This is a genomic window from Roseovarius lutimaris (assembly GCF_900115165.1).
Lineage (GTDB): Bacteria > Pseudomonadota > Alphaproteobacteria > Rhodobacterales > Rhodobacteraceae > Roseovarius > Roseovarius lutimaris.
This window is the reverse complement of record NZ_FOVP01000019.1, coordinates 56,960-111,812: the sequence shown is the minus strand read 5'-3', so window position 1 is coordinate 111,812 and position 54,853 is coordinate 56,960. Positions and strand designations below refer to the sequence as shown.

58 protein-coding genes (1 of these 58 only partly in view) are annotated in these 54,853 nt (G+C 60.0%); 34 read left to right on the top strand and 24 right to left on the bottom strand.

Annotated elements, in window-relative coordinates; genetic code table 11:
* Positions 1-291: integrase core domain-containing protein (locus BMZ91_RS16440; protein ID WP_143076371.1), on the top strand; the 291-nt coding region annotated here is incomplete at its 5' end.
* 413 nt (positions 292-704) lie between these two features.
* Here BMZ91_RS16440 and BMZ91_RS21185 read toward each other — a convergent pair.
* The 10 genes from BMZ91_RS21185 to BMZ91_RS16395 form a co-directional block, all read right to left on the bottom strand.
* Complete coding sequence (locus BMZ91_RS21185) at positions 705-1,049, bottom strand: Arm DNA-binding domain-containing protein (RefSeq protein WP_143076370.1); 345 nt, start codon at positions 1,047-1,049, stop codon at positions 705-707.
* 78 nt (positions 1,050-1,127) lie between these two features.
* Positions 1,128-2,318 (bottom strand): integrase arm-type DNA-binding domain-containing protein, encoded by a 1,191-nt coding sequence (locus BMZ91_RS16435; protein WP_092841191.1) that lies wholly within the window; start codon positions 2,316-2,318, stop codon positions 1,128-1,130.
* Positions 2,319-2,717: 399 nt separating this feature from the next.
* Positions 2,718-4,742 (bottom strand): enoyl-CoA hydratase-related protein, encoded by a 2,025-nt coding sequence (locus BMZ91_RS16430; RefSeq protein WP_143076369.1) that lies wholly within the window; start codon positions 4,740-4,742, stop codon positions 2,718-2,720.
* An 89-nt stretch (positions 4,743-4,831) separates the two neighbouring features.
* Positions 4,832-5,041: a hypothetical protein gene (locus BMZ91_RS16425; protein WP_092841223.1), complete on the bottom strand. Its 210-nt coding sequence runs from the start codon at positions 5,039-5,041 to the stop codon at positions 4,832-4,834.
* 92 nt (positions 5,042-5,133) lie between these two features.
* Positions 5,134-5,460 (bottom strand): TraR/DksA family transcriptional regulator, encoded by a 327-nt coding sequence (locus BMZ91_RS16420; RefSeq protein ID WP_092841187.1) that lies wholly within the window; start codon positions 5,458-5,460, stop codon positions 5,134-5,136.
* Positions 5,461-5,582: 122 nt separating this feature from the next.
* Complete coding sequence (locus BMZ91_RS16415; protein WP_092841185.1) at positions 5,583-6,650, bottom strand: FliM/FliN family flagellar motor switch protein; 1,068 nt, start codon at positions 6,648-6,650, stop codon at positions 5,583-5,585.
* An 82-nt stretch (positions 6,651-6,732) separates the two neighbouring features.
* Complete coding sequence (locus BMZ91_RS16410; protein ID WP_092841183.1) at positions 6,733-9,417, bottom strand: sensor histidine kinase; 2,685 nt, start codon at positions 9,415-9,417, stop codon at positions 6,733-6,735.
* A gap of 3 nt (positions 9,418-9,420) precedes the next feature.
* Positions 9,421-9,696 (bottom strand): hypothetical protein, encoded by a 276-nt coding sequence (locus tag BMZ91_RS16405; protein ID WP_092841181.1) that lies wholly within the window; start codon positions 9,694-9,696, stop codon positions 9,421-9,423.
* Positions 9,693-10,061, bottom strand: a complete 369-nt coding sequence (locus BMZ91_RS16400) for a response regulator transcription factor (protein WP_092841179.1) — start codon at positions 10,059-10,061, stop codon at positions 9,693-9,695. Before BMZ91_RS16400 ends, BMZ91_RS16405 begins: the two co-directional genes overlap by 4 nt.
* 71 nt (positions 10,062-10,132) lie before the next feature.
* A complete protein-coding gene (locus BMZ91_RS16395; protein WP_092841178.1) occupies positions 10,133-11,449 on the bottom strand; it encodes a helix-turn-helix domain-containing protein in 1,317 nt (438 codons plus the stop codon).
* A 218-nt stretch (positions 11,450-11,667) separates the two neighbouring features.
* On the opposite strand from BMZ91_RS16395, the gene BMZ91_RS16390 reads away from it, so the two are divergent.
* The 7 genes from BMZ91_RS16390 (at position 11,668) to BMZ91_RS16360 (ending at position 19,470) form a co-directional block, all read left to right on the top strand.
* Entirely contained in the window at positions 11,668-13,014 is a 1,347-nt protein-coding gene (locus BMZ91_RS16390; protein WP_092841221.1) for a substrate-binding protein, read from the top strand.
* Between the two features lie 98 nt (positions 13,015-13,112).
* Positions 13,113-14,144, top strand: a complete 1,032-nt coding sequence (locus tag BMZ91_RS16385) for a branched-chain amino acid ABC transporter permease (protein ID WP_092841176.1) — start codon at positions 13,113-13,115, stop codon at positions 14,142-14,144.
* Between the two features lie 3 nt (positions 14,145-14,147).
* Entirely contained in the window at positions 14,148-15,353 is a 1,206-nt protein-coding gene (locus BMZ91_RS16380; protein ID WP_092841174.1) for a branched-chain amino acid ABC transporter permease, read from the top strand.
* Positions 15,354-15,365: 12 nt separating this feature from the next.
* Entirely contained in the window at positions 15,366-16,121 is a 756-nt protein-coding gene (locus BMZ91_RS16375) for an ABC transporter ATP-binding protein (RefSeq protein WP_092841172.1), read from the top strand.
* A gap of 14 nt (positions 16,122-16,135) precedes the next feature.
* Entirely contained in the window at positions 16,136-16,891 is a 756-nt protein-coding gene (locus BMZ91_RS16370) for an ABC transporter ATP-binding protein (RefSeq protein WP_092841170.1), read from the top strand.
* Between the two features lie 81 nt (positions 16,892-16,972).
* Positions 16,973-18,922, top strand: a complete 1,950-nt coding sequence (gene acs / locus BMZ91_RS16365; RefSeq protein WP_092841168.1) for an acetate--CoA ligase — start codon at positions 16,973-16,975, stop codon at positions 18,920-18,922.
* Positions 18,923-19,083: 161 nt separating this feature from the next.
* Positions 19,084-19,470 carry a hypothetical protein gene (locus tag BMZ91_RS16360; RefSeq protein ID WP_092841167.1) on the top strand — a complete coding sequence of 129 codons (387 nt, stop codon included), beginning with the start codon at positions 19,084-19,086 and terminating at the stop codon, positions 19,468-19,470.
* 124 nt (positions 19,471-19,594) lie between these two features.
* On the opposite strand, the gene queF is transcribed toward BMZ91_RS16360, so the two are convergent.
* The 5 genes from queF to BMZ91_RS16335 form a co-directional block, all read right to left on the bottom strand.
* Positions 19,595-20,062 (bottom strand): preQ(1) synthase, encoded by a 468-nt coding sequence (gene queF / locus BMZ91_RS16355; RefSeq protein WP_092841165.1) that lies wholly within the window; start codon positions 20,060-20,062, stop codon positions 19,595-19,597.
* 14 nt (positions 20,063-20,076) lie between these two features.
* Positions 20,077-20,823 carry a 7-carboxy-7-deazaguanine synthase QueE gene (queE, locus tag BMZ91_RS16350; RefSeq protein ID WP_092841163.1) on the bottom strand — a complete coding sequence of 249 codons (747 nt, stop codon included), beginning with the start codon at positions 20,821-20,823 and terminating at the stop codon, positions 20,077-20,079.
* Positions 20,802-21,158 (bottom strand): 6-pyruvoyl trahydropterin synthase family protein, encoded by a 357-nt coding sequence (locus BMZ91_RS16345; RefSeq protein ID WP_092841161.1) that lies wholly within the window; start codon positions 21,156-21,158, stop codon positions 20,802-20,804. Before BMZ91_RS16345 ends, queE begins: the two co-directional genes overlap by 22 nt.
* Entirely contained in the window at positions 21,158-21,856 is a 699-nt protein-coding gene (queC, locus tag BMZ91_RS16340; protein WP_092841159.1) for a 7-cyano-7-deazaguanine synthase QueC, read from the bottom strand. Before queC ends, BMZ91_RS16345 begins: the two co-directional genes overlap by 1 nt.
* Positions 21,857-21,983: 127 nt before the next feature.
* Positions 21,984-23,483 carry a class I adenylate-forming enzyme family protein gene (locus BMZ91_RS16335; RefSeq protein WP_092841157.1) on the bottom strand — a complete coding sequence of 500 codons (1,500 nt, stop codon included), beginning with the start codon at positions 23,481-23,483 and terminating at the stop codon, positions 21,984-21,986.
* A 114-nt stretch (positions 23,484-23,597) separates the two neighbouring features.
* Here BMZ91_RS16335 and BMZ91_RS16330 point away from each other — a divergent pair, with 114 nt between their 5' ends.
* The 3 genes from BMZ91_RS16330 to accC all read left to right on the top strand — a co-directional run bounded on the left by BMZ91_RS16330 (position 23,598) and on the right by accC (position 26,159).
* A complete protein-coding gene (locus BMZ91_RS16330) occupies positions 23,598-24,140 on the top strand; it encodes a PAS and helix-turn-helix domain-containing protein (protein WP_177193898.1) in 543 nt (180 codons plus the stop codon).
* Positions 24,141-24,310: 170 nt separating this feature from the next.
* A complete protein-coding gene (accB, locus tag BMZ91_RS16325) occupies positions 24,311-24,799 on the top strand; it encodes an acetyl-CoA carboxylase biotin carboxyl carrier protein (RefSeq protein ID WP_092841155.1) in 489 nt (162 codons plus the stop codon).
* Positions 24,800-24,809: 10 nt separating this feature from the next.
* Complete coding sequence (gene accC, locus BMZ91_RS16320; RefSeq protein ID WP_092841154.1) at positions 24,810-26,159, top strand: acetyl-CoA carboxylase biotin carboxylase subunit; 1,350 nt, start codon at positions 24,810-24,812, stop codon at positions 26,157-26,159.
* Between the two features lie 54 nt (positions 26,160-26,213).
* Here accC and BMZ91_RS16315 read toward each other — a convergent pair whose 3' ends face one another.
* Entirely contained in the window at positions 26,214-26,837 is a 624-nt protein-coding gene (locus BMZ91_RS16315; RefSeq protein ID WP_092841152.1) for a helix-turn-helix domain-containing protein, read from the bottom strand.
* Positions 26,838-26,903: 66 nt separating this feature from the next.
* Between BMZ91_RS16315 and BMZ91_RS16310 the strand changes: the two genes are divergently transcribed.
* The 3 genes from BMZ91_RS16310 to BMZ91_RS16300 are packed head-to-tail and all read left to right on the top strand — an operon-like array spanning position 26,904 to position 29,442.
* Positions 26,904-28,430 (top strand): class I adenylate-forming enzyme family protein, encoded by a 1,527-nt coding sequence (locus BMZ91_RS16310; protein WP_092841150.1) that lies wholly within the window; start codon positions 26,904-26,906, stop codon positions 28,428-28,430.
* Positions 28,417-29,055: a DsbA family oxidoreductase gene (locus BMZ91_RS16305; RefSeq protein ID WP_092841148.1), complete on the top strand. Its 639-nt coding sequence runs from the start codon at positions 28,417-28,419 to the stop codon at positions 29,053-29,055. Before BMZ91_RS16310 ends, BMZ91_RS16305 begins: the two co-directional genes overlap by 14 nt.
* Positions 29,056-29,061: 6 nt before the next feature.
* Positions 29,062-29,442: a potassium channel family protein gene (locus BMZ91_RS16300; protein WP_092841146.1), complete on the top strand. Its 381-nt coding sequence runs from the start codon at positions 29,062-29,064 to the stop codon at positions 29,440-29,442.
* A 3-nt stretch (positions 29,443-29,445) separates the two neighbouring features.
* Here the strand turns inward: BMZ91_RS16300 and BMZ91_RS16295 are convergent, their stop codons facing one another.
* Entirely contained in the window at positions 29,446-29,745 is a 300-nt protein-coding gene (locus BMZ91_RS16295) for a hypothetical protein (protein WP_143076368.1), read from the bottom strand.
* 128 nt (positions 29,746-29,873) lie between these two features.
* Here BMZ91_RS16295 and BMZ91_RS16290 point away from each other — a divergent pair, with 128 nt between their 5' ends.
* Positions 29,874-31,097 carry a multidrug effflux MFS transporter gene (locus BMZ91_RS16290; protein ID WP_092841142.1) on the top strand — a complete coding sequence of 408 codons (1,224 nt, stop codon included), beginning with the start codon at positions 29,874-29,876 and terminating at the stop codon, positions 31,095-31,097.
* A 158-nt stretch (positions 31,098-31,255) separates the two neighbouring features.
* Entirely contained in the window at positions 31,256-33,460 is a 2,205-nt protein-coding gene (locus tag BMZ91_RS16285; protein ID WP_092841140.1) for an NADP-dependent isocitrate dehydrogenase, read from the top strand.
* Between the two features lie 69 nt (positions 33,461-33,529).
* Here BMZ91_RS16285 and BMZ91_RS16280 read toward each other — a convergent pair whose 3' ends face one another.
* A complete protein-coding gene (locus tag BMZ91_RS16280; protein WP_092841139.1) occupies positions 33,530-33,736 on the bottom strand; it encodes a DUF6356 family protein in 207 nt (68 codons plus the stop codon).
* A gap of 120 nt (positions 33,737-33,856) precedes the next feature.
* Here BMZ91_RS16280 and BMZ91_RS16275 point away from each other — a divergent pair, with 120 nt between their 5' ends.
* The 5 genes from BMZ91_RS16275 (at position 33,857) to eno (ending at position 38,096) form a co-directional block, all read left to right on the top strand.
* Positions 33,857-34,324: an Lrp/AsnC family transcriptional regulator gene (locus tag BMZ91_RS16275; protein ID WP_092841137.1), complete on the top strand. Its 468-nt coding sequence runs from the start codon at positions 33,857-33,859 to the stop codon at positions 34,322-34,324.
* Positions 34,325-34,396: 72 nt separating this feature from the next.
* On the top strand, positions 34,397-34,735 hold the full coding sequence (locus tag BMZ91_RS16270; protein ID WP_092841135.1) for a DMT family transporter: 339 nt from the start codon (positions 34,397-34,399) through the stop codon (positions 34,733-34,735).
* A 117-nt stretch (positions 34,736-34,852) separates the two neighbouring features.
* Positions 34,853-35,749, top strand: a complete 897-nt coding sequence (locus tag BMZ91_RS16265) for a cation diffusion facilitator family transporter (protein ID WP_092841133.1) — start codon at positions 34,853-34,855, stop codon at positions 35,747-35,749.
* Positions 35,750-35,826: 77 nt separating this feature from the next.
* Positions 35,827-36,726: a DMT family transporter gene (locus BMZ91_RS16260; protein WP_092841131.1), complete on the top strand. Its 900-nt coding sequence runs from the start codon at positions 35,827-35,829 to the stop codon at positions 36,724-36,726.
* A gap of 92 nt (positions 36,727-36,818) precedes the next feature.
* Positions 36,819-38,096 (top strand): phosphopyruvate hydratase, encoded by a 1,278-nt coding sequence (eno, locus tag BMZ91_RS16255; protein ID WP_092841129.1) that lies wholly within the window; start codon positions 36,819-36,821, stop codon positions 38,094-38,096.
* 104 nt (positions 38,097-38,200) lie between these two features.
* On the opposite strand, the gene BMZ91_RS16250 is transcribed toward eno, so the two are convergent.
* Positions 38,201-38,476 (bottom strand): glycine zipper 2TM domain-containing protein, encoded by a 276-nt coding sequence (locus BMZ91_RS16250; protein WP_092841217.1) that lies wholly within the window; start codon positions 38,474-38,476, stop codon positions 38,201-38,203.
* A 225-nt stretch (positions 38,477-38,701) separates the two neighbouring features.
* Here BMZ91_RS16250 and BMZ91_RS21530 point away from each other — a divergent pair, with 225 nt between their 5' ends.
* Positions 38,702-38,863: a hypothetical protein gene (locus BMZ91_RS21530; RefSeq protein WP_177193897.1), complete on the top strand. Its 162-nt coding sequence runs from the start codon at positions 38,702-38,704 to the stop codon at positions 38,861-38,863.
* A gap of 210 nt (positions 38,864-39,073) precedes the next feature.
* On the opposite strand, the gene pgl is transcribed toward BMZ91_RS21530, so the two are convergent.
* Positions 39,074-39,745 (bottom strand): 6-phosphogluconolactonase, encoded by a 672-nt coding sequence (gene pgl, locus BMZ91_RS16245; RefSeq protein WP_092841127.1) that lies wholly within the window; start codon positions 39,743-39,745, stop codon positions 39,074-39,076.
* Positions 39,742-41,196, bottom strand: a complete 1,455-nt coding sequence (gene zwf / locus BMZ91_RS16240; RefSeq protein WP_092841126.1) for a glucose-6-phosphate dehydrogenase — start codon at positions 41,194-41,196, stop codon at positions 39,742-39,744. The genes pgl and zwf overlap by 4 nt, the downstream gene beginning before the upstream one ends.
* A gap of 169 nt (positions 41,197-41,365) precedes the next feature.
* Between zwf and BMZ91_RS16235 the strand changes: the two genes are divergently transcribed.
* The 7 genes from BMZ91_RS16235 (at position 41,366) to BMZ91_RS16205 (ending at position 49,321) form a co-directional block, all read left to right on the top strand.
* Positions 41,366-42,319 (top strand): radical SAM protein, encoded by a 954-nt coding sequence (locus BMZ91_RS16235; RefSeq protein ID WP_092841124.1) that lies wholly within the window; start codon positions 41,366-41,368, stop codon positions 42,317-42,319.
* A gap of 59 nt (positions 42,320-42,378) precedes the next feature.
* Positions 42,379-43,071 carry a M48 family metalloprotease gene (locus tag BMZ91_RS16230; protein ID WP_092841122.1) on the top strand — a complete coding sequence of 231 codons (693 nt, stop codon included), beginning with the start codon at positions 42,379-42,381 and terminating at the stop codon, positions 43,069-43,071.
* Between the two features lie 112 nt (positions 43,072-43,183).
* Positions 43,184-44,500, top strand: coding sequence for a glutamine synthetase family protein (locus BMZ91_RS16225; RefSeq protein WP_092841215.1), 1,317 nt, complete (start codon positions 43,184-43,186; stop codon positions 44,498-44,500).
* 86 nt (positions 44,501-44,586) lie between these two features.
* Positions 44,587-45,264, top strand: a complete 678-nt coding sequence (locus tag BMZ91_RS16220) for a type 1 glutamine amidotransferase (protein WP_092841121.1) — start codon at positions 44,587-44,589, stop codon at positions 45,262-45,264.
* Position 45,265: 1 nt separating this feature from the next.
* Positions 45,266-46,633 carry a glutamine synthetase family protein gene (locus BMZ91_RS16215; protein WP_092841119.1) on the top strand — a complete coding sequence of 456 codons (1,368 nt, stop codon included), beginning with the start codon at positions 45,266-45,268 and terminating at the stop codon, positions 46,631-46,633.
* A gap of 37 nt (positions 46,634-46,670) precedes the next feature.
* Entirely contained in the window at positions 46,671-47,975 is a 1,305-nt protein-coding gene (locus BMZ91_RS16210; RefSeq protein ID WP_092841117.1) for an NAD(P)/FAD-dependent oxidoreductase, read from the top strand.
* 134 nt (positions 47,976-48,109) lie between these two features.
* Positions 48,110-49,321 (top strand): DegT/DnrJ/EryC1/StrS family aminotransferase, encoded by a 1,212-nt coding sequence (locus tag BMZ91_RS16205; protein WP_092841213.1) that lies wholly within the window; start codon positions 48,110-48,112, stop codon positions 49,319-49,321.
* A gap of 75 nt (positions 49,322-49,396) precedes the next feature.
* Here the strand turns inward: BMZ91_RS16205 and BMZ91_RS16200 are convergent, their stop codons facing one another.
* Together BMZ91_RS16200 and BMZ91_RS16195 are read right to left on the bottom strand one after the other, a co-directional pair.
* On the bottom strand, positions 49,397-49,972 hold the full coding sequence (locus tag BMZ91_RS16200; RefSeq protein ID WP_092841115.1) for a YceI family protein: 576 nt from the start codon (positions 49,970-49,972) through the stop codon (positions 49,397-49,399).
* A gap of 119 nt (positions 49,973-50,091) precedes the next feature.
* Complete coding sequence (locus tag BMZ91_RS16195; protein ID WP_092841113.1) at positions 50,092-50,601, bottom strand: hypothetical protein; 510 nt, start codon at positions 50,599-50,601, stop codon at positions 50,092-50,094.
* 232 nt (positions 50,602-50,833) lie between these two features.
* On the opposite strand from BMZ91_RS16195, the gene rpsF reads away from it, so the two are divergent.
* The 5 genes from rpsF (at position 50,834) to BMZ91_RS16170 (ending at position 54,041) form a co-directional block, all read left to right on the top strand.
* A complete protein-coding gene (gene rpsF / locus BMZ91_RS16190) occupies positions 50,834-51,187 on the top strand; it encodes a 30S ribosomal protein S6 (RefSeq protein ID WP_092841211.1) in 354 nt (117 codons plus the stop codon).
* Positions 51,188-51,216: 29 nt separating this feature from the next.
* On the top strand, positions 51,217-51,444 hold the full coding sequence (gene rpsR, locus BMZ91_RS16185; protein WP_013961325.1) for a 30S ribosomal protein S18: 228 nt from the start codon (positions 51,217-51,219) through the stop codon (positions 51,442-51,444).
* Positions 51,445-51,456: 12 nt separating this feature from the next.
* On the top strand, positions 51,457-52,074 hold the full coding sequence (gene rplI, locus BMZ91_RS16180) for a 50S ribosomal protein L9 (RefSeq protein ID WP_092841111.1): 618 nt from the start codon (positions 51,457-51,459) through the stop codon (positions 52,072-52,074).
* Positions 52,075-52,369: 295 nt separating this feature from the next.
* Positions 52,370-53,083 (top strand): LuxR family transcriptional regulator, encoded by a 714-nt coding sequence (locus tag BMZ91_RS16175; protein WP_245736435.1) that lies wholly within the window; start codon positions 52,370-52,372, stop codon positions 53,081-53,083.
* 160 nt (positions 53,084-53,243) lie between these two features.
* Positions 53,244-54,041, top strand: coding sequence for an acyl-homoserine-lactone synthase (locus BMZ91_RS16170; protein WP_092841108.1), 798 nt, complete (start codon positions 53,244-53,246; stop codon positions 54,039-54,041).
* Positions 54,042-54,169: 128 nt separating this feature from the next.
* Here BMZ91_RS16170 and tig read toward each other — a convergent pair whose 3' ends face one another.
* A protein-coding gene (tig, locus tag BMZ91_RS16165; RefSeq protein ID WP_092841106.1) for a trigger factor crosses the window boundary here: on the bottom strand, positions 54,170-54,853 show its 3' portion. It continues 648 nt past the right edge of the window; only the last 684 of its 1,332 coding nucleotides appear in the window; the start codon falls outside the window, past its right edge; it ends in the stop codon at positions 54,170-54,172.

The following is a 54,853-nucleotide window of genomic DNA, read 5'->3' as shown; positions in this document are numbered from 1 at the left end:
CCGGAATTTATCGCTCAGAAGGTGCGGGACTGGATCGCTGCCGTCGGTGCCAAGACGGCTTACATCGAACCCGGATCACCTTGGCAGAACGGATATTGCGAAAGCTTCAACGCCCGTTTCCGCGACGAATTGCTCAATGGCGAAATGTTCTACACCTTGCGCGAGGCACAAATACTGATCGAGCAATGGCGAATCCACTACAACACCGTCAGGCCGCACAGCGCATTAGGTCATCGACCGCCCGCGCCAGAAAGCATCGTTCCGATAGACCAGAGGCCCACAATGCACTAACAATTAACCTGGACCACCCGACGGGGGCACGCCAATAGCGAGGGGCGCAACCCAGAGTATAAGTGAAACATGTGCATATTTTGGCGCTGCACGCTGCGAAGCTTCATCACGTCCGCATGCCATTCGGATAACTGCGAATGGGGTATGCTGTTGCTGCTTGAATAATCATTGGACTGCGCGTCATGGAATTTTTCAACCTGGTCCGCACTGATGGTCGGTAGGCAATTGCACTCATCATATTTTAACAGATTCAGTAACAGGCGAGCACAGATCTTAGCGGAAGATGCTGCTTCGCGGCTTCTGATGTCCTCAAGAAGCGTGATAGCATCGGTTGTTGTGATTTTTTCAAGTGGAGTTTCCCGCCAAGGTTCGAAATACTCGCCAACCCTTCGAAGAGTTAGGTTTCTATGAGATCAAGAATTTTCGTTGTATTTCTGCAGTATGAGAATTCTTGCGGCATCGGAGAAGGAATTTAAATCTGGCTTCTTCGACAGGTCTTCTGATGGGTTTCTAATCTGATATATTAGATTTTTTGCAACATTTCGAGCAACACTGACACTTGTGTTTTCAAAGGTTCCGATCGTACGACGAACAGTTTTCCTTCTGCCATCGACATTTACATCCACTTGAATTTTGAACGACTTTTTTGACTTACCGATTGATAGAAAGAAGCCCTTTAGTTCTAAATCTCTAACAATGGTTTCGTGGCCGTCCCACTTGTAGGAAGATACTATTTTGTCGGTTAATCTAACTTTCATAATTTCCCTCGTGTGGTCAGAATTTTCATCTCGAATGGCTCCCCCGGCGGATATTGCTGTGCCGGGGGAGGGAAAATGTCATTCTCCGAACATGTGGGTGTCAATGAAGGCTGCGATTACCCTTTGGTCCCGCAACAGATCACCAAAAAGTTGCGGCTCATCGATGTAACGTCCCCGGATTCCAGGAATTTTGTGGCCAATGAGCAAATCCCCATTGCGATCTGCAATTCCAGGCAACGCTGCCGCCGTACGGTAGGTCCGTCGCAGGACATGACCTGTACGGTTTCCTAAGATCTTCTCCCGGGCGACTTGAATTGGCTTAACGTTACCATCGCTTCCAATCGTTGGGAAAATCCAAGGAGAACGCGGATACATGCGACGGCTGTTTCGGGATGCGGTCTGAAGGATTTCTAAAAGTTGATCGGACGCAGGAAGGGTGAGTTCTTCATCGTTCTTCATGGCCTCGCAGGGGATGTTGATGCAGCATTTTTCCGTATCCACCCAATCATGTTCCAGCTGTGAGGCTGTCAGCTTTCTCATCCCAGAAAACAGAAGCGAAAGATGGAATCCCTTTCTGATTGGATTTTTTATCAGCTCTACCTGTCCATACCAATTTGGCAGTTCCATAAGGGTCATGGTGTAGCCTGGGGTTCTTTTAGGATTGTTGTATTCGAATCCTTCGAACGGGTTGTGGTCAATGGTCCCCGATGGCGTTCTTGGGCGAATGTGGCGATAAGCGGAAGACAGCAATTTTATTGCTTTATCAGCAGAGGTCGCGCCGTGTTTTTTGGTTATCTTTTTGTGGAACTCGTAGGCCTTGTGAAGCTCGTAGCCGGACGCCGACTCGTGGAGAATGGATTTCAAATAGTAGCGAGCCATCTTTTCGTACCCTTGAATAGTGGCCGGTCTCCGGCCTTTCTCGATCCTCGAGAGAATAAAAATTTCAAGGATTTTCCCCACGGTGTAGTCATAGGTCTCAACTTTTCTGAAAGGGTCCGAACCAGACTTGATTTGCGCCAAATAGACACTTGCTTTTGTTCTCGCCTCGCGGAGAGAAAGTTCCTGGGTCCCGCTAAAGGCTTGGTTAATACTTCTTACTTTTTTTCTTTGGCCTGGTGTGCCAACCCAAAGGTCTGCCTTCACTTTGTATGTCTTGCTTTGTTTGTTGATCGCTACGTAGAAACCTGGAAGCGTTTCATCTACCAGTCGGGTCTCTTTGCCTGTCCAGTGGGAGTTTTTGATGAGAGTTTCAGTGAGGTGAGTTTTCATTTTGTCGACTATCCTAATGTTGCGCAGCCGAACGGGAGAAAGACCGTGTTCTGACTGCGTGGTGCAATAGTGATGTTGGCCAAAATCGAATCCACAAAACGAATAAATGTTTTATATCAATGCATTATGTGGTGATATAGGGCGATATCGAAGTCGAGGGTAATAACTTCTAATCAGGATGTTGGGGGTTCGAGTCCTCCCGGGATCGCCAGTCACCTAAAACAAAACGAAAATTCTCGGGAGTCATGTAACATTCACCGCATGACTGAGTCCCGAGTTTGACCCGTTGACTGTTGAGTTGCCTGAGCAGCAGTTGCAGGCCATTCCGCTGTCTTTGCAGGGCCGGTATCTATGCGCTCTATCAAGCGGGCAATCATCCCGCCGGGCGTTGCTATCGCTTCAATCTTTTCGCGCAACGTCATAGGCGGCGCCCGCGCGACCAAAGAACCCCTGCCCGTTCTTGACGAAATCAAGGATCATCGGCTCTGGGGCCCAGATCGGGGCAGAGCGCGCGGCAAGCGCCTTCATGTCTTTCAGGATCGCCATGAGGCCACGTTGATCGGCCTGCATGAGGGGCCCGCCGCGCGCCCTTTCATAGCCGTATCCGCGCACCATGAGCACATCAATATCCGAGGCCCGCTGAACCGCCTGCGCCGTCAGCAACCGTGCGGCAGCATTGATCAGCGCCGCGTGAAGCGCATGGCGCGGCGCGATCTCGCCAAGCACCTCGGCAATCGTACGTCCGGTCTCGGCCAACCCCTTGGCGGGGCGTGGCCCTTCGGGGGGATAATCGTAAAACCCACGCCCGACGGAACGCCCCTTGGCACCCTTGGCAAGCCGCTCTTCCAATGGCCCGGCCCAGCCATCATTCAGCCCGATGTCGCCTGCCACGCGCCGCAATCGGTGCTCGACCTGCGCCAACCCTTCATTGTCCATCATAAGGAACGGCCCGGCGCGCAGGCCCATGCGCTGTGCCGCCTGATCCACCCGCAGCGGCGTCAGCCCGCCGCGCCTCAGATCAAGCGCCGCAAGATATAGCGCTGCCGTCATGCCATGCCCCAGCCCCGCACCGGCGGCGGGTTGGGCGGCGCGCACCGCGACGCGGCCCATATCGGCGCACATGCGCGCAAGGCTGGCGACGGCGGCGGGCGGGGTTCCCGCCGCCACGGCAATTTCCGCGACCCGCAGGCTATGGGCCGGGCGATAGACCCGCACCCCGAGGTCGGCATCGGCCAGCCCCGCGCCGGTCTCAAGCCGCGCCACCACGCCACTCGCGCGCGGTATCGGCAGGGGACGGTCCGCCGCCCGGTCGTTGCGCGCGTCAAGCACAAGGTCGGCCCAGCCATCTTTTGCGCCCTGTGTGAGGCGGGCAAGCCGGGCCTCGCGCCCCGCCGCGTCTAGCCGCCCCTTGTCGAGCGCCTCGTCAAAAGCCCGCTTAAGACGCTGCGCCAGATCATCATCCGTAACCTGAACCTCTTTGCCGACATCAAGAAACAGCACCCCGAGATCGGCCAAACCGTCGGCATCCCCGCCGACAAGCGCGATCCGGCCAAGCGGATGTGCCGTGGCCTGCGCCAGTTCCGGCATGATCGCCGCGCGCCGCTCGGCGGCAAAGATATGGCGCTGCGCGCGCGCCTCGGGGCTTTGCAGGCGATCCTCGAACAACACCTGTTCAAATTCCAGCCCCTGTTCGAACGGCAACAGCTGTGCCGCCTCGACCGCGCGCAGGATGTCGGCCCCCGCCCCGCCCTGCCCGGCCAGACGCTCGCCCACAAGGGTCAGCGAACGTTGATAGCCAACGGGATCGGATAGCCCGCGCTCGCGGTCACGGGTCCGCACCCAACTGCCCTTGTCGGCCAGTTTGCGCGCCAGCGTGATCGCCGCGACCTGCGGGTCATCCGCGGTGATCTGATCAAAAAACAGCCGGAGACGCGGATCAGAGGCCACAACCGGCTTGCCCGCCAGCATCAGCTCAAGCGCGATCTGTGCGCCCACAAGACGCGGCGCGCGCTGTGTCACGCCCGCGCCCGGTATCATGCCAAGGCTGATTTCCGGCAGCGCCATCCGTGTGTTGGCCTGCGCCACGCGGGCATGCGCCGCAAGCGCCAGCCCGACCGCCGCGCCAAGAACAGAGCCGTGCAAGGCCGCCACCACGGGCTTTGGAAACTCTTCGATATCACGGCAAAGCGCGCTGACCCAGGGGCTGACCAGCGGGCCGTCATATTCCGTAAGATCGACCCCCGAGGAAAACCCCGGCCCCGCCCCGCAGATCACAACCGCACGAACAGCGTCGTCCTCTGCGGCCTCGCGAAGGGCGGTTGACAGATCGGCGCGCAACTCGGGCGCAAGCGCATTGGCCACGGGCCGGTCCATCCGCAGGACAGCCACACCATCACGGCGCTCGCTTTGAATTTGCCCAGTCACATCACATCCGCCCGAAACGCCTGTTTACCATGTCAATTACTACGGGGAATTGACGCACACGCAAGCGCCGGGCGGCGCAAACCGAAAGATCAGACCGGCATGTTGTCGAATTGCGCCTCGATCGCCTCGCACAGCAATTCCTGATGCAGGCGCTTTGTCGCCTCGGGAATGGCCTCGCCAGAGGCGGCCTTGCGCTCGATCATGCGACGCACCTGTGGCTCATAGCGATAGCGGGTTGCGCTCTCGGCCTGTGCGATCTGTTGGTGCAAGCGGTCAAATTCGGTCGTGGTCGTGGACATGGTCATCCTCCCAAATGATAACACAACTTTAACGAGAAATCCGTCATAGTGATAGAAATAACGTCTGTCGATGACGTAGATATGACGGCGCGTTAGGTTTGTTGCGCGGCACATGCCCGGCAAAGTGGCGTTTCGGGCAAAATATCAAGCCGTTCCGGCGCAATCTGCTCGCCGCAGCCGGTACAGGTGCCATAACTGCCCTGCCTTATCCGCTCCAGGGCGGCACGAATCCGCGCAATTTCGTCCTGACCGCTCTGACCGAGATGCTCAAGCATCTCGTCATCTTCGCGCTCGGCCGCCATTTCATCCCAATCCTTGGACTTTTGCGAATCAAGCGCGCCCTCAATCGCGTGCAGGCGCGTGTCGAGTTCGCCAAGACGTGCCATCAGTGCATCGCGATATTTCTGTGTGTTCATCATGACGATCCTCCATGCTGGCCCATACCCTAGGGCAGCGGCGCGCAGAGGACTTTGACACAAATCAATCGACCAGTCAGGCGCGCCGGAGATGTTGGCCAGAGCCAGACATTGTCGGGCGCGGATCATTCATAAGGGATAAGATCGCCCGCGCCTGCCATTTCGGCGATAGGATCAGAATCGTCGACGATGGGCGGTTCGACCACCTCGGGGATATCCGCCACCTTGCGCACCTTCACCGGCGGTGTGGGGTTGGCCGGTGGGCTTACCTCTTGCGGTGCCGCGGTGTCTGTCGCCTCAAGATCAGGCAGCGGCGCCGCCGCGGATGACACAAGACGCACCGCCCGCCAGCCGTTCATCTGGCCAAGCCGCGCCTCGGCCACCAGATGCCCGGTGGTGCCCAGAACCAGCGCCGAGCCAAGGCAGTCGGGCGACACCGGCACAAGCATGCCGGGCTTGAATGCCCAGACGTCCTTGAGTTGCAGGCTGACCCGCGCGAGCGCCACATCAAGCACGATTGGCGCGTTGATCGCCACATCCCTGATGCCCCGTTGCGGCCCTGTCGCGGCAGCCTTTTTGCCGTCGGGCCTGGCCGCCACCGGGGCCGCAACCGGCAACAAAAGGCTAAGACAGCCGGTTTTCGCCCCCGGGCCCAGATCGGCCGTGATGCGAAAGAAATCGTAATCCGGCGCCGTCATCGCCAACGCGAGGGCACGGGTATCCTCGACCATATCGCCAAACTCGAAGGTGCGGGGCTGATAGCCCTCAACCCCGCCGGCCATCTGTTCGTCATACCCGCTCAGAAGCGCATTGATCAGCGGGGCCACCATCGCCGCATCGGTACGCGTTGGCGGTCGTGGCTCGACCGCGCCCTGACGCACGGCGCCGGTGGTCTGAACCTCGATTAGCCCTGCCAAAAACTGTGGATCAAGCGACAGCGCGCCGCGCTGGCCATTTTCGCCTTCAAGCAGCAACAGCAGCCCTTCGTCGCCCAGGGTTTTTGCAAGCTCACTCAGCGGAACCCGCAATTGCTCGACCGTGACCACCGTCAGCGCGAGGTCAAGCAATGTGTCGGCGGTGCGCGCCAATGAGAGCCGCAGCGCACGGGCGGGCGACATGAGCCGCGAATCAAACCCACCACGGGCGGCCTGCGCCTTGCGATGAATAACTGAATTTCGATCCTGCGATCCCATGACGCCCGCCGCTGCCCGTCTCTTGTACTGTCACCACCACCCTAGTGCGGGCTTGGTTACCAATTCCTTTAGGAGTGACAGATTATTGCGCGGCGATGCGACGCGGCAGCGGCAAGCTTACCCGAAAGGCCGCGCCTTTCTGCCCTGGCAGATAGCTGACCGAGCCGTCAAGCCGGGTCATGATCTCGCGACAAATCGCCAGCCCGAGCCCCGCCCCCCCGACCTTGGTTTGCCCGATGCGCGAGAATTTCTCAAAAATCAGCGCCTCTTTGTCCAACGGAATGCCCGACCCGTTATCCATGAAATCAATCACCAATTGCCCATCGAGCACACGCGTGCGGATGCTGAGAACCGGCGGGTCGCCATCGCAGTATTTGCGCGCATTTGCGATCAGATTGATGAACACCTGCCCCAGCCGGTCAAGATCGGTGCTAAGCTCGATTGCTTCGGCGTCGCGATTCCGTTTGACCTTGAGGGTGCCGCCCTGCACCCCGGCGGCGCGTTCGGCGCGATCGAGAAGATTGCTCAACATGCCGGTTTGCGTGTTCAGAACCACCTGCCCGTTTTCCAGCACGCTCAGATCAAGCAGATCGTCCAGAAGCCGGGTCAGACGCACCGCCTCGTCATGGATGATCGAGGAATACTTGCTTTTCTCCTCGGCCGTAAGATCAGAGGTGTCGCGCAGAATTTCAGAAAACGCCCGGATCGAGGTCATCGGCGTGCGCAATTCGTGGCTGATCTGGCTCAGGAACCCGTCCTTTTGCACCGAAATCTGCGTCAGTTTTTCGTTGGCCTGACGCAACTGGCGCGCGGTGCGGGCCAGTTCCTGTGACTGGGTTTCAAGCTGGCTGGAATATTCCATGATCTGCGCGGTTTCATCCGCCACCGCCATCAGATCCTCGACCGAGACCGCAGCCCCGCCGACGATCTGGCTGATCATCGCATGGGCGGTCGCCGCCCCGACCGAGCCAGAGAGCTCGCGTTCCAGTTCTTGCAGGAAATCCGGCGAGGGTTCGGGCAGATAGCCGGCAAGGCCCTGTCGGCGGGCCGCCTGTGCAAACAGCGCCTGCGCCTCGGTGGCCCCCATGATGCGTTGCGACATGATCAGCAGGTCTTCGCTTTGCGCCATCCCCCCGGACCAGCCGCCGGTGGTCGAGGAATGATCGAACACATTGACAAATTGCGCGCCCTGCAACCGCTCGATCGGTTTCGGAAAGCTCAGCAATGAACCAAGCACAAACGCCCCCGTGTTCAACAGCATCGACCACAGGATCGCATGCACCAGCGGGTCCATGTCCCGCGCCCCGAAAAGCGCCTGCGGGCGCAGCCAGCTCAGCCCGAAAAGCCCTTGCTCCAGAACGCTCTGCGGCATGATTATCGAGGGGCCGAAACTTGGCAGGAACAGACAGTATTGCCAAAGCACAAAGCCAACCCCAAGCCCGGCCAATGCGCCGGTGCGCGTGGCCCCGCGCCAGAACAGCCCGCCCATCAGGGCCGGCAGGAACTGCGCCACGCCGGCGAATGAGATCAACCCGATGGCCGCCAGGGCGGCGCCGCCGCCGGTCACGCGAAAATAGAGGTAGCCCAAGAACACCACCCCAGCGATGCTCAGGCGGCGCGCCAGAAGCGCGACATGGCGCACATCGCCAGAAATCACGGCGGACGCGCCTGTGAAATAAAGCCAGATCGGCATCACCATGTGGTTTGACACCATCGTCGACAGCGCAATCGCCGCCACGATGACCATCGAGGTCGCCGAGGAAAACCCGCCGAGGAACGACAGGATCGCAAGCCCGTCGCGCCCCGCCTGAAGTGGCAGCGTGAGCACGAAGAGATCGGGGTTGGACCCGGTCGGCATGATATCAAGACCCACGGCCGCAATCGGCACCACGAACAGGCTCATCAGCATGACATAGGTCGGAAACGCCCAGGCGGCGGTGCGCAGGTGTTCCTCGTTCTCGTTTTCAACCACCATCACCTGAAACATCCGCGGCAGGCACAAAAACGCCGCCGCCGACAGCATGGTCAGGCCGATCCAGCGGCTACCCGGCACCTCAAAGCGGGCAATCTCGGAGGCGTCGATACGGGCCAATGTGTCGCCCACGCCGTCCGAGAGGCCCCAGACCACGAAGGCCCCGACCGCCAGCAGCGCGCAAAGCTTGACCACCGCTTCGACCGCGATGGCGATGACCACGCCGTGATGGCGCTCGTTGGCATCAAGATTGCGGGTGCCGAACAGGATCGTGAACAGCGTCAGGCCCATGGCCACCCAAAGCGCCGTCGATTGCATATCCGGCAAGCCGTTGCCCGCCTGTTCCGTCTCGGAAAATGCCGCAAACGACAAAGTCACCGATTGCAGTTGCAGCGCGATATAGGGTGTGACGCCGATCACCGCCAGAATGGTCACGAACACCGCCAGAAGGTTCGACTTGCCATAGCGCGACGAAATCAGGTCGGCGATGGATGTGATCCGCTGACTGCGCCCGACCCGCACCATCTTGCGCAGGGTCCACCACCAGCCGACCATGACCAGCGTCGGGCCGAGATAGATCGTCACATATTCAAGGCCAGAGCGCGCGGCAAAGCCGACCGCGCCATAAAACGTCCAAGCGGTGCAATAGATCGACAGCGACAGGGTATAGACATAGGGCGAGCGCAGCCACTTGCCGCGACCATGGCGCGCCGCACGATCCGCACCAAAGGCGACCGCGAAGAGGAACACCACATAAAGCAGACAGACCAGAGCAAGCACATTCATGATCGACATGGCTTAATCCCCTACCCCGCGCGGCGGCTCCTCGTTTTCAGAGGCGCGCAGATAATGCGAAACAATTCCGGCGATCAGCGCCAAGAGCACCCACAGACCGAAAATATAGAACATCGCCATGGTGGTGCGGGTCGCCCCCGATGCGCCCTCGCCCTGCCACAACAGCGGGATACAGATCAAAACCGTGCCGATGATCGGCAACAGCCGCGCGGCATCGGCCAGACGACGGCGCCGATAGGTGCGCCGCGCCAGAAACACCGGGCCGCGCTCGGGGCTCATGGGGTGACAAGCGCGCGCACCGCCGCCAGTACATCGGCATTGGAAAACGGCTTGGTCATATATTGGCTCACGCCGGCGCGTTCGGCCTGTTCGCGGTCCTTGGTCTGGCCGCGCGCGGTCAGCATCAGGACCGGCGTTGCGCCAAGCGCCGCGTCGCCGCGAATTTCCGTCAGGATGTCAAAGCCGCTTTTCCCCGGCAGCATCGCATCCAGAATGATCAGATCGGGCGCGCGCATGCGCACCACCTGCATCGCATCATGCCCGTTGGAATGGGTTTTCACCTCCCAACCGTCCCGCGACAGGATAAAGCTGACCGCCTCGATTATATTCGGCTCATCCTCGATCAGCAGAACCTTTTTTCCCATGCAATCGGCCTCCCCTCCGATGTCATAACGGCAGAACCATCATGCAACTATCCACAAACTGATGCAGCCTGTCAAAAACCGTCTGAAATGATTGACGGTTCGCGCCGCGCGACGCAACTGGCCAGCGAACATATCCGGCAATTCACCCCGACCTCGCGCAGCGCCACCGCCTCGGTATCGGCGTCGGGCCGGTCAGGCAGCAAGAGCATATGCGCCTGCATCAGGGCGGAGCGATCAAAGCTCGGGGCGATCACCTGGGCCGAGACGGCAAGCGCCTCGACCGTCTCGGTGCCGCGCCCGACCTGCTTGAGACGCATCCGAAGAGGGGTCTGGGGCTGTGCCAGCACCTGAAACAGCGGCCAGAGCGTGCAGGCCCCGGCGATTCTGGGCATGGCAAAGCCATCAAAGGGTTTGCGAAACACAAGCGAGCCCGAGGCATCACAGATCACCAGCCCGACCGGGCCGACCGCCTCCTCGGGCATAGCCGCCAGACGCCGGAACAGCGTGGCCAGATCAACGCCGCTCGCCTCGGCGAGACGATCAGGGTGCAGGCCGAGGCTTGCAATCCAGTCAAGCAGCGACTCGAGCGGCAGGCTGCGGGCATCGGTCAGATATCGCAGCAACACGTCGCGCGCGAGGCTTTGCGCCGGGCTCGACAGGGTTGCCCCCTCGCCCTCGATCAGGCGCGTGACATCGCGTGGCCCGGCGATGTCGCGCTCAAGCTCGGGAAAGTGAAACCCCCGCGCCGCAAGAAAGGCGTGCATTTCATCCTGTGGCGACTTGATTTCGGCATCCATGTTCGGCGCCCCCTCAAGGTAGCGCACCAGCGATTGCGCGCCCTCGGTGAGGCGGCTGCTGTCTTCATTGATATTGCGGTGAAAGCGGTTCTGCCATTCCGGTTCAAGCGCCTCGGTCTCGACCAGAATCGACGAGGTCGAGCGGATCGCGGTCACCGCCGAAATCACCTCGTGCAGGGAATCGGCAAGAAATGGATCATGCGCAAGCCGGTCGGTCAGGGTCTCGATCGTCCGCTCAAGCGCCTCGTTGCGCCGATAGAGATCGGCCAGCAATTTCGCCCAGCCCGGAAACCGCCCGGCAAATTCCTCGATCCGGCTCAGCTCGGCGCCGATCCCGTCCTGCTCGCCCGCCGCTTCGCGCAGGCCCGCAATCAGCGTCGCCTCGGCGCCTTCGGACAGAAGCGCGGGCTCGACATTCAATACCTCGGCCAGTTTAAGCAGGGTTTTGCCACCGATTCTGCGTCTGTTGTGTTCAATCAGATTGAGGTAGGACGGCGATATCCCCGCCTGACGCGCGAGATCGGATTGACGTATCCCGCCGAGAATCCGCCGTTCCCGGATCCGCGTCCCGATCATCAGCCGCTCTGACATGAAAATTTCCCTGCGTTTAAAGCGACTTCATGCCGCATTTGAAATTTTCTTTACAATATTTCACTCGATAATGTCTATAAATTTACAAATTAATTATTCTGTCAAAAGCAGTTGTTGCCTAATTTTCTTAGCCCCCCTCATACTAAAGCAGCACGACAGTGCCTTTTGGGGAGGCGCAAGAGGAGGCCCTTCCCGAGAATTATCAATGGGAGGAATCTATGTCCAACTCGAACCTGACTCGTCGGGGCCTGATGAAGACCAGCGCGCTTGCTGGTGCCGGTCTTGCTCTGCCGACGATCTTTACGGCGTCCAGCGCCTCGGCTTTCACCAACGAACCGACCGGCGGCACCGTGACGCTCGGTTTCAACGTTCCCCAATCCGGCCCCTATGCTGACGAGGGTGCAGACGAACTGCGCGCCTATCAGCTTGCCGTCGAGCACCTGAACGGTGGCGGCGATGGCGGCATGATGAACACCTTCAGCTCCAAAGTCCTGCAAGGCGGCGGCATCCTGGGCAAGAAGGTTGAATTCGTCACCGGCGACACCCAGACCAAATCTGACGCGGCCCGTGCATCGGCCAAGTCGATGATCGAAAAAGACGGCGCAATCATGATCACCGGCGGCTCGTCCTCGGGCGTGGCCGTGGCTGTTCAGGGTCTCTGCCAGGAGGCCGGCGTGATCTTCATGGCGGGTCTGACCCATTCGAACGACACCACCGGCAAAGACAAGAAGGCCAACGGCTTCCGTCACTTCTTCAACGCCTACATGTCCGCCGCCGCTCTGGCGCCGGTGCTTCAGAAGCTTTACGGCTCGGAGCGCAAGGCCTATCACCTGACCGCAGACTACACCTGGGGCTGGACCCAGGAAGAATCGATCGCGGCCGCGACCGAGGCCATGGGCTGGGAAACCGTCAACAAGGTGCGCACACCGCTCGCCGCGACCGATTTCTCGTCCTATATCGCGCCGGTTCTGAACTCGGGCGCCGATGTTCTGGTTCTGAACCACTACGGCGGGAACATGGTGAACTCGCTGACCAACGCGGTTCAGTTCGGCCTGCGTGAAAAGCAGGTCAACGGCAAGAACTTCGAAATCGTCGTACCGCTCTATTCGCGTCTGATGGCCCGTGGCGCCGGCGAGAACGTGAAAGGCATTCACGGCTCGACCAACTGGCACTGGTCGCTACAGGATGACGCCTCCAAGGCCTTCGTCAAATCCTTCGGTGAAAAATACGGCTTCCCGCCGAGCCAGGCCGCGCATACCGTCTATTGCCAGACCCTGCTTTATGCAGATGCCGTGATGCGCGCCGGAAGCTTCAACCCCTGCGCCGTTGTCGAAGCCCTCGAAGGCTTTGAATTCGACGGTCTGGGCAATGGCAAGACCCTTTACCGCGCGGACGATCACCAGTGCTTCAAAGATGTTCTGGTTGTGCGCGGGAAAGAAAACCCGACCAGCGAATTCGACCTTCTCGAAGTCGTCGAAGTGACACCGGCAGCACAGGTTACCTACCCTGCCGATCACCCGATGTTCGCAGGCGGCGCACTGGGCAACTGTAACCCCGGCGCGTAACCTGTCGGATCAGACCGGCCGTGTGCATCCCGCGCGGCCGGTCATGACGGCAAGGACTCGGACAGACCACCATCGCCTTTAACCCATGGGTGGGAACAATGGACGCAATCATTCTCCAAATTCTAAACGGGCTCGACAAGGGCTCGGCTTATGCGCTTATCGCGCTTGGCCTGACGCTGATCTTCGGCACGCTCGGCGTTGTGAATTTCGCGCATGGCGCGCTTTTCATGATCGGCGCCTTTTGCGCGGTCACGCTTCAGCGCATCCTGAACATCAGCTTTGAGACAATCGACCCGACCAGAACCGATTTTCTCGGCAATCCGATGAAGGTCAAGACGACCTATGTCGAGACATGGTTCGGACCAGAGGTGGGCGCGTCGATCATCGACTGGGCCGTACCGCTTGCGATCCTGTTTTCCATTCCGATCATGATCGGCATCGGTTTCATCATGGAACGCGGGCTTATCAAGCATTTCTACAAGCGCCCGCATGCCGACCAGATCCTTGTGACCTTCGGTTTGGCGATCGTGCTTCAGGAAGTGATCAAGTTTTTCTACGGGGCCAACCCGATCCCGACCGGCGCGCCCGACGTGTTCAAGGGCAGCTTCGATTTCGGGATGTTGCTTGGCTTTGAGGCCAACGCGATCATCTATCCCTACTGGCGCCTTGTATATTTCGCCTTTGCCGCCGTCATCATCGGTGCGGTCTTTTCCTTCTTGCAGTTCACCACCTTCGGGATGGTTGTGCGCGCCGGCATGGCGGACCGCGAAACCGTGGGCCTTCTGGGCATCAATATCGACAAACGCTTTACCATCATGTTCGGCATCGCCGCCGCGGTCGCGGGGCTTGCGGGGGTCATGTATGCGCCAATCAATTCGCCCAACTATCACATGGGGATGGATTTCCTGGTGCTGAGCTTCGTGGTGGTGGTTGTCGGTGGCATGGGCTCGCTTCCGGGCGCCGTGCTTGCCGGTTTTCTGCTCGGAATTCTGGAAAGCTTCGCCTCGATGAACGAGATCAAGTCGATCATTCCCGGCATCGACCAGATCATCATCTATCTGGTGGCCATTATCATTCTGCTCACTCGTCCGCGTGGCCTGATGGGTCGCAAAGGCGTGATGGAGGATTAATTCATGCTCGGACTGAACAAAAAAGACCTGTCTCTCCTGCTGATCGTTGCGTTTCTTGCGCTCTGTGCGCCGTTCATCCTGAACCCGTTTCCAAGCGATAGTTCGCTGGCGCAGTTCAACGCAGGCTATCCCGACCTGATGCAGCGTTTCGTGATCTTCGGCATCTTTGCCATCGGCTTCAACATCCTGTTTGGCCTGACCGGCTATCTCTCGTTCGGTCACGCCGCTTTTCTGGGTGTCGGCAGCTATTCGGCGGTTTGGATGTTCAAGCTTCTGTCGATGAACGTGGTTCCGGCCATCGTGCTGAGCGTGATTGTGGCGGGCCTGTTTTCCGTCGTCATCGGCTTTGTCAGCCTGCGTCGCTCGGGGATCTATTTCTCGATCCTGACGCTGGCCTTTGCGCAGATGAGCTTTAACCTCGCCTATTCGGTTCTGACACCGATCACCAATGGCGAAACCGGCTTGCAGCTTACGCTTGACGATCCGCGCATCCTTGGGGCAAGCCGCACCGAAAGCGGTGGCATCCCGGTGACCAACTTCTTTGGTCTGGACATGCGCGACACCTATGAGATGGTTGTGGGCCCCTGGGCGTTCCAGTTCAACAACGGCTATTATCTCTGTGCAATCCTGATGTTGATCAGCTTTTATCTGGCGATCCGCATCTTCCGCTCGCCGTTCGGGATGATGCTTCGGGCGATCAAGTCCAACAACACCCGGATGACCTATACCGGCCTCAACGCGCGCCCCTATACTTTGGCGGCCTTCGTGATCTCGGGCATGTATGCCGGTCTTGCGGGCGGTCTTCTGGCCTCGATGGACCCGCTTGCAGGCGCCGAGCGCATGCAGTGGACGGCCTCTGGCGAAGTGGTTCTGATGACCATCCTTGGCGGTGCCGGCACATTGATCGGCCCGGTTCTGGGCGCGGGTTTCATCAAGTACTTCGAGAACATCTTTTCGAAGATCAACGATGGCGTGCTGCACACCTGGTTTGGCTTCATGCCGGATGGTCTTGAGGATCTGGTGGTCACGCTTGTGCATCCCTTCGTCGGCAAAGGCTGGCACCTGACGCTTGGTCTTGTCTTCATGCTGGTGGTGATCTTCCTGCCCGGTGGCCTTGTCGAGGGCGGTCAACGCATCGGCCGTCTGTTCCGCCGCAAAAAATCCGGGGACGAGGCCAAAAAATCGACCCAATCCACCCCCGCCGAATAAGGAGACGGAGCTATGGGTATTCTTGAAGTCAAAAACGTCAACAAGCGCTTCGGCGGGCTCCAGGCGCTTGGGGATGTGAACCTGAGCGTCGCGGAAAACTCTGTGCATGCGATCATCGGACCGAACGGCGCGGGCAAATCCACCCTGCTCAATGTTCTCATCGGCAAGCTTATTCCCGACACCGGCAGCGTCATGTTCAATGGCCAGTCGGTCCTGGGGCGCAAGCCCTTCGAGATCAATCAGATGGGTATTTCCCGCGTGTTCCAGACCCCGGAAATCTTTGGCGATCTAACGGTGCTTGAAAACATGATGATCCCGATTTTTGCCAAACGTGACGGCGTGTTCCGCATGCATGCGTTTGAAAATTCGGAAAACGAAAAAGAGATCGTCGAACAGGCCGAACACATGCTTGAAAGCCTGAACATGGCCGATGCGCGCCATGATCACTCGGCCTCGATGTCGCGCGGCAACAAGCGGCGGCTGGAAATCGGCATGTGCCTTGCTCAAAGCCCCCGGTTGTTGTTGCTCGACGAGCCGACCGCCGGCATGGCGCGGGCCGATACCAACAACACCATCGACCTTCTGAAACAGATCAAGGACGAGCGCGACATCACCATCGCGATCATCGAGCATGACATGCATGTGGTATTCAGCCTGGCCGAACGGATCACCGTTCTGGCCCAGGGCACGCCGCTGGTTGAAGACACGCCCGAAAACATCAAGGGCCATCCCAAGGTGCGCGAAGCATATCTTGGCGAACACGCCTGAAGGAGACAGGGACCATGAACGTCAAACCCGACTTTTCCAAAGGTCACAGCCACGCCGAAACCGCCCCCGCCTTTCTCTCCGTGTGGAACATGGAAAGCTATTACGGCGAGAGCTATATCGTGCAAAACATCAGCTTCAACGTGCATGAGGGCGAAATTCTCGCGCTTTTGGGCCGCAACGGGGCGGGTAAAACCACCACCCTGCGCTCGATCGCGCGGATGGACAGCCCGCAGGTCACAAAGGGCGAAATCTGGCTGGATCACCAGCCCCTGCACACCATGGCAAGCCATCAGGCGGCTTCGCTCGGGATCGGCCTTGTGCCCGAAGATCGCTGTATCATTCCCGGCCTCACGGTCGAGGAAAACCTGCAACTGGCGCAGATCGCCCCGCCGATCGGCTGGTCGCTTGAGCGGCTTTATGATCTGTTTCCACGTCTTGCCGAGCGGCGCAAACAAGAGGGCGTGACCCTTTCGGGCGGCGAGCAACAGATGCTGGCCGTGGCGCGCGCGCTTGCGCGTGACCTCAAGGTTCTTCTACTCGATGAACCCTATGAGGGGCTTGCCCCGGTGATCGTTGACGAGATCGAAAAAACCCTGCGCATCATCAAGGAACAGGGCATCACCACGGTGATCGTTGAACAAAACGCGGTGCGCGCTCTTGAACTTGCTGACAGGGCTGTCATTCTGGATACTGGCAGCATCGTCTTTGACGGCACTGCCGCCGAGGTTCTTGAAAACGAAGAACTGCGCGCTGAGTATCTCGCGATCTGACAGGGATCGCCCGCCCCATATCGCCTTTTTGATTGGGGGCGGGCATCGTGTTCTGATTGCCCCCGATTAGAAAGGTCCGACATGTCCGACACCAAATATCCCCCCTCTGCCGAGTTTGCGGCCAACGCCCATATCGACGCCGCGAAATACCAGGAAATGTATGACGCCTCCATCAACGACCCGGCGGCGTTCTGGGGCGAGCATGGCAAGCGCATCGACTGGATCAAGCCCTTCACGAAGGTCAAGGACGTCAGCTTTGACCTCGGCAGTGTCGCGATCAACTGGTACTCTGACGGCACGCTGAACGTCGCGGCCAACTGCATCGACCGACATCTGGCGACCCGCAGCGATCAAACCGCGATCATCTGGGAGCCCGACAGCCCTGATGAAGACGCGCTTCACATCACCTATCAACAGCTGCACGACAACACCTGCCGGATGGCCAATGTCCTCAAGGGTCTTGGTGTCAAACGCGGCGACCGGGTTGTGCTTTACCTGCCGATGATCCCCGAAGCCGCCTATGCGATGCTGGCCTGCGCGCGCATCGGCGCCATTCATTCCATCGTTTTCGCCGGTTTCAGCCCAGATGCGCTTGGGGCGCGGGTCAATGGCTGTGACGCCAAGGTTGTGATCACCGCAGATCACGCACCGCGCGGTGGTCGGGCGACCAAGCTCAAGGACAACGTCAACCAGGCGCTGTTGCATGATGTGGACGATGTGAAATGCCTTGTGGTCAAACGCACCGGCGGTCAGATCGCATGGCGCGAGGGCCTTGATTTCTGGTGGCATGAAGAGGCCGCCAAGGTCAGCGCCGAGTGCCCGCCCGAGGAAATGAACGCCGAAGATCCGCTGTTCATTCTCTATACCTCCGGCTCGACGGGGCAGCCCAAGGGCGTTGTGCACAGCTCTGGCGGCTATCTCGTCTATGCCGCGATGACGCAAGAGCTGGTGTTTGATTACCACCCCGGCGATGTGTTCTGGTGTACCGCCGATGTCGGCTGGGTCACCGGCCACAGCTATATCGTCTATGGCCCGCTGGCCAATGGCGCGACAACGATCATGTTCGAAGGCGTGCCGACCTATCCCGACGCCAGCCGCTTCTGGCAGGTCTGCGAAAAGCACAAGGTCAACCAGTTCTACACCGCGCCCACCGCCTTGCGCGCACTGATGGGACAGGGCAATTCCTTTGTCGAAAAATGCGACCTCAGTGACCTCAAGGTGCTTGGCACCGTCGGCGAGCCGATCAACCCCGAGGCCTGGACCTGGTACAACGAGGTGGTCGGCAAGGGCAAATGCCCGATTGTCGACACCTGGTGGCAGACCGAAACCGGCGGCCACCTGATGACCCCCCTCCCCGGCGCCACCGCGACCAAGCCCGGCTCTTGCACCACCCCGTTCTTTGGGGTTCAGCCGGTCATTCTTGATCCGACATCGGGCACGGAAATTCACGAGACCGAGGCCGAAGGCGTGCTTTGCATCAAGGATAGCTGGCCGGGGCAGATGCGCACGGTCTACGGCGATCACGAGCGCTTCGAGAAAACCTATTTCTCGGATTACAAAGGCTATTATTTCACCGGCGACGGCTGTCGGCGCGACGCAGACGGCTATTACTGGATCACCGGGCGCGTCGACGATGTGATCAACGTCTCGGGTCACCGGATGGGCACCGCCGAAGTCGAGTCGGCCCTGGTCGCCCACGCCCAGGTGGCCGAGGCCGCCGTGGTTGGCTATCCGCATGACATCAAGGGTCAGGGCATCTATGCCTATGTCACCCTGATGAACGACGTTGAGCCGACGGACGAGCTTCGCAAAGAGCTTGAAAAATGGGTCCGCACCGAGATTGGCCCGATTGCCAAGCCGGACCTGATCCAATGGGCGCCGGGCCTGCCGAAAACCCGCTCGGGCAAGATCATGCGCCGCATTCTGCGCAAGATCGCCGAGGATGATTTTGGTGCCCTGGGCGACACCTCGACCCTGGCCGATCCGTCGGTTGTGGACGAGCTGATCGAGAACCGGATGAACCGGGGTTAAGCCCCAAGACATCAGAGGTAACGCGCGCTTTGCCCCTGTTCGGACCCTCCCGGGCAGGGGTATTCTTATGGTTTCATTAACCAGAGAGGTCGAAATCGGTTCGCGATCCGTGAAGAAAGCCTTACTATCGAACGCGGAGGCGAATTTGGACGAGGAAACCCATGTTCACCGCAATTTCATCGCCAGTCCTGCCATTGGCCCCAACGCCGCAAAGCAGGACGGACCCGACACAGACCACGACGCGCGCCATTGAACCGGCAGCGGCCTCGAACGTCATCACACCGGGCACGCAATTTTCCGTCCAGCCGCCAGACACGACAACCCGTGCAACCGCGCTTGATAACGGCCCCTTGCGAAGCTCAACACCCGAAGATCGGGCGCGCCACCGGGCCGCCAGTGCCGAACCGCAGCACCTGTTCGAAGCGGTTGTGCAAGTCAAAATCCCGCCGGCCGAACCGCCCGTCAACGCCAGTGAAAACCCTGCCGTGGTCACTGATCCGACCAGACCGGTCGCAGAGGGCCACCCCATGCTGCGCAGGCCGTCATAGCCTCTTGATCAGCGTCATTCCGAAGGTGTTATGGCACCGATCGCTCGAACCTTCGCGTGTTTGGCGAATGCCGGGAGCCTCCGGCGGGGATATTTCAGGCCAGAAGAAACGCGACGGGCAAATATCAGCCGCGTCCACGATAGGGCGGCACGCCCTGGTCGGGAATCCAGACACCCTCGGGCATCGGGCCGGTCTGATAGAACACATCAATCGGGATGCCACCGCGCGGATACCAATAGCCGCCAATCCGCAGCCATTGAGGATCGAGGAAGTCTACCAGACGGCGGGCGATGCTGACCGTGCAATCCTCATGAAAGGCGCCGTGGTTCCGAAAACTGCCGAGGAAGAGCTTCAGCGATTTGCTCTCTACCAGCCAGTCGCCAGGCACGTAATCAATCACCAGGTGGGCAAAATCCGGCTGCCCGGTCATCGGGCAAAGCGAGGTGAACTCGGGCGCGGTGAAGCGGACGTTATAAGCCACATCGCCTTGCGGGTTCTGCACCCGTTCAAGCACGGCCTCCTGCGGGTTTTGCGGTACAAAAGTGGCGCCGCCCAACTGTTTGAGATTGCTATATATTGTTTCGTCGCTCATCCTAATCGCTCCTGTCAAACGCCGCGTTTATTGCCCCAAAGCATCACATGCAGTTGCGGCAGCACCTTTGCCGTGAACCAGCGATCCTCGATCACACGGTCCACCAGCCAACGCATCCGCGCGTCCACGCCCTCCTGATCAACCACGGCCGCATCATCGTCCGGCGGTGGCGGCGTGTGATTGCCCGGTTGCAGATAGACCGCCAGATCGGGATAATGCCCTGCAACCTCGCGCGCCCATTGGTAATCTTGCTCGTCAAACACCACGATCTTGAGCACCGTCTTTGCCTCGGCCGCCGCCGCAACGCAGTGATTGAAAATCTGCCAATCCACCGGCATCCCGCTTGAGGGGGGTTTGGGGCTGAGCACCAGCATATCAAGGTCACCGAACCAGGGGCGCGCGAGCGAGCCCTGGGTTTCAAGGGCGAAACGATACCCCTTGCCCTGCCCCAGTTCGATCAGCGCGCCAAGCGGCTGAATCGCCGGGTTGCCGCCCGAGAGCGAGACCATAAGCGGCGCGCCACCCGACAGCGCCTCGATCTCGGCCATCACTGCCGCAGGCGCCATCGGCTTCCAGGTGTCGCGGTACTCGGCGTCAACCGCATGCAGGCTGTCGCACCAGCTACAGCGGTAATCACAGCCCCCCGTGCGCACGAACACCGTGGGCACACCGATCAAGGCGCCCTCGCCCTGGATGGTGGGGCCGAAGATCTCGGAAACGCGGATTTTATCCCCGGTGGTCACGGACGGTATTCCGCCCATGTCTTGGGCGTCTCGCTGACCTTGGCGGCAGAGACTTCGGGCCAGCGGGCATGGGCCCAGTCATAGAAATGCTTCGCCATCCGCTCGGCCGTGACACAATCGTCACCGAGGATATCGTTCAGGTGGCGATGATCCAGGGTGTCGTCGATATAATGCTTCAGTGGCGCCAGATCGAGGTAATCGCGCACGAATCCATGCGTGTTAAGCGCAGGCGAGGCCAGTTCGATGACGACGATATAGTTGTGCCCGTGCAGGCGCGCGCATTGGTGATCCTCGGGCAGGCCCTTGAGTTGATGCGAGGCCGAAAAGTGAAATTCCTTGCTGATCCGATACATCAGGCCCCCCGCGCGGCCAAGGCCGTCAACCAGAAGTCCGGGTCATCATAAAGCGTCGGGTCGATGACGTCGGCCGAATGGAACGCCTCGCGCCGCTCAACGCAGGTGCCACAGCGCCCGCAATGATTTGTCCCGCCCTTGTAGCACGACCATGTCTGCGCAAACGGCGTGCCATGGGCCGCGCCATCAGTGACGATATCGGCCTTCGACCCGCTCACATAGGGGGTATAGAGGCGGATATCGGCATAGCCCTCAAGGGCACGATCCTGCATTGTCTGAAAGGCGTCGATGAAACCGGGGCGGCAGTCGGGATAGATGAAATGATCGCCGCCATGCACCGCCGTGGCCACCGCATCCACCTTTTGCGCCGCCGCCATGCCGAACGCGATCGTTAGCATGATCGCGTTGCGGTTGGGCACGATGGTCACTTTCATCGACTCTTCGGCGTAATGCCCGTCTGGCACGGCAATATCATCGGTGAGGGCCGACCCACCAAGGGCGGCACCGATGGCGCGGATATCTATAACCTCATGCGGCACGCCCAAGCGCGTCGCACAGGCGGCGGCAAACCCCAGTTCCTTGGCGTGGCGCTGACCGTAGTCAAAGGACAAAAGCCCTTTGAGAGTGTGTTCAGCGGCAACTTTATGCGCAAGCGACACCGAATCGAGCCCGCCCGAGCAGATGACAATCGTATCCATTTTCAGTCCTTGTTTTAAGCGGGTAGGCTGCGACCGCGTCGGGCGCATTTAAGGCCTTTACCCCTCAAACGCAAGGCGCCCCATTTTCTTCTTCAAAGAAAATGCCCAAGATTTTTCGCAAAGAATCTTACCCGTCCAGCCGCGCGCGCAGCTCGGTTTTCAGAACCTTGCCATAATTGTTCTTGGGCAGGTCGCTTAACTCGACATACTGTTTGGGCCGTTTGAACCGGGCGATCCGGGCAAGGCAATGCGCGTCAAGCGCCGCCACGTCCAGCACCGCCCCCGGCGCGATCACGACAAAGGCCACAACCACCTCGCCCCAGTCCGGATCAGCACGCCCCACCACCGAGACCTCGGACAGGGCGGGATGGGTCAAAAGCGCCTCTTCCACCTCGCGCGGATAGATATTGCTGCCGCCCGAGATGATCATATCCTTGGAGCGATCCTGAAGCGTGACATAGCCATCCGTGTCCATCACCCCGATATCCCCGGTCAAAAGCCAGCCCCCGGCAAAGGCCTTGGCGCTGGCCTCGGGGTTGTGCCAATAGCCGGGCATGACAGCGTCGCCGCGCACCATGATCTCGCCCGCCTGCCCGCGCGCGACCTCCTGGCCCTCGCCGTCACCGATGCGCAGTTCGACCACCGATTGCGCCCGCCCGACCGAGCCAAGGCGCGCGCGCCAGCGGGGGTGGCTTCGGTCGCTGACATCAGAGCGTGGCAAGGCGGTGATCGCCATCGGGCATTCGCCCTGGCCGTAAATCTGAATGAAGATATCGCCGAAGTGATCGACCGCCTCGATGATATCGGCAAGATACATCGGCCCGCCTGCGTAAATCACACTGCGCAGCCCCTCGCCGGTCGCGCCTGTTGCACGTGCATGCGCGGTCAGGCGTTTCACCATCGTGGGGGCCGCGAACATATGCACCCGGCCATGATGGCGCGCGAGGTCGAGGATTTCGGCCTCGTCAAACCCGCCCGACAGCGGGCAGACATGGCGCGCACCGCGCAGCACATGCACCATCGCATAAAGCCCTGCGCCATGGCTCATCGGGGCCGCATAAAGCGTTGCATCCTCTGGGCTGACCGCATCCACATCGGCCAGATAGGCCAGCGACATCGCCACCAGCATGCGGTGGGTGATCCTCACCCCCTTGGGGCGCCCGGTGGTGCCGGAGGTATAAAACAGCCAGGCCAGATCATCCGGCGCGCGCGCCGCAACGCCCGTGACCGGCGCGCCCATCACGGCATCGCCAGCGGCGATATCAATCACCGCCGCGCCGGTATCGCCAAGGCCCTGCGCCAATCTGTCGGTCACCAGAACGATCCGCGCGCGCGCGTCCCTTATGATCCACCCCGCCTCGGCGGCGTGCAGTTTGGCATTGATCGGCACCACTGCGGCCCCGGCATACCAGGCGCCATAAAGCGCCAGAAGATAGGCCGGGCTGTTCGCCATGAAAATCGCCACCCTGTCGCCGGGCTCTATCCCCTGCGCCACAAGCCCACCCGCCACCGCGCGTGCGGTGGCGTCAAAGCCTGCATAATCAAACGCCTGCTCTGCCCCGAGATAGATCGCAGGCCGCCCCGGCCCGCGTGCCGCCGCGCGTTCCAGCCAGACACCGATATTCATCCGCACCGCCCCCGTTGTTTCTCGGGCACCAAAGCATTCCCTGCGCCGGGCTTCAATTCCGTATATCTACGCAATTCCCTTGGAGCGCCCCCGCGCAACGGGCATAAAGGGCGCATGCAAATCAAACAGCTTGCCTTCGATCATGCCCCCGTGGGGCTTGCGGTGCTTGAACATCGCATCATCCGGCAGTGCAATCAGCAGTTTGCCGCGATCTTTGGCGACACCCCCGAGGCCTATCCCGGCGTTCCGCTGGCGCGGTTTTACCCCTCGATCGAGGATTATCGCCGGATTGGCGAGCGCAGCCTTGCGATCATGCGAAAAACCGGGCGTTATGCCGATGAACGGGTCATGAAACGCGCCGATGGCACGCTGTTCTGGTGCCGGGTGCGCGGTCAGTCGGTGACCCATGATACCCCGTTTCAGCGCGGCATCTGGTCGTTTTCGGATCTCTCGGAAGAACGTCCGCTTGTGCCCCTCACGCAGCGCGAGCGCGAGGTGGCGATCCTGACCTGTCGCGGGCTCACCTCCAAGGAAATCGGGCTTGAGCTTGGCCTGTCCTATCGCACGATCGAGGTTTACCGCGCCCGCCTGCTGGAAAAGTTTCAGGCCCGCAAACTTGCCGAACTTGTTGCAAAACTTTCGGGCATGCCGCTCTGAAGGAGGCGCGTTTGCGCTGTTTTGCAAGAAACTCCTCGTAATTTGATCGCCAAACGCCCAAATATAAGGTCAAATGGCCGCTTTTCTCGGGCTCACGCATGGCCTATAAGCGGCGAAAACGAATGCCCTGGGCCCGTGTTGGGCACCATCGCTTTTGGTCGAGGAACCTGATGTCAAACAAATCACATGAATCGGACGTGGCCTTTGTCAAGGCCTTGGCGGAACTGCTGAATGAGAACGACCTGACCGAGCTATCGGTCAAGCGTGAGTATGGCGAAGACGACACCCTGAACGTGCGCGTCAGCCGCCGCGGTGAGACCGTCACAACCCAAATCACAGCGGCCCCGGTCGCCGCCCCCCCCGCAGCCGCTGCCGCCGCGACCGCCGCCGCGCCCGTCCCCCCGACCGAGGACCCCGCCAGCCACCCCGGCGCCGTGACCTCGCCGATGGTCGGAACTGTCTATACCCAGGCAGAGCCCGGCGTTCCGGCCTTTGTCAGCGTCGGCACCCAGGTGGCGGAGGGCGATACATTGCTGATCATCGAGGCGATGAAGACCATGAACCACATTCCCGCGCCGCGCGCCGGCACCGTGAAACGTATCCTGATCGAAGATGGTGCCGCGGTCGAATATGGCGCACCTCTGATGATCATCGAATAAGGCACAGGCAATGTTCGACAAGATCCTTGTGGCCAACCGGGGCGAGATCGCCCTTCGCGTCATCCGCGCCGCCCGTGAAATGGGCATCCAAACGGTGGCGGTGCATTCCACCGCCGATGCCGACGCGATGCATGTGCGCATGGCCGACGAATCGGTCTGCATCGGCCCGCCCTCAAGCAGCGAAAGTTATCTGTCGATCCCCGCGATCATCGCCGCTTGCGAAGTGACCGGCGCGCAGGCGATCCATCCCGGCTATGGCTTTTTGTCCGAGAACGCGAATTTCGTGCAGATTGTCGAGGATCACGACCTGACCTTCATCGGCCCCTCGGCCGAGCATATCCGCATCATGGGCGACAAGATCACCGCCAAGGATACAATGAAGGCGCTTGGCGTGCCTTGCGTCCCCGGCTCAGACGGCGGGGTTGCGACCCTGAAAGAGGCGCAGACGCTTGGCAAAGAGATCGGCTATCCGGTGATCATCAAGGCCACGGCCGGCGGTGGCGGGCGCGGCATGAAGGTGGCGCGCGATGCCTCTGAAATGGAAAGTGCCTTTCTGACCGCGCGCTCTGAGGGCAAGGCCGCCTTTGGCAATGACGAGGTCTATATCGAGAAATACCTGACCACGCCGCGCCATATCGAAATTCAGGTGTTTGGCGATGGCAAGGGCCAGGCCGTGCACCTTGGTGAACGGGACTGCTCGCTGCAACGCCGCCATCAGAAGGTGCTGGAAGAGGCCCCCGGCCCCTGCATCACCGAAGAGGAACGCGCGCGCATTGGCGAGACCTGTGCCGATGCGGTGGCCCGCATCAACTATCGCGGTGCCGGCACGATCGAATTTCTCTATGAAAAGGGCGATTTCTTTTTCATCGAAATGAACACCCGGCTTCAGGTGGAGCACCCGGTCACTGAGGCGATCTTTGGGGTCGATCTTGTCCAGGAACAGATCCGAGTTGCCGAAGGCATGCCGATGTCGTTCACCCAGGACGATCTGCAAATCAACGGTCACGCCATCGAGGTGAGAATCAACGCTGAAAAGCTGCCTGATTTTGCGCCCCGCCCCGGCACGATCACCCAGTTCCATGCCCCCGGCGGGCTTGGGGTGCGGATGGATTCGGCCCTCTATGACGGCTATAAGATACCGCCCTATTACGACAGCCTGATCGCCAAGTTGATCGTGCATGGCAAGGATCGTCAAAGCGCGCTTACCCGTCTGGCGCGTGCCCTTGGCGAGTTGATCGTCGATGGCGTGGATACCACCATTCCGCTGTTCAATGCGCTTTTGCAGGAAGAAGATATCCAGACCGGGAATTACAACATTCACTGGCTTGAACACTGGCTGGAAACCAACCTTCAGGACTAGGTCGACGGGTCTAGACGGATGATCAAGGGCAGGGCAATTCCTGCCCTTTTTTCATCAGGTCAGCGACGTCACCCAAAGGATCGTGGCATCCTCGGCGCTGATCGACACCACGTTATGGCCCATGGTCGCGTCATAATAGGCGCTGTCACCGCGGCGCATCTCGATGGGTTCGTAAAACTCGGTGTAAAGCCGGATCACCCCGGTCAGCACATAGAGAAACTCTTCGCCGTCATGGCGCACCCAGCCGTCAAATTCCTCAATGCTGCGGGCCCTGATCTGGGCGCGGTAGGGCAGCATGCGCTTGCGGCTGAGCGCTTCGGCGAGCAATTCGTGCTCATAGGTCACCGTGGCCTTTTGTGTGCCTTCGCCCACGCGCGTCACCGCCATGCGCCCGTTGATCTGATCGCGTTGCGGCGGGGTGAAAAGCTGTGGCACCGAGATTTCAAGCCCGAGGGCCAGCTTTTTGAGGGCCTCATAGGTCGGCGACATCTGGCCGTTCTCGATCTTGGAGAGGGTCGAGCGCGCCAGCCCCGCCTGTTTTGCCGCCTGTTCAAGCGTCCAGCCGCGCGCCTTGCGCAGTTCGCGCACGCGCCCGCCAAGGTCCAGCGGCTCTGCCACGGGGCTCTGGCCGTCGTCACGGTTGATGCTGATCAGCGAATGCAAGGCTTTGTCGGTCATGAGACAGGTCTATACGCAGGCGCCGATGCTCTTGCAACCAAGCCGCGCCCGGCCTAAGCCGTGAGCATGACATCGCTTTTCAATCAGGGCCCACAGGCCGCCTGCCCCGATCCGTTCAATCTGGCTGCCCATGTTCTGGGGCGTGCCGATGCTTGTGCCGACAAGACCGCGCTTACGGTTTTGGGGCAACACGACACCGAGACATGGAGCTACGCGCGCCTGAAAGCCGCCGTTCTCGGGACCGGTACGGGTTTGCTGCGCGCCGGATTGCAGCCCGGCGATCGGATGTTGATGCGCCTTGATAACACGGTGGAATTTCCGATTGCCTATCTCGGTGCGATTGCCGTGGGCCTTGTGCCGGTGCCGACCTCGACGCAGCTGACCGCGCCCGAGGTGGCCCGCATGATCACAACGTTGACCCCCGCCGCGATCCTGCGTGCGCATGGCGTGGCCTGCCCCGAGACCGATGTGGCGATCATCGAACAGCCCGCGCTTGAGGCAATGCGAAATCTGCCGCCTGCGGAGTACGACATGGGCGAGCCGAACCGCCTTGCCTATATCATCTACACGTCTGGCACATCCGGCGTGCCGCGTGCGGTGTGCCACCCCCATCGTGCGATCTGGGCGCGCCAGATGATGGTTGAGGGCTGGTATGGCCTGCGCGAGAGCGATCGTCTGTGCCATGCGGGCGCGTTCAACTGGACCTATACGCTTGGCACCGGGCTGATGGATCCCTGGACCATCGGCGCCACCGCCCTTATCCCCGCGCCAGAGATCACGCCCGAGAAATTGCCGGGCTTGCTCGCAGACCATAGAGCGACGATTTTCGCAGCAGCACCGGGGGTTTACCGCAAGCTCTTAAAGCCGGGTCAGAGCTTTGATCTGCCGGATTTGCGCCACGGTCTTTCGGCGGGTGAAAAGCTGTCGCAGACGATCCGCCAGCATTGGCAAGACGCCACCGGCACGACGATTTACGAGGCTTACGGCATGTCCGAATGCTCGACCTTCATTTCCTCAAGCCCCGCACATCCGGCCACGAACAACAGCCTTGGGCGCCCGCAAACCGGTCGCCATATCGCCATTCTCGGGCCGGATGGCCCGGTGCCGCTTGGCCATGAGGGCACCATCGCCGTGCACCGCAGCGATCCGGGCCTGATGCTTGGCTATCTCAATGCCCCCGAGGCGACGGCGGAAAAATTTCGCGGCGACTGGTTCGTGACCGGCGATCAGGGCGCGATGGACAGCGATGGACAAATCACCTATCTCGGGCGCGCCGACGACATGATGAATGCCGGCGGCTTTCGCGTCTCGCCGCTTGAGGTCGAGGCGGCGCTGAACCGGCACCCCGGCATCACCCAATGCGCCGTGACCGATATCGAAGTAAAACAGGATGCGCACCTGATCATGGCCTTCTATACTGGCCCCGAACCCTTGCCGCCCGAAACACTGGATCAGTTCGCCACCGCAGAGCTGGCCGCCTATAAATGCCCGCGTGGATATTTTCACGTGACCGCCCTGCCGACCGGGGCCAACGGCAAACTCCTGCGTCGCGCATTGCGGCCCATATACGAGGCTATGAATGGTCAAGCTTGATATCATCTCCGATCCGATCTGCCCCTGGTGCTATATCGGGAAAACCCTGCTTGATCAGGCGCTTGCAGAGCGCCCCGATCATGGGTTCGACATCACTTGGCATCCGTTCCAGCTTAACCCCGACATGCCCGCCGCAGGCATGGATCGGCGCGAATACCTGGAACATAAATTCGGCGGCAAAGACGGCGCCATGCGCGCCTATGCCCCGATCGTCGAGCGCGCCGAGGCTGTCGGCCTCAAGATTGATTTTGCCGGAATCAAACGCACGCCCAACACGCTTGACGCGCATCGCCTGATCCATTGGGCGGGTATTGAGGACGTGCAGAACGACATGGCGATGGCGCTATTCCGGGCCTACTTCGAGGAAGGCCGCGATATCGGCGATCACGAGGTTCTGGCCGATATCGCCGATAGCCTGTCGATGGATGGCGCGACGATCCTGCGGCTGTTGCAAACGGACGCAGACCGCGAGGATATCGCCAACCGCGACAAACAGTTTCGCGCCATGGGCATCACCGGCGTGCCTACCTTTATCGTCGCCGGCCAGCATGCCGTGCCCGGCTGTCAGCCCGCCGATCTCTGGATCAAGGTGATCGACGAACTTGGTGCCGAGGCCGAAAGGTAAACCCTGATGCGTCGCGCCAATATCCTGACCCTATTGGCGACGCTGACCCTTATCATCGCGGGCGGCACGGCGTTTTTTCATGTGGTCGAGGGCTGGAGCTGGCTTGACAGCTATTTCTTTACGGTCGTGACCCTGTCCACCGTAGGCTATGGCAATTTCGTTCCCGTCACGGCCCTTGGCAAGATCGGCACCACGGTCTTTATCATGATCGGTCTTGGCATTTTCGCCGTGATCATTCAGCAATTCGGGTCTTACGCGGTGAAAAAGCGCGAAGAGCATACCGAATGGCTTATTGCGCGGCTCGGGCATCATCATAATCCACATGGCGAGGCCACACAGACCGAGGAAGAGCCCCCCTCGGCCAATCGCGACTTGCCCCCCAACTAAACCTTAAAACGCAGGCAAGCCATGGCTCAGATCATAGGATTTGATGGCCGCCATCGCCTGATCGCCCGCCATGTCAAAGACGAAAACATGCGCCATGCCATTGGCAAGCGTCATGCGACAGAATTGTGCGTCGCGGTCAAATTCCTCCGGGCAGCTCTCCAGATCGGCGTGTTCTATCGTCTGCTCGAAGACCTCATAGGTCATGCGCCCGGTGCCAAGCTCGACAGGATTGGCCTGTACGGCAACCGCGCCGACAACAATCAAGGCTGCAAGTCCGAGGGTGTAAAAATGGCGGAATGTCATATCTGATTCCTTTTATCAGGTACTTGAGTTTTATTTCTTAGTTTTTTAGTCAATTAATAGCAAGCCCATCTGGTTGCCTGCCCCGACACGTGTTAGACGCCCCCATAGTTCCGCTCAAAGGATCCGCCATGACCGCCCCTCTTTCCGCGTCGCGCCCGATGTCGCAGGCCGAATTCATTGCCATGATGGCGATGATGGTGGCGACGGTGGCGTTTTCCATCGACGCCATGCTGCCTGGCCTGCCCCATATCGCCGAGGCGCTGACGCCCGATGCCCCGAACCGGGCACAGCTTATCATCACCAGCTTTCTGATGGGGCTTGGCGTCGGCACCCTGATGGCCGGGCCGCTGTCGGATTCGTTCGGGCGCAAACGCATCATCCTGATCGGCGCGGTGATCTATGTCGCGGGCGCGCTTTTGGGGATGATCGCGCCAAGCCTGAGCACGCTTCTGGCGGCGCGCGTCTTGCAGGGCCTCGGGGCGGCTGCGTTTCGCATTGTCTCGATTGCGATCATCCGCGATATGTTTTCGGGGCGCGAAATGGCGCGGCTGATGTCTTTTGTGATGACGGTTTTTGCCCTGACCCCGGCGATGGCACCGCTGCTTGGGGCCGGGATCATCACGCTTGCGGGCTGGCGCGGGGTGTTTGGCGCTTTCGTGGCCTTTGCCGGCATTCTGACGCTCTGGATGGGCTTGCGCCTGAACGAGCCCTTGCCGGCAGAGCGCCGCCGCCCGTTTCGCGCGCGCCCGCTTATCGCCGCCATAACCGAGGTGCTGGCCAATCCGGTGACTCGGCTTGCCATTCTGATTCAGACGCTTTGCATGACCACACTTTTCACCTCGCTCAGCATGGTTCAGCCGATCTTCGAGCAGACCTTTGATCGCGCCAATAGCTTTCCGGGCTGGTTTTTCGTGATGGCGCTTGTGGCCGGAAGCGGCAGCTTTCTCAACGCCCGCCTGATCATGCGCCTCGGGATGGAACGGATGGTCGGGTTTGCCCTTGGCGCGCAGATCATCCTGTCATGTCTGGCGATTGCCTTGTGGATGATCGGCCTGCCGCCGCAGGCGCAATTCGCCGTCTTTCTGGTCTGGCAGACCAGCGTTTTCTTTCAGGCGGGCCTGACGCTTGGCAATCTCAATGCGCTTGCGATGGCGCCGATGGGCGCGATTGCGGGCACCGCCGCAAGCGTGGTCGGCGCCGTGGCCACCATCGGAAGTGTGACCCTCGCCATTCCTATCGGGCAGATGTTCCAAGGCACGCCCCTGCCCTCGCATATCGGCGTTCTGGTGGCGGTGCTTTTAGGGTCTGCCCTGATGATCCGGCTCAAACAGCAGGTGGCGCAGACCGTTTGAGGAAAATTATTTTTGTATACTGTCGCATACCGTCTTTCATATGGAACGGTTTTACGCTATGACCCGCCCAAGCGAACGATTCCGTGCTGCGGGTTTCTGCCATGAGTTTTGCGCCAGATCCGCAACACAGCTCCTAACCAAATCGAGAGGTATGCCCGATGGTCAATAAATCTATTCCCGATATCATCTACACCAAGGTCGACGAAGCCCCCGAGCTTGCAAGCGCCTCGCTGTTGCCGATCATCCAGCGGTTTGCCGCCGCTGCCGATATAACTGTCGGCACCAGGGACATCTCGCTTGCCGGTCGCATCCTGGCAACCTTCCCCGAAAACCTGAGCGCCGATCAGCGCGTTTCAGACGACCTTGCCGAGCTTGGCGATCTGGTCAAGACGCCCGAGGCCAATGTGATCAAGCTGCCGAATATCTCGGCCTCGGTGCCGCAGCTTCTGGCAGCGGTCAAGGAGCTTCAGGATCAGGGCTATGCCATCCCCGACTATCCCGCAGAGCCCGAAACCGAGGCCGAAAAGGACATCCGCGCGCGCTATGACACGATCAAGGGTTCGGCTGTGAACCCGGTGCTGCGCGAAGGCAACTCGGATCGCCGCGCCGCCGCCGCCGTCAAAAGCTTTGCCCAGAAAAACCCGCATCGCATGGGTGAGTGGAGCGCCGACAGCAAAACCCGCGTTGCGGCGATGGAGAGCGGCGATTTCTTCTCGAACGAGGCCGCCGCGACCCTCGGCAAAGACACCAAGGCCAAAATCGTACTGGAAACCGCCGATGGCGAAACCACTCTCAAGGACGGGCTAAGCTATCCGGCCGGCACGGTGGTCGATGCCACCTACATGAGTGCCGCAGCACTTGACGCCTTCCTTGCCGAGGAGATCGAGAAAACCAAAGCCGAGGGCGTGCTGTTTTCGCTGCACCTCAAGGCGACGATGATGAAGGTCTCTGACCCGATCATCTTTGGCCATGCGGTCAAACAGTTCCTTGCGCCGGTGTTCGAGAAATTCGGCGCTGAAATGGACGCGCTTGGCGTTTCGCCCAATTCCGGGCTTGGCGATCTGCTTGAGCGGGTCAAAGGCAATGCCGGGATCATGGCCGCCATCGACGAGACAATGGCCGCGCGCCCGCCGATGTATATGGTCGACAGCGACCGTGGCATCACCAACCTGCATGTCCCCTCCGACGTGATCGTCGATGCCTCGATGCCCGCGCTGATCCGGGCCGGTGGCAAGGGCTGGGGCCCCGACAACAAGGAACACGACGCGGTCTGTGTCATCCCCGACAGCAGCTATGCGCCGGTCTATGATGAGGCGATCAAGTTCTTCAAAGCCAATGGCAAGCTGAACCCGGCGACCGCCGGCACGGTTCAGAACATCGGCCTGATGGCGCAAAAGGCCGAAGAATACGGCAGCCACCCGACCACTTTTGAAATCCCGGCGAACGGCACCGTGAAAATGGTGCTGGAAGACGGCACCGTCTTGCACGAGCAAAACGTCGAAGCGGGCGACATCTGGCGCTCGTCCTCGGCGCGCAAGGCCCCGATCGAGGATTGGGTCAACCTCGCCATCGCCCGCCAAAAGGCGACCGGCTATCGCTCGATCTTCTGGCTGGATGCGGCCCGCGCCCATGACGCCGAGTTGATCGCCATGATCAAGCCGATCCTCGAAGCCAAAGGCGTGGCCGACAAGTTCGAGATCATGACCCCGCGCGACGCCACCCGCGCCAGCCTTGAGACCATCACCAAGGGCGAGAACACGATTGCCATCACCGGCAACGTGCTGCGCGATTACCTGACCGACCTGTTCCCGATCCTGGAGTTGGCGACCTCGGCCAAGATGCTCTCGATCGTCAAGCTGATGCAGGGCGGCGGGCTGTTTGAAACCGGCGCCGGCGGGTCGGCCCCCAAGCACGTGCAACAGCTTGTGGCGCAAAACCACCTGCGGTGGGATTCACTCGGTGAATTCTGCGCGCTTGGCGAAAGCCTCAAGTTTCTGGCCGAAACCAAGACCAACGACCGCGCCCGTGTTCTGGGCGAAGCGGTTGAGGTCGCGACCCAGGGCGTGCTCGACAATGGCCACTCGCCAAGCCGCAAGGTCGGTGAGCCGGACAACCGCGACAGCCATTACTGGTTCGCCCGCTACTGGGCCGAGGCGCTTGCCGCACAGAGCGATGATGCGGCTCTTGCCGCCGAATTCGCCCCGGTTGCGCAGGCTCTGGCCGAGAATGAGGCCAAGATCACCGGCGAGCTTGCCGCAGCGCAAGGCGACCCGGCCGACATCGGTGGGTATTATCACGCCGATCCGGCCAAGTTGGTCGCGGTCATGCGGCCAAGCGCGACCCTGAACGGTATTCTCGGATGACATGACAGAAGCGTGGGCTTCACCCACCCTACAGGCGACAAAGAGCGGGGGCCTTTTTGGCCCCCGTTTTCATTGGCCGCGATTGTGGGTCTTTGCGTACATCTCGGCGATCATCCGGCTGGCGGTTTTGTCAAACATCGCCGGAATAAACGCATGGATCAGCGCCGCGAAGGCCGCGCCAAACAGTTTCAGGCTGAACGTACCGGCAAAGCGGGCATGCTCAAGATAGGTTTCATCCACGCTCTTGGGATGATCAAGGAATACTTTAGAAATCATGAGCCTGCCCCTTTGGTTGATCGCTTGGGCCAAATCTAGTGGCGACCCGGTGCAATTTTTTCCCAAAGATACACAGGCTTGCGGTACTATTGGGATAACTTCCCAGTACTGAGGGCCGTAATGAACAATATTGACGATATCGACCGCCGTATTCTCACGGAACTACAGCGCGATGCCACACTTGCGCTTGACGCCCTGGGCGAGCGCGTGGGCTTGTCGCGCAATGCCTGCTGGCGCCGCGTCAAGGCGCTTGAGGCCTCGGGCGTGATCCGTGCGCGGGTGGCGCTGCTTGATCCGGCAAAGCTGGGGCTTGGCCTGACCGTGTTCCTGCAAATCCGGGCGGCGCGCCACGACGCCGAGTGGCTTGAGCAATTCGCCCGCGCCACCCGCGCCCTGCCCGAGGTGCAGGGGGTTTACCGCATGTCCGGCGATCTTGATTATCTGATCCGTGCGCAGGTGGCCGATATGGCCGATTACGATCGCCTTTATCAGACCCTGATCGCGCGGGTGCCGATGGGCGATGTCTCGGCCAGTTTCGTGATGCAAGAGATCAAGCACAGCACCGAAATCCCTCTGACCCACGTCTAGAGATTTCGCAAATTGCGCTTTTGCGCAAAACTGGTTAGGGCTGAGTCCGCCCCCCGAAAAAAGGCCGCCGCCATGATCCCCAAGGTTTACCTGATCCTCGCCCTCGCCATTCTGGCCGAAACCGCCGGCACCACGGCGCTTCAGGCCAGTCAGCAATTTACTCGGCTTTGGCCATCGGTGGTTGTCGTGATCGCCTATGGCATCAGCTTTTATCTTCTGGCGCAGGCCCTCAGGGTGATGCCCGTTGGCGTGGTCTATGCGATCTGGTCGGGGCTTGGCATCGTGTTCATTGCCGCCATTGGCTATGTCGTCTTTGGTCAGAAACTGGACCTGCCCGCGATCCTGGGCACGGGGATGATCCTTGTCGGAATTGTCGTGATTCAGCTGTTTTCGCGCGCCGGGGCGCATTAAACCGCCGCACCGGGCAAAAAAGGTAGCACTGCACGTCGCCAGCCGCTATCCAGCGTGCGTTCCTCGGGCGCAACGATCACGGTCACGCCACAACCAACAAGGCAGGGATTTGCCGCGATGACACGAGTGATGAAGCTGGCCTTTGGCAGCGTGATCATCGGCCTTTTGGTGATGGGCCTCAAGGCGGTCGCCTGGTGGCTGACCGGGTCGCTGGCGCTTATGTCGGATGCGCTTGAAAGCCTTGTCAATGTTGCCGCCGCCCTGGCCGTGGTGATCGCCCTGCGCGTGGCCGAGCGCCCGGCCGACACCAATCACCCCTATGGCCACCACAAGGCCGAGTTCTTTTCCGCGGTGCTTGAGGGCGTGTTGATCGTGATCGCGGCGCTGTTCATCCTGCGCGAGGCTTACGGCGGCTTTTTGGCCCCCTATGCGCCAGAGGCGCCGCTTGGCGGGATGCTGATCAACGCGGGTGCCAGCCTGATCAACGGGGCCTGGGCCTGGGTGTTAATCCGCGCCGGACGGGCGCATCGCTCGCCTGCGCTTGTGGCCGATGGCAAGCACCTGATCACCGATGTGGTGTCCTCTGTCGGGGTGTTGATCGGCGTCGGGCTTGCGCTTGTCACCGGCTGGTGGGTGCTTGACCCGATCATGGCGGCGCTTGTGGCACTCAACATCCTGTGGTCGGGCTGGGGTGTCATAAAACACTCGCTCAGCGGCTTGATGGATGAGGCCGTCTCGGAGGAGGAACTGGCCCAAATCCGCGAGATCATCGCGCTTGCCGCCAGCGGCGGTGACGCGGTCGAGGCGCATGACCTGCGCACGCGCCACGCCGGTCAGGTGACCTTCATTGATTTCCACCTTGTGATGCCCGGCACCACCACCGTGGACGAGGCGCATATGCTCTGTGACCGGATCGAGGCGGCCTTGATGGATGCCCTGCCCGATGCGCGAGTGACCATCCATGTCGAGCCGGAACACAAGGCCAAGCATAGCGGTATTGTCGTTCTGTCATAGCCTCGGCTTTGGCCCTTTCCTTTGGCGTGCTAGCCGGGCTAACAGGGGGCAGCCCTTACAGGAAAGACGGCTTTTTCATGGAAAACCTGCGCGGCAGCATTCTGATGGTTCTGGCGATGGCCGGGTTTGCGCTTGAGGACATGTTCATCAAGCGGCTGGCGGTGAACCTGCCGGTGGGCCAGATCCTTATTTTCCTTGGCATCGGCGGGGCGATCATCTTTGCCCTGATCGCAAAGTCGCAAGGCAACCGCCTTCTGTCGCGCGATCTGATCTCGCGCCCGGTGCTGCTGCGCAATTTTGGCGAGCTGATTGGCACCATCGGCTTTGTCACCGCGATTGCCCTGACGCCGCTGTCCTCGGCCTCGGCGATTTTGCAGGCGACGCCGCTGGCGGTCACCCTTGGCGCCGCGCTTTTCCTTGGCGAGGCCGTCGGCTGGCGCCGTTGGAGCGCCATTCTCGTCGGCTTTTGCGGGGTCTTGATGGTGATCCGGCCCGGCCTGCAAGGGTTTGAACCCGCGTCGCTTTTTGCCGTTCAGGGTGTCATTGGCCTTGCCATTCGCGACCTTGCCACGCGCGCGGTGCCGCGCAGCATTTCGTCGATGCAGTTGTCCACCTATGCCTTTGCCACGCTGGTGCCGGCGGGCATTATCCTGTTGTCAGTCTCGGGCACGCCCGCGATGCCAACCGCGGTCGATTGGCGCGATTTCAGCTTTGCAATGATCACCGGCGTGGCCGCCTATTACGCGATTGTCGCGGCGATGCGGCTTGGCGATGTGGCGGTGATCACGCCGTTTCGCTACTCGCGGCTTGTTTTTGCGCTGATCATCGGGACGACACTTTTTGACGAGCGCCCCGATGTCTGGACGCTGACAGGTGCCGCGATCATCATTGCCTCTGGCCTTTATACGTTCCTGCGCGAACGCCGACTGGCCCGCCGCTCGGTTGCGCCAAGCGCCATCAGCCTGCCGCGCAGATGACGGCTCGCCCCTGTTGCACCACCTGTCGCAGTTCCCATTCGCTTTGAAACTTGCTAAGGCACGGCCAACTTTATTGCATGCAAGGAATCCCAATGAGCAGCATCATCGACATTCACGCCCGCGAAATTCTGGACAGCCGGGGCAACCCCACGATCGAGGTGGATGTAACGCTGGAAGATGGCACAATGGGGCGCGCCGCCGTGCCGTCCGGGGCCTCGACCGGCGCCCATGAGGCCGTCGAGCGGCGCGATGGCGACAAGACCCGCTATATGGGCAAAGGCGTGCTAGAGGCCTGCGCCGCCGTCAATGGCGAAATCGCCGAAGAGCTGGCCGGGTTTGACGCCACCGAACAGGTCGCGCTTGATATGGCGATGATCGAGCTTGACGGCACCCCCAACAAGGGCCGTCTTGGCGCCAATGCCATTCTCGGGGTAAGCCTTGCCTGCGCCAAAGCCGCCGCCGATTTCTCGGGCCAGCCGCTTTATCGCTATGTCGGTGGCACCTCGGCGCGGCTTTTGCCGGTGCCGATGATGAATATCATCAATGGCGGCGAGCATGCCGATAACCCGATTGATATTCAGGAATTCATGATCATGCCGGTCGCGGCTGACAACATCCGCGATGCGGTACGCATGGGCGCCGAAGTCTTCCACACCCTCAAGAAAGAACTGTCGACCGCGGGTCTCTCGACCGGGATCGGCGATGAAGGCGGTTTTGCCCCTAACCTTAGCTCTAGCCGTGATGCGCTTGATTTCATTTTGAAATCTATCGAAAAGGCGGGCTACAAACCAGGTGAGGATATCTATCTGGCGCTCGATTGCGCGGCGACCGAATACTACAAGGGCGGCGAATACGAGCTGTCCGGCGAAGGCAAATCGCTAAGCTCGGATGAAAACGTCGCCTATCTTGCCGCGCTTGTGGCGGATTATCCGATCATCTCGATCGAGGATGGCATGGCCGAGGATGACTGGGACGGCTGGAAGGCCCTGACCGATAGCATCGGCGATAAGGTACAGCTTGTGGGCGACGATCTTTTCGTCACCAACCCCGCGCGCCTGTCGATGGGGATCGAACGCGGCTGTGCCAACTCGATGCTGGTAAAAGTCAATCAAATCGGAAGCTTGACGGAAACTCTTCAAGCGGTTGAGATGGCCCATCGCGCGCGCATGACCAATGTGATGTCGCACCGTTCAGGCGAAACCGAAGATGCCACCATCGCCGATCTTGCCGTGGCCACGAACTGTGGTCAGATCAAAACCGGGAGCCTCGCGCGTTCGGACCGGTTGGCGAAATACAACCAGTTGATCCGCATCGAGGAGATGCTTGGCGAAACCGCGCAGTATGCGGGCCGCTCAATTCTGCGCGGTTAACCTCTGCCAGACCCAGGATCAGGAGGCGCCCCAAAAGCCGGGGCGCCTTTTTTACGTTCAAAGTCCGTGGCTTGGGATGCAAACCTAAATCACCCCTCTCTCGCCTATCGGCAGGGCGCACTATAATAGGTGCCATCGCCGCGGGCATAGGCACAATTCCCCGTCGCTGAATTCTGCGCGACCATTGTCCCCGCAGCAGCACCGCCCAATGCGGCAATCAGGCGCCAGTTGTTGTCGGCCCCAAACGCCTCGGCTGTGAGCAGCCCGGCCGCAGCCCCACCGGCGGCACCGGCAACTGTTCTCGATTCAGGCGACATTCCCTCACAGGCACCCAACGTCAGAACCGAGGCGCTCGCGGCCATTAGCATCCAAATCCGCATAATTTTTCCTTTCATCCATAGTGGCAGACCGCAACGCGGCCTGTCTGGTCAAAGCCTGACCTGCGCAAATCATAGCCGCGTCCGTGCGGCCGCATTTGCGAAAGGTCACTTTTAGTCAACTTTCTTCTCTCTACTTTGTTCCAGATCAGTGTGGGCAAATGCCAAACCGCCTATGGGTGATTCTGGCAGGCACCCATTGCCCTGCCGGAAAACAGGAGAAAAATGATGAACAGACTTACTGCCTTTCTGCTTGCGCTGATGACCACCGGCTTGCTCGGAGCATGTACCGATGACGGGCATTATCCGATCACTGGCGAAGAATGCGCCCCCGGTGACCCGGTTCAGGATCTTGAGCCTGTTGCAGGCGATTGCGTGCCAAGCGTCTGAACCGCAACGCTGAACAATCGGAGCATGCCACAGCAGGGCTGACAGCTGTTCTCGACAGGCCGATAGACTCCTAGGCGAGGCCGACTCACAAGGGTTGGCCGCGCTTTAGGTGATACTGGCGCGCGCCGGGGCATTTAACTGGTCACTGATGGTTGCCACCTCGGCCAGAAGCTTCAACACCTGCCACGACACCTTCCACTCAGGCGCCCCTCAGGGCGCCCAATGCACCGTTGCCCCGGACAAAACCGCGGCAATCGGCGCATCGATGGCCCGCATGTGTCGGGCGCGCTCAAGGGCTGCACGCTTTTGCTCACCGGTGATGACGACATGTTTGCACAACGCCCCATCCAGCACACGCGCCGAAAGGGTCACCCGTACCTCTGACACTTTCGGCGCGCGCATCGGCACCAAGACCGGCGCGCGTACCGCCAGGGCCTCTTCCAACTTGTCGGCGCCGGGAAAGATCGAGGCGGTGTGCATATCCGCCCCCATCCCAAGAAGGCAGACATCAATCGGCAGCATCGGCACGATATTGGCCTCAAGCTCGGCCAGAACCGCCTCGGGGGTCTCGGCCCTCGCATAAAGCGGCAGATAGCAGGCTTTGGCCGCGCGCCCGGTCAACAGCCGGTCGCGGATCAACCGCGTGTTGGAACGCAGATGCACCTCGGGCAGCCAGCGTTCGTCGCTGAGCATTACATCAACCCGCGCCCAATCCAGATCTGCGTCGCAAAGAACGTCAAAGATCGGCCCCGGCGTGGTGCCCCCCGGCACCACGAAAAGCACGCGATCACGATGATCTAGCGCCGAGCGCAACTCTCCGGCAAGAACATTGGCCAGACCGATTGCCAGCATTTCATCATCGGCATATTCTACAAAACTCATGGCTTGATCTCCCGCCAGCGGCGTCCGTCGCGATGCATCAGCATAAGCGCCTCATCAGGCCCGGATCCCCCTGAAATATAAGGCAGCGGCGCGGCGCCGCCCTCTTGCCAGTCGGCGATGATCGGATCAGTCCAGGCCCAGGCCGCCTCGACCTCGTCACCGCGCATGAACAGGGTCTGGTTGCCACGGATCACATCCATGATCAACCGCTCGTACGCATCCGGAAAATCGGCGTCTTCCGGCCCCAATGCCTCGGCAAAGGTCATGTCGAGCGGAACGTCGATCAGGCGCATCCCGCCCGGCCCCGGTTCTTTGATGGTCACGCCAAGCTCGATCCCCTCATTGGGTTGCAGGCGGATCGTCAGGATATTGCGGTGCCGCCCGGCATCGGCGCCAAAGATCGAATGCGGCGCATCCTTGAACACCACCGCGATCTCGCTGGCGCGATCGCGCAACCGCTTGCCGGTGCGCAGGTAAAACGGTGTGCCCGCCCACCGCCAATTGCTCACAAGCGCCTTGAGGGCGACAAAGCTTTCGGTGGTGCTCTCGGGGTTTTCGGCCTGGGTTCGGTAATCGGGTTTGTCGCCCTGCGCCTCGTATTGACCGCGCACCACATCGCCGCCTCTGACCGGATCAAGCGCGCGAATGACCTTGAGCTTTTCGTCGCGCACCGCGTCGGGATCGAATTTCGCCGGGGGTTCCATCGCGATCAGGCACAACAGTTGCATCATGTGGTTTTGCACCATATCGCGCATGGCGCCCGATTTGTCATAATACTCTCCGCGCCCGCCGACACCGACAGATTCGGCAACGGTGATCTGAATGTGATCGACATACTGGCTGTTCCAGAGCGGCTCGAACAGGACATTGCCAAACCGGATCGCCATCAGGTTCTGAACTGTTTCTTTGCCTAAATAATGATCAATCCGGTAAATCTGGCTCTCGTCGAAATGCTGCGCCAGAACCCGGTTGAGATCGCGGGCGGTTTCAAGGTCGCGGCCAAAGGGTTTTTCCACCACGATGCGGCTAGTGTCATCCGCCATGCCGTGTTTGTGCAACCGCTTGGCCAGATCGCCAAACAGCGACGGCGCGACCGAGAAATAGAACGCCCGAATGCGGTCCGTCCGCATCAACCCGGCAAGATCGACCCAGCCGTCAGTGCCGCGCGCATCAAGCGTGACATAGTTCACCAACTTGAGAAACTTCGATAACTCTCTCTTTTGGCTAGATTCTTCGCCACCGAATTCGACAATCGCCGCCTGCACGACATCACGAAAACCGGTGCTGTCCATCTCGCCGCGTGCGGCCCCGATCAGGCGCACATCGCCCTCGATCTGCCCAGCGACAAAGCGACGGAACAGCGCCGGCCAGATCTTGCGGCAGGCAAGATCGCCCGTGCCACCGAAAATCACCAGATCAAAAGGTTCTACCGGGATCACTCGCGACGCCATGACGACCACTCCTGTATTGTGTTACCCTGCGTTGTCGGGCGACGAGTCTTGGGGGGCAACTTTAACATGACATGCGGTCTTCACAATGGCGTCAAGCCAACTCAGCCCCCTTCACTTGCCTGTTCGCAGCAGATAGGCGACAAAAAGCAAAAAGAAAGCGGATTGCAGAATGAAAGATGTTGTCACGAGCCCTGCCAATCTTGGCAAGTTTCAAGACCCGGACGTTACCGCCGACGGGCAAACCCGTGCCAGCGTGGCGCTGAGCCATCCCGAAACGCTGTGGTTCAACACCGGAACGCTGTGCAATATCGAGTGCGCCAATTGCTATATTTTCAGTTCGCCCAGCAATGATGCGCTGGTCTATATCACCGAATCCGAGGTGCGCGATTACCTGAGCCAGATTACCGCGCGCGGCTGGCCGATCAGCGAAATCGGCTTTACCGGCGGTGAGCCGTTCATGAACCCCGAAATCATCGGCATGACGCGCGCCGCGCTTGAGGCGGGGCATGAGGTGCTGATCCTGACCAATGCCATGCGCCCGATGATGCGCAAATCCATGCGCGCGGGTCTGCTTGATCTGGCGCAAAACTGGCGCGACAGGATCACCCTGCGGATTTCGGTCGATCACTGGTCCGAGGCGCTGCACGACGAAGAACGCGGCAAGGGCGCGTTTGCGCGCACCATCGAGGGTATGCAATGGCTGCGCGACAACGGCTTTGCCATGACCGTCGCCGGGCGCACCGTCTGGGGCGAGAGCGAGGCGCAATCGCGCGACGGCTATCGCAGCCTTTATGCCGAACATGGCTTTGACATCGACGCCGATGATCCCGCCGCGACGGTGCTTTTCCCCGAGATGGATGAAACCGCCGAGGTGCCAGAGATCACCACCGCCTGTTGGGATATCCTTGGCAAAAGCCCGAGCGAGCCGATGTGCGCCTCGTCGCGCATGGTGGTCAAACGCAAGGGCGCCGAAAAACCGGCGGTTCTGGCCTGTACCCTGCTGCCCTATTCGCCCGAGTTCGAATTGGGCGAGACCCTGGCCGAGGCTGAGCGCGACGTGAAGCTCAACCACCCCCATTGCGCCAAGTTCTGCGTTTTGGGCGGGGCAAGCTGTTCGGGGTAAGGCCGCAGCCCTGACAGGCCGCGCTTGCCAGATCACGCGCCCTGCCCCATATATCCTTTATGATCCGCTTTACGCCCATCCTTCTGGCGGTGCTTTACGCCCTTGTCATGTACCGGTTTTCGGTCTGGCGCACCACGCGAGAGCTTGATGCGCAATCGACAGAGCTTGCCGATCCACTGCTCAAGCATATGACCGACCGCATGGCGCGTGCGCTCGATATTCCACGGGTGCGGGTGCATATCTATGAGATTGACCCGGTCAACGGGCTGGCCGCGCCGGATGGGCGGATTTTTATCACTCGCGGGTTTTATCGCAAGTTTCAGACCGGCGAGGTGACCGCCGATGAAATGGCCAGCGTGATCGCGCACGAGCTTGGCCATGTGGCGCTTGGCCATTCGCGCCGCCGGATGATCGACTTTTCCGGCCAGAACGCCCTGCGCACCGCGCTTGCCATGGTGCTGTCGCGGTTTCTGCCCGGTATCGGCGCCTGGATCGCCAGCGGGCTGACCCGGCTTTTGGCGGCGCGCCTGTCGCGCGGCGATGAATATGAGGCCGACGCCTATGCCGCCGCGCTTTTGACCAAGGCCGGGATTGGCACCGCGCCGCAAAAGTCGCTGTTCACCAAGCTTGACGCCCTGACCAAAGGCGCGGGCGGCGTGATGCCGGCCTGGCTTTTGAGCCATCCCAAGACAAGCGAGCGGATTGCGGCGATCGAAAAGCTTGAAAACCGCTGGCAGAACGCCGTCAAATAGGGCGGCCGATCCGGGTCATTATTTCAGTTCTGAATTTTTTGATCAAATTATCTTGGCAAAGCCGGGGGCGACCGGATAGGCTATGGCAAATCATGTTCAGGATGTTTTTCTAATGGACCTCTCCCAGTTCCAGACCTTCCGCGTGGCCGCCTGTGATCTCAACGGTCGCATGCGCGGCAAGCGCCTGCCCGCCAGCCATGCCAGCAAGCTCAAGGATGGCAGCGTGCGCATGCCGCTGTCGTCGCTCAATGTTGATATCTTCGGGGCGGATATCGAAAACTCGCCGCTGGTGTTCGAGTCGGGCGATATTGATGGCCGCCTCATGCCCACCGATCGCGGGCCGGTGCCGCTGCCTTGGCTTGAGGTGCCCCAGGGCCTTGTGCCGATGGTGTTGCACACTGACGATGGCAGCCCGTTTGCCGGTGATCCGCGTCACGCGCTTGAGACGGTTCTTGCCCGCTTCGCCGCGCGCGGCTGGACCGTCGATGCCGCGACCGAGCTTGAATTCACCCTTGTTGACGACAGCGGGCGCAGCCTCAAGACCGTGCGCGACCCGCGCAGCGGGCGGCGGATGTCGGCCCCCGGCATCCTGTCGCTTGGCCAGATGGACGCCTTTGACGAATTTCTGAGCGCGCTCTATTCGGCCGGTGCCGAGATGGATATCCCGGTTGAAACCGCAGTCAGCGAGGCCGGAATTGGCCAGTTCGAGCTGACCCTGCACCACCAGACCGCGCTGCGGGCCGCCGATGATACATGGCTTTTCAAGACCATGATCAAGGGTCTGGCGCGCAGGCATGGCTTTGTCGCCACCTTCATGGCGAAGCCCTTCGAGCATGACACCGGCAACGGCATGCACATGCATTTCTCGGTGCTGGACGCGGACGGCCACAACGTATTCAACGACGGCACCGATGCTGGCACCGATGTGATACGTGCGGCGGTGGCGGGCTGTATTGCCGCGATGCCGCCCTCGACGCTGATATTTGCGCCCAATTCCAATAGCTATACCCGGCTCGTGCCCGGCGCCCATGCGCCGACCGGCGCGGGATGGGGCTATGAGAACCGCACTGTCGCGATCCGCATTCCCGGCGGTCCGCCGGTTGCCCGGCGCATCGAGCACCGCGTTGCGGGCGGCGATATCAACCCCTACCTGAGCTTTGCCGTCATCCTTGGCGCCGCGATCACCGGCATCGAAGAGGGCATGACCCCGCCCCCCCCAATCAGCGGCAACGCCTATGAGGTCGACCTGCCCCAGCTTGCGCCCGACTGGCAAAGCGCGATCGACCTCTTTGAGAACGACCCGATGATTGCAAAAATCTTCCACGCCGAACTTATCCGCAATCTGGTGATGACCAAACGCCAGGAGTTTGCGCGAATGGCCGAGATCCCCGAGGAACACCATTGGAAGACTTACCTTGAAACCGTCTAACCGGATCAAACCCTGGTCGGATACGCGCCCCTTGCAGCCGTGCATCGGGCAGGTTAGGCTTAATTTGATCAAATTATGAGAGCCCCATGAAGATCGGAATTCTGAAAACCGGCCACGCCCCGGATATAGTGCTTGACGAACTTGGCGATTACGAGGTGATGTTCGCCAATCTGCTGGACGGGCATGGCTTTGAGTTTGACGCCTACAACGTGGTTGATGGCGACTTTCCCAGCGGACCCGAGGCCGCCGATGGCTGGCTCATCACCGGCTCGAAACATGGCGCCTATGAAGACCTGCCCTGGATCGCGCCGCTGGAAGATCTGATCCGAGATATCTACGCCGATGGTCGCCCGCTTGTCGGGGTGTGCTTTGGTCATCAGATCATCGCGCAGGCGCTTGGCGGCACGGTTGAAAAATTCGACGGCGGCTGGTCGGTGGGTGTCACCGAGTATGAAATCGAGGGCACACGCCTGCCGCTGAATGCCTGGCATCAGGATCAGGTGACCAAATTGCCCGAGGGCGCGCAGGTGGTGGGATCAAGCGCGTTTTGCGAAAACGCCGCGCTGATCTATGGCAACCGCATTTACACGATCCAGCCGCATCCTGAATTCACCGCCACCATGGTGGATCGGCTTATTCATCACCGCGGCCCCGGCGTTGTGCCCGAGGCCCTGCTGGCAGAGGCGGCCGACCGGCTGGATCAGCCGACCGCAAATGCCGAAATCGCCAACCGTATGGCGACATTCTTGAAACGAGGTGCCTGAGATGGCCGATCTTACCAAACTGACCGAAGCCCTGCCCGCAGCGGCCCAAACCTATCTTGAGGGCCGCCGCCTGGACGAGGTCGAATGTATCATTTCCGACCTGCCCGGCATTGCCCGTGGCAAGGCAGTGCCGGCCTCGAAATTCGCGCGGCAGGATTACTTTCATCTGCCCGACTCGATCTTTTTTCAGACCATCACCGGCGACTGGGGCGAGGCCGCAGGCGAGGACGGATTTATCGAACGCGACATGATCCTCAAGCCGGATATGAGCACCGCCACCGCCGCGCCCTGGACCGCCGACTGGACCTTGCAGGTGATCCATGATGCCTTTGACCGCGACAACACGCCGATCCCGTTCAGCCCGCGCAACGTGCTGCGCCGGGTGGTGCAGATGTATGAAGACCGCGGTATGAAGCCCGTGGTCGCGCCCGAAATGGAATTCTTCCTTGTGGCGCGCAACATCGACCCGGGCCAGGAAATCAAGCCGATGATGGGCCGCTCAGGGCGCCCCGCCGCCGCGCGGCAGGCCTATTCGATGACGGCGGTCGATGAATTCGGCCCGGTGATCGACGACATCTATGATTTTGCCGAAGCGCAGGGCTTTGAGATTGACGGCATCACCCAGGAAGGCGGCGCCGGACAGCTTGAAATCAATCTGCGGCACGGCGATCCGGTCAAGCTTGCCGATGAGGTATTCTATTTCAAGCGCCTGATCCGCGAGGCCGCGCTGCGCCACGACTGCTTTGCCACCTTCATGGCCAAACCGATCGAAGATGAGCCGGGCAGCGCCATGCACATCCACCATTCGATTCTGGATATCGAGACCGGGCGCAACATCTTTGTCGGCCCGCAGGGTGGCGAGACCGATGCGTTCTTTCACTTTATCGGCGGGCTGCAAAAACATCTGCCCTCGGCCATCGCGGTGATGGCGCCTTATGTCAATTCCTATCGCCGCTATGTGAAGGATCACGCCGCGCCGATCAACCTTGCCTGGGGGCGCGACAACCGCACCACCGGCATTCGCGTGCCCCTGTCGGGGCCCGAAGCGCGCCGGGTCGAAAACCGCATGGCGGGCATGGATTGCAACCCCTACCTTGGCATTGCGGCAAGCCTTGCCTGCGGCCTGTTGGGCATCATCAACGAAGAGCGCCCGGACAAGCAATTCAAGGGTGACGCCTATGCAGGGGAATCCGATATTCCCAATGTGATGGGAACCGCGCTTGATATGTTTGAAGAGGCGGATGAGCTGCATGCCATTCTGGGGCCGGAATTTGCACGGGTTTACGGAATCGTGAAACGCACCGAGTACGAGGAATTCCTACAGGTCATCAGCCCATGGGAACGCGAGCATTTGTTGCTGAACGTATGACGCCGCTCGCATGAGTATTTAAGCCAAGAAGAAGCCCATGAACCTGCTTTATGCCAATGACCGTCGCGGCAGCTATCCGCAAAGCTGGTACGCGGCGACCACGACACCCCTGCCCGCGTTTGCCCCGCTGAAAGGGCGGGCGCGCGCCGATGTCTGTGTGATTGGCGGCGGCTATACCGGGCTTTCGGCGGCGCTTCATCTGGCCGAGGCGGGCATGGATGTGGTCCTTCTGGAGGCGCAGCGCGTCGGCTTTGGCGCCTCGGGGCGCAATGGGGGGCAGTTGGGCAGCGGGCAGCGGATGGAGCAGACCGCGCTTGAGCGGCTGGTCGGGCGCGATGATGCGGCCAAGCTATGGGAGCTGGCCGAAGAGGCCAAGGATCTGGTCAAGTCCCTGGTGGCAAAGCACGAGATCGACTGTTATCTCAAGGCAGGCGTGGCACATGCGTGTTTTTCGCCCCGCGAGGTGAAGGACGAGCATGGGTACGCCGAACACCTGTCCAAGACCTATGGCTATGATCAGATCGAGACGCTTGATCATGACGCGATGCAGGCGATCTGTCCGTCCCCGGCCTATACGGGGGGCATTCTGGATATGGGGGCGGCGCATCTGCACCCGCTGGCCTATGCCATCGGGCTTGCCCGCGCAGCAGCGGCGGCGGGCGTGCGCATTCACGAGGGATCGGCGGTGCACCACATCAGCCGCGGCGCGCGCGCCAAGGTCGCGACGGATGCCGGGCAGATCGAGGCCGATCACGTGATCCTTGCCTGTAACGGTTATCTTGGCGGGCTTGATCGCAAGGTGGCCGCGCGGGTCATGCCGATCAACAATTTCATCGCCGCCACCAAGCCGCTTGGCGACGCCGCCGCGCGCGTTCTGACCCGCGACATCGCGGTGGCCGACACCAAATTCGTGGTGAATTATTTCCGCCTGAGCCACGACAAGCGCCTGCTGTTTGGCGGCGGCGAAAGCTATGGTTACAGGTTCCCACGCGATATCGCGGCGACGGTGCGCAAGCCGATGCTTGAGATTTTTCCCCACCTGCGCGATGTCGGGATTGACTATGCCTGGGGCGGCACGCTGGCGATTACCATGAAACGGATGCCCTATCTGGCACGGCTGGCGCCCAACATGCTCTCGGCCTCGGGCTATTCCGGGCATGGCGTCGGCAGTGCGACCCATGCGGGTAAGTTGATGGCGGATGCGATTTTGGGCGAGACGGCAGGGTTTGAAACCATGGCCCGCGTCCCTACCCCGAGTTTTCCGGGGGGCGCGGCCCTGCGTTCGCCGCTTCTGGCGATGGCGATGACCTGGTATTCATTGCGCGATCGCCTAGGCGTTTAAGCCAGCCTTACCTTTTGCATGAAATGCGATGGTTTGCCACGCGCCATGCCGACGGTGGTATTTTTTGCTTTTCATTCAGTTTTTACATTATAGATTTACGTAATCCGAAATCCAGTTTCAGGAAAACCGAAAACATGCCCCTTCCCCCTAACGTTTATGACGCAGAACCCATTCCCGAGGCCGCCCGCGCCGAAGTCGACAGGATGCTGCAATCGGGTGATCTGTTTCGCTATACAGCGCCGGAAAATGCGCCCGTTACCTTGCTGGAAGGTGAATTCGCGGCGCTGCTTGGCGCGAAATACGCCCTCGCGGTTTCCTCCTGTTCGGCGGCGCTTTTCCTGTCGCTCAAGGCGCTTGGCCTGCCGCGCGATGCGCGGGTTCTGATCCCGGCCTTTACCTTTGCTGCGGTTCCCTCTTCGGTCATTCACGCCGATTGCGTACCGGTCCTCTGCGAGGTTGCGGATAATTACCGGATTGATATCAAGGACTTCGAGGCCCACCTTCAAGAGAACATCAGCGCCGTGATCATCAGCCACATGCGCGGCCACACCTCGGATATGGATGCAATTCTGGCGCTTTGCGACGCATCTGGCATTCCCGTAATCGAGGATGCGGCGCATTCGCTTGGCACCACCTGGCACGGGCGCACTATCGGCACGCTGGGGCGTATCGGCTGTTTCAGCTTTCAATCCTACAAGATGATCAACGCCGGCGAAGGTGGCATCATGATCACCGATGATGCCGATATAATCGCGCGCGCAGTGATCATGTCGGGCGCTTATGAACACAATTGGGCCAAGCATATTGGCGCGCCCGACCCCGCGTTAGAGGCGGCATTCACCCGCGCACAGAACAGGTTTCCGCTTTATAATCTGCGGCTAAACAACCTTTCGGCCGCGATCATCCGCCCACAGCTTCCCGAGCTTGCACGCCGGGTAAGCCAGGGGCGGCGAAATCACGATCATGTCGCCGAGCGCCTGAACCTGTCGCCCTGGCTGACTGTGCCGCCAAAACTGGGCCCGGAAGAGCGGGCGCCGGATTCGATCCAGTTCAATCTGGTGGGGCTGAGCGATGAGGAAACCCACGCCTATTCCCAAGCCGCCGCTGCGCGCGGTGTCAAGGTGCAGGTCTTTGGGCAAAATGTCGACAATGCCCGCGCGTTCTGGAATTGGCAATTCATCCCCGGGGAAATGCCTGATCTGCCACAGACCCGAGCCATGCTGATGCGTGCCTGTGACACCCGCCTGCCCGCGCGATTGACCCGGCCCGAGCTTGACATGATTGCCGATGCCCTTGTCGGCGCCGCAGAGGATGTGATTGGCGCCGCGCGCGCCTATGGCACCTGAACAGGTTTAAACCAAAAAGGCCGCCTGCATCCCCGCAGGCGGCCTTTTCCGTAAGTGGTAAATCGACCAGTTGGCTTATTCGGCCTGGCCCGCTTCGATTGAGATTTTCACGTCAATCTCATCGCTGACATAGGGCGCGAATTTATCGACCCCGAAATCAGAGCGCAGCAATGTCGTGGTGGCATCGAACCCCATCCAGGGTTTGCCATTCATCGGGTGCGCCTCTAAGCTTTGGTTCAGCTTGGCGTCAAGCGTGACCGATTTGGTCACACCGTTCATCGACAGATCGCCGGTGATATTGGCGGTATTGTCGCCGGTTACTTCGATTCCGGTTGAGGTAAAGGTGACCATGTCACCCTCTGAGGCACCAAAGAAATCCTCGCTCATGAAATGTTCAAAGCGCTTTTCCCATCCGGTCATCATCGACATCAGGGGCATCGACACGTTGACGGATGAGGCCGCCGGGTCTTCGGCGTCAAAGCTGATCACGCCTTCAAAGCCAGAAAACATGCCATAGGTGGTCGAAAAACCGAGGTGGTTATAGGAAAACACCACCTGGCTGTGACCCGGGTCAAGGGTATAGTCCTGCGGCGCGGCAAGCGCCCCGGTTGCGGTCAGGGCAAGAGTCGCTGCAATCAAAGTCTGTTTCACAATTAAGGGCCTCCAGGCAAGAAACGTAGAAGTTACGTTTATATAGCTTGCCTTAGTTACATGAAATCACAATTGCGTAGTTTCAAACAGAGGCTGTGAATTGGCGAACACTTGCTCACTCAGGTCGCAAGACTCAGCGCGCGGCGCAGGGCGCGTTCGGTTGCGCGATCCGTTATGGGCAGCGCCGCGATCTGGCGACCTGAAGAATCGCGCGCGGTCAGAATCCGGTCGCGCAGGGATAGCTCGGCCAGATCATCAAGAGCATGGACCTCGACCCGTTGCGTGCGCCCGTCAAGCCCGGTTTCAACCACCCGAAGCTGGCGGCGTTTGGTGTCAATCTGAACCTCTGGCGCAAGATCTTCGGTATCAAGGGTCGAAAAGCACATTGCACCGACACAGAACAACGACAGTGAGAACACCATCTTGATCAGCATCATCGCCGCGTCTGTACCGCCTGTCGACACCAGCCAGACGCCAGCAGATGACAATATCAGGACGCTACCGAGAAAAACCTTCGCGGCGTGGCGCGGATCGCTCTTTTCGGGTTTTTTCTCGGGCATTGACGTTGTGTCATGAAAGCTGTGCGGTGCATGCGTGAAGTCACGCGGCAGATCGGGCAAGGCAACCATTTCTTTTTCCTCTCAACTCGGACACCTGAAACATGGCGGCGAAAAGCGTTCTGAATGGGGCAGGTCCAAGGCAATCCATGGACCCGGTCAAACCGGCTTGCGCACAGATCACTTCCATCGTATACGCGCCCAACCTTTCGCAATCGTTATGCACCGCGCAGTCTCTCGTGGATGGGCCGCGAAAGGGTCTTGCCCCTCCTATGAAATGCGCCTTGATAGAAATGGAGAAAACATGCCGCTATATGAGCATGTGATGATCGCGCGCCAGGACCTGTCCAACGCGCAAGCCGAAAGCCTTGTTGAACATTTCGGTACCGTGCTGACCGACAATGGCGGCACACTCGTGGAAAGCGAGTATTGGGGCGTCAAGACGATGGCCTATAAAATCAACAAGAACCGCAAGGGCCACTATGCCTTTCTGAAAACCGACGCGCCGTCGTCGGCGGTTCAGGAGATGGAACGCCTGATGCGCCTGCATGATGATGTAATGCGCGTTCTGACCATCAAGGTCGACGAGCATGCCGAGGGTCCCTCGGTCCAGATGCAGAAGCGTGAAGAACGTGGCGAACGCCGCGAGCGCCGTTAATCCATCACTTGAAGAAAGGACTATAAGCAATGGCTACTAAACCATTTTTCCGCCGTCGGAAAGTTTGCCCCTTCTCGGGTGATAATGCGCCGAAAATCGACTATAAAGACACCCGTCTGCTGCAACGCTATATCTCTGAGCGTGGCAAGATCGTGCCCTCACGCATCACCGCAGTTTCGGCCAAAAAGCAGCGTGAACTGGCCCGTGCCATCAAACGCGCCCGCTTTCTTGCCCTGCTGCCCTATGCTGTGAAATAAGGAGACATTGATATGCAAGTGATCCTTCTTGAACGCGTGGCCAAGCTTGGCCAGATGGGCGAAGTCGTTGATGTAAAGGCTGGCTTTGCGCGCAACTATCTTTTGCCGCAACGCAAGGCGCTCTCGGCTTCGGCCAAGAACATCGAAGATTTTGAGAACCGCAAATCGCAGCTTGAGGCGCAAAACCTCGAGACCCGCAAAGAAGCCGAAGCCATGGCGGACAAGCTGAACGATCAGCAGTTCATCGTGATTCGCCAGGCCTCTGACAGCGGCGCCCTTTATGGCTCGGTCAGCACCCGTGACGCGGCCGATTGCGCCACCGAGAACGGCTTTACCGTCGAGCGCAAGCAAGTCGCGCTGACCAGCCCGATCAAATACCTGGGTTTGCATGACGTTATCGTCACGCTGCACCCCGAGGTTGAGGCGACCATCGTTCTCAACGTTGCACGCTCTACCGAAGAGGCCGAGCTTCAGGCGTCGGGCAAATCCATTCAGGATGCCGCAGCCGAAGCCGAACAAGCCGCCGATTTTGAAATCGCGGAACTGTTCGAGGATATTGGCGCTGCCGCATCGGACGACGATGACCTGGCAGACGCCGCCGAATCCGTCAGCGACGACGACGACGCTTGACCCCAAAGGCAGCAGGCGTTTTGCTCTGCACGCCGCGCGCCCTCACCGGCGCGCGGCTTTTTTCCCGAAAAAGGGCCGCAATCGCCTTGAGGCGCCCGAGACAGATCTTGTGACCTGTTCAATGTAAGTGTTGCGAAAACATCGGTTTGCGTCAAAAATCGCAGCGATTCCCGTCTCCATTGAAAAGCAGTCATATGCTGGTATCATAGGGTATCTTTGCGTACATCCGGTGGCTCCGGTTGCGTACGGAACAACAGACGGAGGATGGGGGATCATCTCGTGATCCCAAGGCGACATGCACAAACGCATCGACCTCATAGATCTGGCGGGTATACCGGAGGTTCAACGTGACTACGTCGGACACCTCAACAAGCTGTGCGACACGCTTGGGGTTGAGCATGCAACCTATTTCGCGGCCAATCCGATCTCTGGGAAAATGCATGGGTTCACCACCTATCCCGACGATTGGAAATCGCATTACGTCGCGCATCGCCTTCAGGAATACGACCCGACCCTGAATTCGGCCTCCCGGTCTGTTGCCCCGGTTGACTGGCGGCGCCTGACCAGCGACCCGGAGTACGATCGCGTCTTCAAGGACGCGCATGATTTCAAGCTGCCCTCACAGGGCGTCACCGTACCAATTCGGGGCATGTTCGGCGAAATCGGGCTGCTGTGCGCCTGTAGCTCGGTGCCCCAGGCCGAATGGATCAAGCTCAAACGTGACATCCTGGGCAGCCTTCTCAACAATGCCGTGCACCTGCACGACACGGTGATGAACTCTGACCCGCTCTTAAAAACGCTGCGCCAGCCAAAACTCTCGTCTCGGGAAATCGAGATTTTGCAATGGGTCGCAGCGGGCAAGTCCCAGCAGGACATTGGCGATATTCTGATGATATCGTCGCGCACGGTAGAGGTTCACATGCGCTCGACGCGCGAAAAGCTCTGCACGATCAGCACGGCACAGGCCGTCGGACGCGCCGTGAGCCTTGGATTGATCCAACCCGGTTGATTTCAACGCCCCGTTGTGGCAGACGTTGGCCGGTGGTGCCGCATCAGGCGTGAATGAACGAATTCGTGAACGCGGTCGCACTACGGGATTTCCCTAATATTCTTTGGATCAGTTTTCGCTATCGTAATCCCCACACCACTCACATTGGGGAATAAATACCATGATCCTTGTAATCGACGCTTTGAACCGAGACCGGTTCCAGTCTGTCATCGACGATATGTTTCAACTACGGGCCCGTGTCTTTAAAGATCGCATGGGCTGGGATGTGTCTGTCGAGGATGGTCGCGAATCCGATCTTTTCGACAATCTTGATCCGGTCTATCTCGTTGCCCTGAATGACGAATATGACGTGATCGGCTGCAACCGCATGCTGCAAACCACCGGTCCGCATATGCTCACGGACGTGTTTCAGGACATCCTGTGTGGCGAGCCGTCCCTGCGTAGCGCCACGATCTGGGAAAACACCCGCTTTTGCATCGACACCGAGCGCCTGAAACACCCTGATTCCACGCGCAGCGTGTCCTCTACCGCCTGCGAACTGATGGCGGGTATTGCCGAATATGCCTATGATTCTGGCATCACCGATGTAATCAGCGTCGTGGACCCGGCTATGGATCGCATTCTCAAACGCTGTGATAATGCGCCCTATGGCTATCTCGGGAAAACCGTTCAGATGGGCAAGACAAAGGCGCTTGCCGCGCTCAGCGACATCACCGAAGAGCGGATTGCGCGTATTCGCAATTTCGCCGGAATTACCGGAAATATCTTCGCTGATGAAGACGAAGTTGCAGAAGCACTCGCCGCGCGTACCGCTGAAGAAATGATGTCGCCGGACCTGCGTGATTATTGCGACGAGCAGATCGCGGCCGCCACGACCGAACATGAAAAACGTGCCGCGCTGGCGCTTCGGGCCGCCCTTGCACAGACAAGTCGTTCTCGCTCGGATATACGCGCTTAATTCCCCAATGAAGCGCGTAATCCACAGGTAGAGCATACTCACGGCTCCACTCTGATGCGAAAGAACGCAAAAGGGCCGCCCCATCTCTCCCCGGGGCGGCCCTTCTTTTTTTCGTCCTACTGACGGAATTATTCGTCGTTCATCGCCTCGATGGCTTTTTCCAGATCGTCCTTGGAGATTTCCTTTTCGGAAACCTCGGCCAGCTCGACCACGAAATCAATCACCTTGTCCTCGAAGATCGGGGCGCGCATTTGCTGACGCATTTGCGGGTTTTTCTGAACGTATTCAAAGAATTCACGCTCGTGGCCCGGATACTGACGCGCCTGGTTCATCACCGCCTGGGTCATCTCGGCATCAGTCACTTCGACATTTGCCTTCTGACCAAGCTCGGCCAGAACAAGCCCAAGGCGCACGCGGCGCTCGGCGAGTTTGGAATGCTCGTCGCTGACCTCGATCTCGGGGTGATCATGGCCTTCAACCTCGGGGTTTTCCTCGTGCCAGAGCTGATGCGCGATCTGCTTGGCCTCGGTTTCGACCATCGTGGGCGGAAGCTCGAAGCTGATCTTTTCGTCCAGAACATCAAGCAGATGCCGCTTGAGGATGGCGCGCGAGGCACCGGCATATTCGGCCTCAAGGCGCTCGCTGATCTGGGCCTTGAGCCCGGCAAGATCCTCGGCCCCGTATTTCTTGGCCAGCTCATCGTCGATCTCGGCGGCAACCGGCTTGCGCACGGCTTTGATGGTGCAGTCAAACACCGCCTCTTTGCCGGCCAGATGCTCGGCCTGATATTCCTCGGGGAAGGTGACCGTAAC

Coding starts and splice junctions, on each gene's coding strand:
- BMZ91_RS21185 (WP_143076370.1), bottom strand. CDS start 1,049: ATGAAAGTTAGATTAACCGACAAAATAGTATCTTCCTACAAGTGGGAC.
- BMZ91_RS16435 (WP_092841191.1), bottom strand. CDS start 2,318: ATGAAAACTCACCTCACTGAAACTCTCATCAAAAACTCCCACTGGACA.
- BMZ91_RS16425 (WP_092841223.1), bottom strand. CDS start 5,041: ATGTCCACGACCACGACCGAATTTGACCGCTTGCACCAACAGATCGCA.
- BMZ91_RS16420 (WP_092841187.1), bottom strand. CDS start 5,460: ATGATGAACACACAGAAATATCGCGATGCACTGATGGCACGTCTTGGC.
- BMZ91_RS16415 (WP_092841185.1), bottom strand. CDS start 6,650: ATGGGATCGCAGGATCGAAATTCAGTTATTCATCGCAAGGCGCAGGCC.
- BMZ91_RS16410 (WP_092841183.1), bottom strand. CDS start 9,417: ATGTCGATCATGAATGTGCTTGCTCTGGTCTGTCTGCTTTATGTGGTG.
- BMZ91_RS16405 (WP_092841181.1), bottom strand. CDS start 9,696: ATGAGCCCCGAGCGCGGCCCGGTGTTTCTGGCGCGGCGCACCTATCGG.
- BMZ91_RS16400 (WP_092841179.1), bottom strand. CDS start 10,061: ATGGGAAAAAAGGTTCTGCTGATCGAGGATGAGCCGAATATAATCGAG.
- BMZ91_RS16395 (WP_092841178.1), bottom strand. CDS start 11,449: ATGTCAGAGCGGCTGATGATCGGGACGCGGATCCGGGAACGGCGGATT.
- BMZ91_RS16390 (WP_092841221.1), top strand. CDS start 11,668: ATGTCCAACTCGAACCTGACTCGTCGGGGCCTGATGAAGACCAGCGCG.
- BMZ91_RS16385 (WP_092841176.1), top strand. CDS start 13,113: ATGGACGCAATCATTCTCCAAATTCTAAACGGGCTCGACAAGGGCTCG.
- BMZ91_RS16380 (WP_092841174.1), top strand. CDS start 14,148: ATGCTCGGACTGAACAAAAAAGACCTGTCTCTCCTGCTGATCGTTGCG.
- BMZ91_RS16375 (WP_092841172.1), top strand. CDS start 15,366: ATGGGTATTCTTGAAGTCAAAAACGTCAACAAGCGCTTCGGCGGGCTC.
- BMZ91_RS16370 (WP_092841170.1), top strand. CDS start 16,136: ATGAACGTCAAACCCGACTTTTCCAAAGGTCACAGCCACGCCGAAACC.
- acs (WP_092841168.1), top strand. CDS start 16,973: ATGTCCGACACCAAATATCCCCCCTCTGCCGAGTTTGCGGCCAACGCC.
- BMZ91_RS16360 (WP_092841167.1), top strand. CDS start 19,084: ATGTTCACCGCAATTTCATCGCCAGTCCTGCCATTGGCCCCAACGCCG.
- queF (WP_092841165.1), bottom strand. CDS start 20,062: ATGAGCGACGAAACAATATATAGCAATCTCAAACAGTTGGGCGGCGCC.
- queE (WP_092841163.1), bottom strand. CDS start 20,823: ATGGGCGGAATACCGTCCGTGACCACCGGGGATAAAATCCGCGTTTCC.
- BMZ91_RS16345 (WP_092841161.1), bottom strand. CDS start 21,158: ATGTATCGGATCAGCAAGGAATTTCACTTTTCGGCCTCGCATCAACTC.
- queC (WP_092841159.1), bottom strand. CDS start 21,856: ATGGATACGATTGTCATCTGCTCGGGCGGGCTCGATTCGGTGTCGCTT.
- BMZ91_RS16335 (WP_092841157.1), bottom strand. CDS start 23,483: ATGAATATCGGTGTCTGGCTGGAACGCGCGGCGGCACGCGGGCCGGGG.
- BMZ91_RS16330 (WP_177193898.1), top strand. CDS start 23,598: ATGCAAATCAAACAGCTTGCCTTCGATCATGCCCCCGTGGGGCTTGCG.
- accB (WP_092841155.1), top strand. CDS start 24,311: ATGTCAAACAAATCACATGAATCGGACGTGGCCTTTGTCAAGGCCTTG.
- accC (WP_092841154.1), top strand. CDS start 24,810: ATGTTCGACAAGATCCTTGTGGCCAACCGGGGCGAGATCGCCCTTCGC.
- BMZ91_RS16315 (WP_092841152.1), bottom strand. CDS start 26,837: ATGACCGACAAAGCCTTGCATTCGCTGATCAGCATCAACCGTGACGAC.
- BMZ91_RS16310 (WP_092841150.1), top strand. CDS start 26,904: ATGACATCGCTTTTCAATCAGGGCCCACAGGCCGCCTGCCCCGATCCG.
- BMZ91_RS16305 (WP_092841148.1), top strand. CDS start 28,417: ATGGTCAAGCTTGATATCATCTCCGATCCGATCTGCCCCTGGTGCTAT.
- BMZ91_RS16300 (WP_092841146.1), top strand. CDS start 29,062: ATGCGTCGCGCCAATATCCTGACCCTATTGGCGACGCTGACCCTTATC.
- BMZ91_RS16295 (WP_143076368.1), bottom strand. CDS start 29,745: ATGACATTCCGCCATTTTTACACCCTCGGACTTGCAGCCTTGATTGTT.
- BMZ91_RS16290 (WP_092841142.1), top strand. CDS start 29,874: ATGACCGCCCCTCTTTCCGCGTCGCGCCCGATGTCGCAGGCCGAATTC.
- BMZ91_RS16285 (WP_092841140.1), top strand. CDS start 31,256: ATGGTCAATAAATCTATTCCCGATATCATCTACACCAAGGTCGACGAA.
- BMZ91_RS16280 (WP_092841139.1), bottom strand. CDS start 33,736: ATGATTTCTAAAGTATTCCTTGATCATCCCAAGAGCGTGGATGAAACC.
- BMZ91_RS16275 (WP_092841137.1), top strand. CDS start 33,857: ATGAACAATATTGACGATATCGACCGCCGTATTCTCACGGAACTACAG.
- BMZ91_RS16270 (WP_092841135.1), top strand. CDS start 34,397: ATGATCCCCAAGGTTTACCTGATCCTCGCCCTCGCCATTCTGGCCGAA.
- BMZ91_RS16265 (WP_092841133.1), top strand. CDS start 34,853: ATGACACGAGTGATGAAGCTGGCCTTTGGCAGCGTGATCATCGGCCTT.
- BMZ91_RS16260 (WP_092841131.1), top strand. CDS start 35,827: ATGGAAAACCTGCGCGGCAGCATTCTGATGGTTCTGGCGATGGCCGGG.
- eno (WP_092841129.1), top strand. CDS start 36,819: ATGAGCAGCATCATCGACATTCACGCCCGCGAAATTCTGGACAGCCGG.
- BMZ91_RS16250 (WP_092841217.1), bottom strand. CDS start 38,476: ATGCGGATTTGGATGCTAATGGCCGCGAGCGCCTCGGTTCTGACGTTG.
- BMZ91_RS21530 (WP_177193897.1), top strand. CDS start 38,702: ATGAACAGACTTACTGCCTTTCTGCTTGCGCTGATGACCACCGGCTTG.
- pgl (WP_092841127.1), bottom strand. CDS start 39,745: ATGAGTTTTGTAGAATATGCCGATGATGAAATGCTGGCAATCGGTCTG.
- zwf (WP_092841126.1), bottom strand. CDS start 41,196: ATGGCGTCGCGAGTGATCCCGGTAGAACCTTTTGATCTGGTGATTTTC.
- BMZ91_RS16235 (WP_092841124.1), top strand. CDS start 41,366: ATGAAAGATGTTGTCACGAGCCCTGCCAATCTTGGCAAGTTTCAAGAC.
- BMZ91_RS16230 (WP_092841122.1), top strand. CDS start 42,379: ATGATCCGCTTTACGCCCATCCTTCTGGCGGTGCTTTACGCCCTTGTC.
- BMZ91_RS16225 (WP_092841215.1), top strand. CDS start 43,184: ATGGACCTCTCCCAGTTCCAGACCTTCCGCGTGGCCGCCTGTGATCTC.
- BMZ91_RS16220 (WP_092841121.1), top strand. CDS start 44,587: ATGAAGATCGGAATTCTGAAAACCGGCCACGCCCCGGATATAGTGCTT.
- BMZ91_RS16215 (WP_092841119.1), top strand. CDS start 45,266: ATGGCCGATCTTACCAAACTGACCGAAGCCCTGCCCGCAGCGGCCCAA.
- BMZ91_RS16210 (WP_092841117.1), top strand. CDS start 46,671: ATGAACCTGCTTTATGCCAATGACCGTCGCGGCAGCTATCCGCAAAGC.
- BMZ91_RS16205 (WP_092841213.1), top strand. CDS start 48,110: ATGCCCCTTCCCCCTAACGTTTATGACGCAGAACCCATTCCCGAGGCC.
- BMZ91_RS16195 (WP_092841113.1), bottom strand. CDS start 50,601: ATGGTTGCCTTGCCCGATCTGCCGCGTGACTTCACGCATGCACCGCAC.
- rpsF (WP_092841211.1), top strand. CDS start 50,834: ATGCCGCTATATGAGCATGTGATGATCGCGCGCCAGGACCTGTCCAAC.
- rpsR (WP_013961325.1), top strand. CDS start 51,217: ATGGCTACTAAACCATTTTTCCGCCGTCGGAAAGTTTGCCCCTTCTCG.
- rplI (WP_092841111.1), top strand. CDS start 51,457: ATGCAAGTGATCCTTCTTGAACGCGTGGCCAAGCTTGGCCAGATGGGC.
- BMZ91_RS16175 (WP_245736435.1), top strand. CDS start 52,370: ATGCACAAACGCATCGACCTCATAGATCTGGCGGGTATACCGGAGGTT.
- BMZ91_RS16170 (WP_092841108.1), top strand. CDS start 53,244: ATGATCCTTGTAATCGACGCTTTGAACCGAGACCGGTTCCAGTCTGTC.